The 56139-nt window shown below is 70.3% G+C and carries 53 protein-coding genes, 1 tRNA gene and 1 pseudogene (1 of these 55 cut by a window edge); 25 read left to right on the top strand and 30 right to left on the bottom strand.

Going from position 1 to position 56139, the window contains the following annotated elements; all coding sequences use genetic code 11:
- The 3 genes and pseudogenes from ACFWU9_RS14790 to ACFWU9_RS14780 form a co-directional block, all read right to left on the bottom strand.
- Positions 1-682, bottom strand: partial view of a dienelactone hydrolase family protein gene (locus ACFWU9_RS14790; protein ID WP_384318174.1) — the 5' portion only. It extends 59 nt beyond the left edge of the window; the window shows 682 of its 741 coding nt (coding positions 1-682); its start codon is at positions 680-682; the stop codon falls past the left edge of the window.
- A gap of 205 nt (positions 683-887) precedes the next feature.
- A pseudogene (locus ACFWU9_RS14785) lies at positions 888-1385 on the bottom strand (AraC family transcriptional regulator); the annotation flags it as partial.
- Between the two features lie 226 nt (positions 1386-1611).
- A complete protein-coding gene (locus tag ACFWU9_RS14780) occupies positions 1612-2031 on the bottom strand; it encodes a CoA-binding protein (protein ID WP_384318172.1) in 420 nt (139 codons plus the stop codon).
- A gap of 188 nt (positions 2032-2219) precedes the next feature.
- Between ACFWU9_RS14780 and ACFWU9_RS14775 the strand changes: the two genes are divergently transcribed.
- Together ACFWU9_RS14775 and ACFWU9_RS14770 are read left to right on the top strand one after the other, a co-directional pair.
- A complete protein-coding gene (locus ACFWU9_RS14775; protein WP_384318170.1) occupies positions 2220-3176 on the top strand; it encodes a LysR substrate-binding domain-containing protein in 957 nt (318 codons plus the stop codon).
- 114 nt (positions 3177-3290) lie between these two features.
- Positions 3291-4454: an NAD-dependent formate dehydrogenase gene (locus tag ACFWU9_RS14770; RefSeq protein ID WP_384318168.1), complete on the top strand. Its 1164-nt coding sequence runs from the start codon at positions 3291-3293 to the stop codon at positions 4452-4454.
- Positions 4455-4611: 157 nt separating this feature from the next.
- Here ACFWU9_RS14770 and ACFWU9_RS14765 read toward each other — a convergent pair whose 3' ends face one another.
- From ACFWU9_RS14765 to ACFWU9_RS14745, 5 genes are all read right to left on the bottom strand, one after another.
- Complete coding sequence (locus tag ACFWU9_RS14765) at positions 4612-6441, bottom strand: leucine-rich repeat domain-containing protein (RefSeq protein ID WP_384318166.1); 1830 nt, start codon at positions 6439-6441, stop codon at positions 4612-4614.
- 215 nt (positions 6442-6656) lie between these two features.
- A complete protein-coding gene (locus ACFWU9_RS14760) occupies positions 6657-8405 on the bottom strand; it encodes an asparagine synthetase B family protein (RefSeq protein ID WP_384318164.1) in 1749 nt (582 codons plus the stop codon).
- Between the two features lie 133 nt (positions 8406-8538).
- Positions 8539-9048 (bottom strand): hypothetical protein, encoded by a 510-nt coding sequence (locus ACFWU9_RS14755; RefSeq protein ID WP_384318162.1) that lies wholly within the window; start codon positions 9046-9048, stop codon positions 8539-8541.
- Positions 9049-9059: 11 nt separating this feature from the next.
- Positions 9060-9953 carry a hypothetical protein gene (locus tag ACFWU9_RS14750; protein ID WP_384318160.1) on the bottom strand — a complete coding sequence of 298 codons (894 nt, stop codon included), beginning with the start codon at positions 9951-9953 and terminating at the stop codon, positions 9060-9062.
- Between the two features lie 59 nt (positions 9954-10012).
- Positions 10013-11119 (bottom strand): hypothetical protein, encoded by a 1107-nt coding sequence (locus tag ACFWU9_RS14745; protein WP_384318158.1) that lies wholly within the window; start codon positions 11117-11119, stop codon positions 10013-10015.
- 71 nt (positions 11120-11190) lie between these two features.
- Here ACFWU9_RS14745 and ACFWU9_RS14740 point away from each other — a divergent pair, with 71 nt between their 5' ends.
- Positions 11191-11910: a hypothetical protein gene (locus ACFWU9_RS14740; protein WP_384318156.1), complete on the top strand. Its 720-nt coding sequence runs from the start codon at positions 11191-11193 to the stop codon at positions 11908-11910.
- Positions 11911-11997: 87 nt separating this feature from the next.
- Here the strand turns inward: ACFWU9_RS14740 and ACFWU9_RS14735 are convergent, their stop codons facing one another.
- The 3 genes from ACFWU9_RS14735 to ACFWU9_RS14725 form a co-directional block, all read right to left on the bottom strand.
- Positions 11998-12723 (bottom strand): TetR/AcrR family transcriptional regulator, encoded by a 726-nt coding sequence (locus ACFWU9_RS14735; protein WP_384318154.1) that lies wholly within the window; start codon positions 12721-12723, stop codon positions 11998-12000.
- A 38-nt stretch (positions 12724-12761) separates the two neighbouring features.
- Positions 12762-13712 carry an SDR family oxidoreductase gene (locus ACFWU9_RS14730; RefSeq protein ID WP_384318305.1) on the bottom strand — a complete coding sequence of 317 codons (951 nt, stop codon included), beginning with the start codon at positions 13710-13712 and terminating at the stop codon, positions 12762-12764.
- 183 nt (positions 13713-13895) lie between these two features.
- Complete coding sequence (locus ACFWU9_RS14725) at positions 13896-14642, bottom strand: SDR family oxidoreductase (protein ID WP_384318152.1); 747 nt, start codon at positions 14640-14642, stop codon at positions 13896-13898.
- A gap of 396 nt (positions 14643-15038) precedes the next feature.
- On the opposite strand from ACFWU9_RS14725, the gene ACFWU9_RS14720 reads away from it, so the two are divergent.
- Positions 15039-15455, top strand: coding sequence for a YciI family protein (locus tag ACFWU9_RS14720; RefSeq protein WP_384318150.1), 417 nt, complete (start codon positions 15039-15041; stop codon positions 15453-15455).
- Positions 15456-15687: 232 nt separating this feature from the next.
- Complete coding sequence (locus tag ACFWU9_RS14715) at positions 15688-16908, top strand: RNA polymerase sigma factor (RefSeq protein ID WP_384318303.1); 1221 nt, start codon at positions 15688-15690, stop codon at positions 16906-16908.
- A 117-nt stretch (positions 16909-17025) separates the two neighbouring features.
- On the opposite strand, the gene ACFWU9_RS14710 is transcribed toward ACFWU9_RS14715, so the two are convergent.
- Both ACFWU9_RS14710 and ACFWU9_RS14705 read right to left on the bottom strand, forming a co-directional pair.
- On the bottom strand, positions 17026-19416 hold the full coding sequence (locus ACFWU9_RS14710; RefSeq protein ID WP_384318148.1) for a protein kinase: 2391 nt from the start codon (positions 19414-19416) through the stop codon (positions 17026-17028).
- Positions 19417-19505: 89 nt separating this feature from the next.
- Entirely contained in the window at positions 19506-21806 is a 2301-nt protein-coding gene (locus ACFWU9_RS14705) for a germacradienol/geosmin synthase (protein ID WP_384318146.1), read from the bottom strand.
- 165 nt (positions 21807-21971) lie between these two features.
- On the opposite strand from ACFWU9_RS14705, the gene ACFWU9_RS14700 reads away from it, so the two are divergent.
- From ACFWU9_RS14700 to ACFWU9_RS14685, 4 genes are all read left to right on the top strand, one after another.
- Entirely contained in the window at positions 21972-22574 is a 603-nt protein-coding gene (locus tag ACFWU9_RS14700) for an HhH-GPD-type base excision DNA repair protein (RefSeq protein ID WP_384318144.1), read from the top strand.
- Between the two features lie 160 nt (positions 22575-22734).
- On the top strand, positions 22735-24303 hold the full coding sequence (locus tag ACFWU9_RS14695) for a M28 family metallopeptidase (RefSeq protein WP_384318142.1): 1569 nt from the start codon (positions 22735-22737) through the stop codon (positions 24301-24303).
- Between the two features lie 390 nt (positions 24304-24693).
- The gene (locus ACFWU9_RS14690) at positions 24694-24996 is read left to right on the top strand and encodes a type II toxin-antitoxin system VapB family antitoxin (protein ID WP_330174931.1); all 303 of its coding nucleotides are present in this window, start codon (positions 24694-24696) and stop codon (positions 24994-24996) included.
- Positions 24997-25175: 179 nt separating this feature from the next.
- Positions 25176-25811 (top strand): LytR C-terminal domain-containing protein, encoded by a 636-nt coding sequence (locus ACFWU9_RS14685; protein WP_384318140.1) that lies wholly within the window; start codon positions 25176-25178, stop codon positions 25809-25811.
- Between the two features lie 91 nt (positions 25812-25902).
- Here the strand turns inward: ACFWU9_RS14685 and upp are convergent, their stop codons facing one another.
- Positions 25903-26538, bottom strand: a complete 636-nt coding sequence (gene upp, locus ACFWU9_RS14680; protein ID WP_384318138.1) for a uracil phosphoribosyltransferase — start codon at positions 26536-26538, stop codon at positions 25903-25905.
- 275 nt (positions 26539-26813) lie between these two features.
- Here upp and ACFWU9_RS14675 point away from each other — a divergent pair, with 275 nt between their 5' ends.
- From ACFWU9_RS14675 to ACFWU9_RS14660, 4 genes are all read left to right on the top strand, one after another.
- Complete coding sequence (locus ACFWU9_RS14675) at positions 26814-27077, top strand: hypothetical protein (RefSeq protein ID WP_384318301.1); 264 nt, start codon at positions 26814-26816, stop codon at positions 27075-27077.
- Positions 27078-27329: 252 nt separating this feature from the next.
- On the top strand, positions 27330-27884 hold the full coding sequence (locus ACFWU9_RS14670; protein WP_384318136.1) for a hypothetical protein: 555 nt from the start codon (positions 27330-27332) through the stop codon (positions 27882-27884).
- A gap of 65 nt (positions 27885-27949) precedes the next feature.
- Positions 27950-28393 (top strand): tRNA adenosine(34) deaminase TadA, encoded by a 444-nt coding sequence (gene tadA / locus ACFWU9_RS14665; protein ID WP_384318300.1) that lies wholly within the window; start codon positions 27950-27952, stop codon positions 28391-28393.
- 31 nt (positions 28394-28424) lie between these two features.
- Positions 28425-28512, top strand: a tRNA-Ser gene (locus ACFWU9_RS14660).
- A gap of 88 nt (positions 28513-28600) precedes the next feature.
- On the opposite strand, the gene ACFWU9_RS14655 is transcribed toward ACFWU9_RS14660, so the two are convergent.
- A complete protein-coding gene (locus tag ACFWU9_RS14655) occupies positions 28601-29488 on the bottom strand; it encodes a TIGR03621 family F420-dependent LLM class oxidoreductase (protein ID WP_384318134.1) in 888 nt (295 codons plus the stop codon).
- 164 nt (positions 29489-29652) lie between these two features.
- Complete coding sequence (locus ACFWU9_RS14650) at positions 29653-31842, bottom strand: discoidin domain-containing protein (protein ID WP_384318132.1); 2190 nt, start codon at positions 31840-31842, stop codon at positions 29653-29655.
- Positions 31843-32277: 435 nt separating this feature from the next.
- Here ACFWU9_RS14650 and ACFWU9_RS14645 point away from each other — a divergent pair, with 435 nt between their 5' ends.
- The 4 genes from ACFWU9_RS14645 (at position 32278) to ACFWU9_RS14630 (ending at position 35143) form a co-directional block, all read left to right on the top strand.
- On the top strand, positions 32278-32442 hold the full coding sequence (locus tag ACFWU9_RS14645) for a hypothetical protein (RefSeq protein ID WP_384318130.1): 165 nt from the start codon (positions 32278-32280) through the stop codon (positions 32440-32442).
- A 139-nt stretch (positions 32443-32581) separates the two neighbouring features.
- Positions 32582-32875, top strand: coding sequence for a Dabb family protein (locus ACFWU9_RS14640; protein ID WP_384318128.1), 294 nt, complete (start codon positions 32582-32584; stop codon positions 32873-32875).
- A gap of 223 nt (positions 32876-33098) precedes the next feature.
- Complete coding sequence (locus ACFWU9_RS14635; RefSeq protein ID WP_384318126.1) at positions 33099-34043, top strand: RNA polymerase sigma factor SigF; 945 nt, start codon at positions 33099-33101, stop codon at positions 34041-34043.
- Positions 34044-34264: 221 nt separating this feature from the next.
- Entirely contained in the window at positions 34265-35143 is an 879-nt protein-coding gene (locus ACFWU9_RS14630; RefSeq protein ID WP_384318124.1) for an RNA polymerase sigma factor SigF, read from the top strand.
- Between the two features lie 325 nt (positions 35144-35468).
- Here ACFWU9_RS14630 and ACFWU9_RS14625 read toward each other — a convergent pair whose 3' ends face one another.
- Positions 35469-35675, bottom strand: a complete 207-nt coding sequence (locus ACFWU9_RS14625) for a hypothetical protein (protein ID WP_384318122.1) — start codon at positions 35673-35675, stop codon at positions 35469-35471.
- A 253-nt stretch (positions 35676-35928) separates the two neighbouring features.
- On the opposite strand from ACFWU9_RS14625, the gene ACFWU9_RS14620 reads away from it, so the two are divergent.
- The 4 genes from ACFWU9_RS14620 (at position 35929) to ACFWU9_RS14605 (ending at position 40618) form a co-directional block, all read left to right on the top strand.
- Positions 35929-36489, top strand: a complete 561-nt coding sequence (locus ACFWU9_RS14620) for a MarR family winged helix-turn-helix transcriptional regulator (RefSeq protein ID WP_384318120.1) — start codon at positions 35929-35931, stop codon at positions 36487-36489.
- Positions 36490-36505: 16 nt separating this feature from the next.
- A complete protein-coding gene (locus tag ACFWU9_RS14615) occupies positions 36506-39031 on the top strand; it encodes an MFS transporter (RefSeq protein WP_384318118.1) in 2526 nt (841 codons plus the stop codon).
- Between the two features lie 170 nt (positions 39032-39201).
- Positions 39202-40020, top strand: coding sequence for a YceI family protein (locus ACFWU9_RS14610; RefSeq protein ID WP_384318116.1), 819 nt, complete (start codon positions 39202-39204; stop codon positions 40018-40020).
- A 127-nt stretch (positions 40021-40147) separates the two neighbouring features.
- The gene (locus ACFWU9_RS14605; protein WP_384318115.1) at positions 40148-40618 is read left to right on the top strand and encodes a PPOX class F420-dependent oxidoreductase; all 471 of its coding nucleotides are present in this window, start codon (positions 40148-40150) and stop codon (positions 40616-40618) included.
- 58 nt (positions 40619-40676) lie between these two features.
- Here the strand turns inward: ACFWU9_RS14605 and ACFWU9_RS14600 are convergent, their stop codons facing one another.
- The 11 genes from ACFWU9_RS14600 to ACFWU9_RS14550 form a co-directional block, all read right to left on the bottom strand.
- On the bottom strand, positions 40677-41513 hold the full coding sequence (locus ACFWU9_RS14600) for a TetR/AcrR family transcriptional regulator (protein WP_384318114.1): 837 nt from the start codon (positions 41511-41513) through the stop codon (positions 40677-40679).
- 45 nt (positions 41514-41558) lie between these two features.
- On the bottom strand, positions 41559-43052 hold the full coding sequence (locus ACFWU9_RS14595; protein WP_384318298.1) for an MFS transporter: 1494 nt from the start codon (positions 43050-43052) through the stop codon (positions 41559-41561).
- 286 nt (positions 43053-43338) lie between these two features.
- Positions 43339-44076 carry a response regulator transcription factor gene (locus ACFWU9_RS14590; RefSeq protein ID WP_384318112.1) on the bottom strand — a complete coding sequence of 246 codons (738 nt, stop codon included), beginning with the start codon at positions 44074-44076 and terminating at the stop codon, positions 43339-43341.
- Positions 44077-44248: 172 nt separating this feature from the next.
- Positions 44249-44554: a hypothetical protein gene (locus ACFWU9_RS14585; RefSeq protein WP_384318110.1), complete on the bottom strand. Its 306-nt coding sequence runs from the start codon at positions 44552-44554 to the stop codon at positions 44249-44251.
- 155 nt (positions 44555-44709) lie between these two features.
- Positions 44710-45621, bottom strand: a complete 912-nt coding sequence (locus ACFWU9_RS14580; protein ID WP_384318108.1) for an amidohydrolase family protein — start codon at positions 45619-45621, stop codon at positions 44710-44712.
- A 59-nt stretch (positions 45622-45680) separates the two neighbouring features.
- Positions 45681-46559 (bottom strand): DUF2797 domain-containing protein, encoded by an 879-nt coding sequence (locus ACFWU9_RS14575; RefSeq protein ID WP_384318106.1) that lies wholly within the window; start codon positions 46557-46559, stop codon positions 45681-45683.
- Positions 46560-46711: 152 nt separating this feature from the next.
- Complete coding sequence (locus tag ACFWU9_RS14570) at positions 46712-47362, bottom strand: isochorismatase family protein (protein WP_384318104.1); 651 nt, start codon at positions 47360-47362, stop codon at positions 46712-46714.
- Between the two features lie 102 nt (positions 47363-47464).
- Positions 47465-48115: a DUF6461 domain-containing protein gene (locus ACFWU9_RS14565; RefSeq protein ID WP_384318102.1), complete on the bottom strand. Its 651-nt coding sequence runs from the start codon at positions 48113-48115 to the stop codon at positions 47465-47467.
- A 211-nt stretch (positions 48116-48326) separates the two neighbouring features.
- Positions 48327-48890: a dihydrofolate reductase family protein gene (locus ACFWU9_RS14560; RefSeq protein WP_384318100.1), complete on the bottom strand. Its 564-nt coding sequence runs from the start codon at positions 48888-48890 to the stop codon at positions 48327-48329.
- A gap of 129 nt (positions 48891-49019) precedes the next feature.
- A complete protein-coding gene (locus ACFWU9_RS14555) occupies positions 49020-50207 on the bottom strand; it encodes a glycosyltransferase family 39 protein (protein ID WP_384318098.1) in 1188 nt (395 codons plus the stop codon).
- Positions 50208-50415: 208 nt separating this feature from the next.
- The gene (locus ACFWU9_RS14550; RefSeq protein WP_384318296.1) at positions 50416-50769 is read right to left on the bottom strand and encodes a RidA family protein; all 354 of its coding nucleotides are present in this window, start codon (positions 50767-50769) and stop codon (positions 50416-50418) included.
- A 162-nt stretch (positions 50770-50931) separates the two neighbouring features.
- On the opposite strand from ACFWU9_RS14550, the gene ACFWU9_RS14545 reads away from it, so the two are divergent.
- Positions 50932-51903, top strand: coding sequence for a helix-turn-helix transcriptional regulator (locus tag ACFWU9_RS14545; RefSeq protein ID WP_384318097.1), 972 nt, complete (start codon positions 50932-50934; stop codon positions 51901-51903).
- 371 nt (positions 51904-52274) lie between these two features.
- On the opposite strand, the gene ACFWU9_RS14540 is transcribed toward ACFWU9_RS14545, so the two are convergent.
- Both ACFWU9_RS14540 and ACFWU9_RS14535 read right to left on the bottom strand, forming a co-directional pair.
- Positions 52275-52745 (bottom strand): NUDIX domain-containing protein, encoded by a 471-nt coding sequence (locus ACFWU9_RS14540; protein WP_384318095.1) that lies wholly within the window; start codon positions 52743-52745, stop codon positions 52275-52277.
- Between the two features lie 2 nt (positions 52746-52747).
- Complete coding sequence (locus tag ACFWU9_RS14535) at positions 52748-53491, bottom strand: XRE family transcriptional regulator (protein ID WP_384318093.1); 744 nt, start codon at positions 53489-53491, stop codon at positions 52748-52750.
- Between the two features lie 107 nt (positions 53492-53598).
- Here ACFWU9_RS14535 and ACFWU9_RS14530 point away from each other — a divergent pair, with 107 nt between their 5' ends.
- The 3 genes from ACFWU9_RS14530 to ACFWU9_RS14520 all read left to right on the top strand — a co-directional run bounded on the left by ACFWU9_RS14530 (position 53599) and on the right by ACFWU9_RS14520 (position 55438).
- A complete protein-coding gene (locus ACFWU9_RS14530) occupies positions 53599-53841 on the top strand; it encodes a hypothetical protein (RefSeq protein ID WP_384318294.1) in 243 nt (80 codons plus the stop codon).
- Between the two features lie 246 nt (positions 53842-54087).
- Positions 54088-54531 (top strand): glycine-rich domain-containing protein, encoded by a 444-nt coding sequence (locus tag ACFWU9_RS14525; protein WP_384318091.1) that lies wholly within the window; start codon positions 54088-54090, stop codon positions 54529-54531.
- 70 nt (positions 54532-54601) lie between these two features.
- Positions 54602-55438: a protein kinase gene (locus tag ACFWU9_RS14520; RefSeq protein ID WP_384318293.1), complete on the top strand. Its 837-nt coding sequence runs from the start codon at positions 54602-54604 to the stop codon at positions 55436-55438.
- Positions 55439-56139: the final 701 nt, after the last annotated feature.

Raw genomic sequence — 56139 nt, 5'->3', positions numbered from 1 at the left:
CCGTGTGTCCGCCCATGTTGGCGTGCAGCGACTTCTCCTTGGAGCCGAAGGCGTCGAAGAGGTCCAGGGCCGCCTGCCGGTCGTTCCCCTCGTCGTCCCACTGCAGCAGGACATGCAGCGGGACAGTGACCCGCCGGGCCTCCTCGTACATCGCGCGCGGCACGAGACTTCCGGCGAACAGACCCGCCGCCGCGATTCGGGGCTCGACCACCGCCAGCCGGATGCCGATCGAGATCACTCCGCCCGAGTACCCGACCGGGCCGCCGATCTCGGGCAGCGAAAGGAGGGCGTCCAGGGCGGTCTGCCATTCCGGGACCGCCTTTTCGACCAACGGGAGGATGAGGGCGTCGATAATCTCGTCGCTGACCGGCTCGCCGGCCTCCATCGCCCGGCGCAGATCGGAGCGCGCCCGGTCGGCTGCGGGCCAACGGGGCCGGTCGCCGCTTCCGGGGAGTTCGATGGTGGCCGTGGCGAAGCCCTCCGCCGCGGAGTGCAGCGCTCGGGCCACCAGTCGGGGGTACATCCTGCGCAGCCCGAGGGGAGGGTGGCCGAGCAGGATCAGCGGCACCGGTGCGGACGGGGATGCGGATCCGGGGGTCCAGAGATAGCCCGGGATCTCACCGAGGGTGAATTCGCGTTCGAGGACACCGTCGTCGAGACGCCGCTCGGAAATGACGTGCATGGTCGTGCCTTTCGGGAGTGCTCAGAACGGCGCTCCCGGACGACCTATCGCCCGACCATGACTCCGGAGGGGAGCACCCATGTCGATACTGCGTTCACGGGTACCACCTCCTCGATCTCTCGCACGGCCTCCGGAAAAGTAGCAGTGGTCGTCCTCGTCCGCCCAACGAGTTTTACGGTGCCGCTTGGCCCGCTCGCTCGAAGCGTCAGCGCAGTGCCGCCTCCCCCGTGCGGACCGCGTGCATCGCGCGTTCGGTCGTTTCCCGGTTCTCGCCCACCGGAGCCACGTAGTCCAGCACTCCCCGCGCGGCCTCCTCCCCGAGCGTCCGCGTCATCACCCACGTGGCGAGATACTGCGACGCCAGGCAGCCGCCCGCCGTGGCGATGTTTCCCTCGGCGTGGAACGGCGCGTCCAGCACGGTGACCCCCGCGGCCTCCACGAAAGGCCGGCTCGTCATGTCCGTACAGGCGGGCATTCCGTTCAGGAGCCCCAGCCGGGCCAGTACCAGCGCGCCGGAGCACTGCGCGCCGATCAACTGCCGTGCGGGGTCGAGCGCGAGCCTGGAGAGCAGGGTGTCGTCGGCGACCACTTCTCGCGCCTTCACCCCGCTGCCGATCAGTACGACGTCGGCTTCGCCCACGAACTCCATCGGGCGCCGGCCGGCCACCCCGACGCCGTTCATGGAGGTGCCCGGGGGCAGAGGCTGGCCCGGCGAATGGAGTTCCTCGGGCGACCGTACCCACGTCGCGGGCCATGACCCGTCGATCCGCGCGAGATGCCGATCAGTGGCCGAGGCTCTCCGAAAGGGCCCGGTTACGAGTACTCCGCCAAGTCCGCCGTACGGACCGCGCCCGCCGGCCCCGCGACTCGGGCGGGGCCGGCGGGCGGGTTTACGTCGGACGAGTCATCACCCGGGACGGACGATTACCTCAGAGCAGGCCCAGGCGCGTGATCTCCCGTCCCGCCGAGCGGTCCATCACCATCTGGACGCCGGCCGCCAGGGTCCGCTCGTACGCGGCCTCGTCTATCACGTCCAGCTGGAACCAGACCGCCTTGGCCCCCAGCGTCACCGCCTGGTCGGCGATGGGGCCCGCGAGGTCGGAGTTGACGAATACGTTCACCACATCGATCGCGAAGGGGATGTCCGCCAGGGAGGCGTAGCCCTGTTCGCCTTCCACCGCCTCCGCCTTGGGGTGCACGGGCACCACCTTCTTGCCGATGCGGCGCAGTTTGTCGGCCACGCGGTAGGCGGCCCTTTCGGGGTTGTTGGACAGGCCGACCACTGCCCAGGTGTCTCCGGTGTTGGTCAGGATGTTGCTTGCCGTCGCGTCATCGCCATAGACCGTCATGACGGTCCAACGTCGGCGACGGCCTGGCAGTGCCCGGATGGACGGGGACAGGGGACAGTGGACGAGGGACGCGGGAAGGCGGCAGGGACCGGGATAGGGACGGCGGGAATGGTCGCGGTGACCGCCCCCGTACGTGAGGATGTCCGGAACCGGCGCCCGCCCGGAGCGGAGGGGAGCAACGATTCGTCGTGCTGTTGCGGCAACTGGAGTACCTCGTCGCGCTCGCCCGTGAGCGGCACTTCGCGCGGGCCGCCGACGCCTGCTTCGTCTCGCAGCCCTCGCTCTCCGCCGCGATACGCAAGCTGGAGCACGAACTGGGCGTCCCCATCGTGCGTCGCGGCCGGCGCTTCGAGGGGCTCACGCCGGAGGGCGAGCGGATACTGCTCTGGGCACACCGGATCCTCGCCGAACGCGACGCGCTGCTCCACGAGTTGTCGGTCATGCGCGGCGGCCTCACCGGCACACTGCGGCTGGGCGCCATCCCCACCGCGCTGACGGCCGCGTCCCTGCTCACCACCCCCTTCTGTGAGCAGCACCCGCTCGTCCGCGTCTCGTTGGAGTCGCTGTCGTCGCGCGACATCACCCGGCGGCTGACCTCGTTCGAGCTGGACATCGCCCTGACGTATCTGGACGACGAGAGCCTGCGCCAGGTACGGAGAACGCCCCTGTACGAGGAGCGGTATCTGCTTCTGACACCCCACGACAGCGCGCTCGCAGAGCAACGGTCGGTGCGCTGGGCCGAGGTCGCCGGGCTGCCGCTGTGCCTGCTGTCGCAGCAGATGCGCAACCGCCGCATCATGGACGAGTACTTCGCCGCCGAGGGCGCGAGCGTCACCCCTGCTATCGAGACCGACACCGTCGCCGGCCTCTACACGCACATGGCGGCGGGCCGCTGGTCGAGCGTGATCTCGCACGCCTGGCTGCATATGTTCGGCGTCCCCGACACGATGCGCGTGGTCCCGCTGGTGCATCCCGCGCACGGCCCGCGCGTGGGCCTGGTCATCGCCGACCGCAGCCCCGAACCGGTCCTCGCCAAGGCCCTGTTGGAGACCGCGCGACGGGTGAGCCTGCGCGAGGTGCTGGACGGCCTGCTCGGTACGTATCTGGACCCGGCCCGGGCGCCGCAGGAGAGGCCCGAGCGATAGGCGTTGTCTATCCACGGATAGAAACAACCGCTTTGACCTGGGCCGATGCCAGGGCCGACCGTAAGAGGCACCTTCCGAAGCACTCCGCAGCAACGGACGAGGAGCCGCAACGTCATGGCCAAGATCCTGTGTGTGCTGTACGACGACCCGACCGACGGACAGCCCACCACCTACGCCCGCGACGACCTCCCGGTCATCGACCACTACCCCGGCGGCCAGACCACCCCGACCCCCGAGGGCACCGACTTCACCCCCGGCCATCTGCTGGGCAGCGTCTCCGGTGAACTCGGCCTCCGCTCCTTCCTGGAGAGCCGCGGCCACACACTCGTGGTCACTTCCGACAAGGAAGGCACGGGATCGGTCTTCGACCGCGAGCTGGCGGACGCCGACATCGTGATCTCCCAGCCGTTCTGGCCGGCGTATCTGACGGCCGAGCGCATCGCCGGAGCCAAGAACCTGAAGCTCGCCGTCACCGCCGGCATCGGTTCGGACCACGTCGACCTGGACGCCGCCATCGCGCACGGCGTCACCGTCGCCGAAGTCACCTACTGCAACAGCATCAGCGTCGCCGAGCACGTCGTGATGACGGTCCTCGGCCTCGTACGCAACTTCATCCCGTCCCACCAGATCGTCCTCGACGGCGGCTGGAACATCGCGGACGCCGTCAAGCGCTCGTACGACCTGGAGGGCATGCAGGTCGGCACCGTCGCTGCCGGCCGTATCGGCCTCGCCGTCCTGCGCCGCCTGGCCCCCTTCGACGTCGGCCTCCACTACACCGACCGCCACCGTCTCCCGGAGGCCGTGGAGCAGGAGCTCAACCTCACCTGGCACGAATCGACCGCCGCCATGGTGCCGCACTGCGACGTCGTCACCATCAACGCGCCCCTGCACCCGGAGACCGAGGGCCTGTTCGACGACACCCTCATCGGCACCATGAAGCGCGGCGCCTACCTCATCAACACCGCCCGCGCCAAGATCGTGGACCGCGACGCCGTCGACCGCGCCCTGCGCTCCGGCCAGCTCGCCGGTTACGGCGGCGACGTCTGGTTCCCCCAGCCCGCCCCGGCCGACCACCCCTGGCGCACGATGCCGCACCACGCGATGACCCCGCACATCTCGGGCTCGTCCCTCTCGGCGCAGGCCCGTTACGCGGCCGGCACCCGCGAGATCCTGGAGTCCTACTTCGCCGGCAACCCCATCCGCGACGAGTACCTCATCGTCGAGGGCGGCGCGCTCGCCGGCACCGGAGCGCACTCCTACTCCACCAAGGAGGGCTGAGCGGGCTCCGAGGGAAGCTGACCGGGCCGGCCGCGCCCCCGGCCGGTACCGGGATCCCCGCGATGTGCCGTTGTGTCCGCCATGACGGTGCTCCGGGAACACATGCGACGGGCGGGCGGGCGGGTGAGCGGGCAGCCGGAGGCACTTCCGGCGCCGCTCAGAACGCGTAGGCCGTCGCGCCGCGCGCCTTCAACTCGGCCGCCACCCGGGCACCATCGGGAACGTGCCGGGTGACGTAGTCGCTCAGAAGGAGGTGCGTGAGCCCCTTGATCTCCAGCAGTGGGGCGAACGAGGCCAACTTGTGGGTCGAGGAGAGGCTGAAGTCCAGCTTGGCCAGGGCGGGCAGCCCGGCCAGGCCCGAGACGTCGCGCAGCCCCAGCGAGTAGGCCTTGACCGACTCGATCGAGGTGCTGCCGATCAGGAAGTCGAAGTCGGGCCAGGGCTGGTAGCGGTACTCCAGCACCCGGAGCTCCCTCATCCCTCCCATCGGCGGCGCCTTCAGCCGGTCGCACGACTCGATCTTGATCTTCCGGAGGGTGGGCGACCCGGCCAGGACGTCCAGGGACTCCAGTTGGCGTACGCCCTCCAGCCGCAGTTCGGCCAGCGGCGCCCGGCCGGCCAGACCGTCGGCGTCGTGCAGGACGTCGCACTCGAAGACCTGTACGCGCTCCAGGTTCGGCAGATCACCGACCCGGCCGAGATCGGCCAGGGAGGGGCAGTGGCGTACGTCGAGACTGCGCAGACCAGGAAGGTCCGGCGCACCGTCCAGCGTACGCAGGGTCCGGAACCGGTCGATCAACAGCACGCGCAGATCGGGCAGTTCGGGCAGGAACCCGAGGTCGGGTCCGGCGTCGACGTTCGTCAGGAACAGCCGGCGCGGGGCGGGGGCGCCGGCCAGTGGCGAGAAGTCGGAGAGGGACGCGCAGTTCCGCACCCTGAGCAGGTCGAGGTCGTGCAGCGCCTCGACACCGGCGAGGGAGGTGAGCCGTTCACAGTCGGCGAGTTCGACGGTCTTCAGTCCGGGCAGGCCGCCGATCGCGCGGAGGTCCTGGAGTTCGACGCATTCGGTGAGCACCAGTTCGGTGACGCCGGGGTGGTGGCCGAGGCCGTCCAGGGACCTGAGGCGGCGGAGCTTGTCCATCCGCAGCACCCGCAGCGAGGGCATGGCGTCGATGCCCTTGAGGGTGGTGAGGTGCGCGCAACTGGTGAGATCCAGCTCGGTCACCGCGCCGACATCCGTCAGGGCCGACAGATCCCTGATGCCGGTCCAGCCGAGATCGAGTGTGGCGAGCCGGCGCAGCCCGCTGAGCGGACCGATGTCACGCAGGCTCCGGCAGCCCTGGAGGTTGAGGGATTCCAGGCCGGGCAGCGCGGCGCCGAGTCCGGAGACCGACGCGACACCGGTGACGCTGAGGTCGAGACTGCGCAGCGCGCGCAGGCTCCGCAGCGGGGCGATGTCCTTGACCTTGCGGCAGCGGTGCAGCCCCAGGCTCTCCAGGGCGGAGAGGCCGGCGAGGGGCGTGAGGTCGTCGACGGCCGAACAGCCGCCCAGGTCGAGGCTGGTGAGCCCGGTGAACTCGGCGAGCGGCGCGAGATCGGTGAGCCCGGCGCAGCGGTCCAGCCGGAGGCCGCGCAGGACGGGCGCGAGATGCCGCAGGCCGGCCGGGACGGTCTTGCTGACCTTCAGGTCGGTGCGGTTCTCCCGTACGTAGGCGGGGAGAAGGAGCAGTTCGGCGAAGCCGTCCGGGTCGGCGACCTTCGGCCACAGCTTCAGCAGCGCGTCGGTGGTGGGCTCCCCGACGGCCGCGAACCGCGCCGCGAGCGCCATGGCTTGCGCGGGGTCGACGGGTGGTGCGCCGGCGGGCCGGACGAGGAGTTCGCGTACGGCCTTACGGGCGCGCGGCGCCTTGACGGTGGCCAGCAGGTCGCGCAGGGCTTCGAGTTCGGCCGCCCCTTCGGAGGGGCCAGCGATCCGAGAGGTGCTCATGGCACCGCAGGATATGCACCGGGTGGGAGGGGGACGGGGGGTGGGGCACGGGGGGTGGCGCGCTCGGGGCGGGGTGCGGGGAGCAGCGCGCGCGCCGGTGGCGGGGGTGAGGCTCTGGATGACCGGATTCACCGGGTCGTACGCCTCGGCCGCGCAGTACGGCGGCAGGCGCGGTTCTCGAATCGCCCGGGCCACCCGGCCGCCCGCGACCTCCTCTACGCCCCCACCTCGAACGAACGCAGCCACAGCTCCAGCGTGAGGACCAGCCACAGCTTGCCTCCCTGGCGTGGCAGCAGCGTCCCCTCCCGGCGGAGCCAGGAACAGATCGTGTCCTCGCGGAACAGGCCACGGGCGCGCGCCGCCCTGCCGAGCAGCAGGTCGTGACCCAGCTCGCGCAGGGGTCCGTCCAGCCACTGCTGGACCGGTACCCGCATTCCGCTCTTCGGGCGGTCCACGATCGTCGGCGGCAGCAGGTCCCGTACCGCCTCCTTGAGGATCCACTTCTCGCTCGTCCCCGCGAGCTTCAGCCGGGGCGGCACACGGAACGCGTGGTCGACCACCGCGCGGTCGAACAGCGGGGCGCGGCCCTCCAGCCCCTGGGAGGCGGTGATGCGCTCGACCTTGGTGAGGATGTGGTGGGCGCCCTTGGTCCGCAGATTGGTGTGCAGCAACTGGTTGAGCAGACTCGTCATCCGCCCCTGCGCCAGATACGGCGCCAGCGCGTCCGTCACCGGCGCCGCGTCCGCCAGCTCGGCCAGCACACCGGGCGTCAGCAGGACGGGCAGATCGGCGTGGCACTTGCGGTACGAGTCCACGTAGGCCCGTGCGCGTGAGTCCACGCCCGGCTCGTCGCGGTGCAGTTCATGGATGAGCATCGGCAGGTTCTTGGGGCCGCCGAAGACCGGGTCGCCGCCCTCCCCGTTGAGCACGACGCTCATACCGTCCGCGGCCACCGCCTCGGCGAGCATCAGGTTGGGCACGGTGAGCGGGTCGCCGACCGGACTGTCCAGCAGCGCGACGGTCTCCGGCAGCCGTGCCGCGACCGCCTCGCCGGGGACGGTCAGGACCTGGTGCTCGGTGTGGCAGTGGGCGGCGACCAGTCCGGAGTAGGCGAGCTCGTTCGGGGCGTCACCGCCGAAGCTGATCGAGTACGACCGGACGGCCTGGTCGTGCAGTTTGGCGGCGAGCGCGGTGACCAGGCTGCTGTCCACGCCGCCGGAGAGCAGCACACCGACCGGTTCGGCGACCGGCAGCCGCCGGGCGGTGGCGGACTCCAGCAACTCGCGCAGCTCCCGGGCGTGTTCGGCCGCCGGGCGCTCGTCCGCCACCTCGGCCGGCTCCCAGTACGTCTCCTCCACCGTGGATCCGTCCGCCTTGAGCCGTACGCACCGGCCCGGCAGCACTTCCTGGATCCCGCGCAGGAGCGTCTCCCTGCCCGGGAGGTAGGCGAAGGTCAGGAACGAGCGGACCGCCGGCAGATGCAGTCCGGTGTCGAGCGCGGGCCAGCGCTGGAGCGCGCGCAGGGAGGTGGAGGCCGCCCAGGCGGCCCGGTCGCCGGTGCCGGCGCGGGCGTGGAAGAGGGTGCGGGCGCCCACGTGGTCGCGGACGAGGACGAGTTCGTCGCGTTCGACGATGGCGAGGGCGAACATGCCGTCGGCGGCGGCCAGTCCGGCGGTGCCGAGCCTGGCGTACGCGCGCAGCAGCAGCTCACCGTCGGTGCAGTCGCCGGGGACGCCCTCCGCACCGGCCGAGCCGAGCCGGGCACGGAGTTCGGGCGCGTTGTGGAGGGTGACCTCGCCGATCGCGTACACCTCGCCCACCCGGTACGGCCCCGTGGCGGCGCCGGGTCCGTCGAGCAGGCCCAGCGCGTGGTGGCCCGCCCGCGTCGGCACCGGCCGGCCGCCCATCGCGGCGACCTGACCGGCCGGGTCGTCGGCGGTCAGACACGCACACCAGCGGGACATCGTGTCCTCTTTCTTCCGTGATCCCGGCGGTCCGGTCAGGCGGGCGGCCGGGGCAGCCGGGTGCGGCGCGGTCGGGTGCGGCGCGGTCGGCCGGATGTGGGCGGGTGCGGCCGACGCGACCGACCGTACGGGCTCAGCCGAAGTCGTCGTCGCTGTCGGCGGAACCGCCGTCGAAGTCCCCGTAACCGTCCGCGGAGCCCCCGCCGTCGCCGCCGCTCGACGCGCTCGCCTCGGCCTGGCGGCGCATCTCCTCCTCCTCTTCCGTGGTGAGGGAGGCGGGCGGCATGACGAGCGTGCCGAGGACGGCGCCGGCGGTCACCGCGCCGAGGACCGTGCCCATCCGGCCGCTGAACGAGGTCCGGTTCACCGTCAGCACCCCGTCGCTCCACAGCGTCCGGCCGTAACCGGCCTCCCTGCCGTAGATCGCCGGGCGTCCGTCCGCGTACACGCGCTTGACTATGCGCCGGCCGAGCAGCTCGTCGGTACCCGAACCACCGCGTTCGTCCCGCCACCGCACGATCCGGCGGCTGCCGCCGTCGGCGGTGCGCCACTCCTGGCGGCCGTCCGAGTAGCGCCGGTGGACCGTGCGGTCGGCGAGCAGCTCGTCGCTGTAGGTGATCTCCCGCCTATGCGGCTGCGGCACTGCGGTTCCTCTCATGAGGTGGGCCAGCTCAGGAACCCCGCGTGGCGCGCCTGACGAAGCTCGGCCAACTGCGAACGGGGCGCGCGCACTTCCCGTACGAGACGGTGCACCGTACGGATCAGTGACGCCGGGTTCACGGCGGCCAGTTCCACGAATCTGCCGCGTCGCAGCCAGTCGCGCTCCCAGCGGCTGAGGGCGGACGCGAGCCCCGGAGCGGCACCGGCACCGGCCCCGCCCAGGGCACCGGCGGCGGCAGCGGGGCCCGGCCAGTGGCCCGGTATCGCCGCGTAGGCCGGTCCACGGCCGTGGACCAGATGGAGCGCGCCGGCCTGCCGGGGCCGCAGCCCCAGCGGGACGACCCGCACCCCGTCGGGTATGTCGGCCGTCCGGGCGAACCGCGCGGGGAAGGTGAGCCCGTGCGCGCTCGCGTCGTGCAGCAGATAGACCGTCGCCCGCTCGGCCAGTGAGAGCATCCTCAACACGCCTGTGTCGAGAGGCAGTTCGGACGCCCCGTAGACCGGGCAGGCCGACTCCATCGGCACCCCGTTGGCCCGCAGCATGGCGGCGATGTCGTCGGACTCGCACACCAGCAGCCTCGGCAGGCCGTAGTCGAAGAGGTCGGGCTCCGGGGTGTGCCGCCCGGCCACCTGCGGGGGTCCGGGCACGACGGGCGGCAGGAGACCGTCCACCGATTCCGGGCCGAGGCGTTGCAGGGCGCCCCGGAAGGCGCCGTACGTCAGCGCGGGGGCCGACGTGAAGTGGGTGCGCCGGGGCGCCCGGTGCCACGGCAGCAGCACCCGGCACACCTCGTAGTACAACTGCCTCTCCGTGAAGTGCAGTTGACCGGGCGCGGCAGCCTTCTCGGCCGCCGTACGCAGCACCCGGTCCAGGATCGCCTGTCGCATGTGCCCCGCCTGCCCCGCCTCGCCCGCATACGCCGAGTCCGTCAGGTGCCCCGGGTCCCTCATGACGCCGAGGGCCAGGTGAGGAATCCGACCTGCTGGGCACGCCCCCGGTCGGGGTCGGCTATCCCCTCCGCCCGGTCCACGGCCCGTGCGAGCACGGTCAGCAGCTTCGCCGGTGTCACGGAGGCGACCGGCGACCACCAGCCACGGGACAGCCAGTCGGCCTCCGCCTCCGTGAGCCGCGACAAGTTGGCCGCGATGATGTCCGGATCGCCGTCGTCCAGCGGCTTCCGCAGCCGCACGGCATGGGGGTTGTCCTTCACGGTGCGCGGCAGCATCCCGGCGACCACCACCCGGTCACCGAGCGCCGCCCTGGCCGCGGACGCGAAGGCGAGCCCGGCCGGACTGGCGTCGTGCAGGACTATCCCCACCGGCCCCGCTCCGCCAGGGGCGTTCGGGTCGCTCGGTATCCTCCCGAGCTGGTCCACCGTCTGCGCCAGCGCGAGGGAGTGCTTCTCGTGCGCGCCGTTCAGCACGGCGCAGGCCAGCACGGTGGGATCGGGACAGAGGAGGACCAGCTTCGGCGGGGCGCCGTCCGGGACCAGGGGATACAGCTGGCGTCCCTCGGGCGCGAGCCCGGCCGGCGGCGTGCCGTAGACGGTGGTCCAGCGGTCGATCACCGAGGTCTTGAAGTCGTCGAACGGCATCGGCACCTCGACCGTGCCGGTCCACAGCGAGCGGCGGGCAGCGCGGATGCTCCGCACGATCGCCAGGACGACGAAGACGGCGGCGGCCGAGAGCGTGACCCAGATGACACCCGGATTGAACTCGGAGAGGGCGATGATCACCCACGAGACGGCTGCCGCGAGAAGCACCGCGCCGAAGGCGAGACATCCGTACAGGCCCGGTTCGGGGTTGGTGCGGTTGCGCGCGGCGGCGTAATAGAGCTGGGTGGGCGTGTAGCGAAGCCCCTCGCCGTCGCCGAGCTTCTCGATGAGCTTCCGCATCCGGACGTCATGCAGGCGCAGCTTGTTCTCTCTGGGTTCGAGAGCGAAGGCACGCTTGCAGCTCGGGCACAACCCGTTGCCCCGGTCCCGAAGCCGGGCGTCCGTGCCACAGTGCGGGCAGATCATGGCGGCCCCCTCCAACTGCCCTGAGAAGCGCATGGTTTCGTTGTGTCGAACGGACAGATCCTAGACGATGGAGCTTGATTCAGATGTCCAATTCCGGTACGCGAATGAAACGCGAGGCGAACGCAGAGAACGAGGTCCATGACATCTCCGAATTCACTGACGCGGCGAGGAACGTCGTCACGCCGGTCCTTCAACTCCCCCCTGACATCGCTCTGGCCGTGGTGAACGCCTTCACGAAGGTCGTGAGAGACGCGAAGAGAAGCGAATCGGCGACCACGATGGACAGAGACGGGATAACCCGTTTCCAGACCTTCGAGGAGGGCGATGTCTATATGCTCGAAGCGCCCTTCGACGACTTCTTCGCCGATCGCTATCTGATGGATTTCTACAATGTCGAGGAGCGCGGTGTCTGCTCCCGTATGCATATGCACACCGGTCTGCGATTCGTGCGGATGATGACCGGCCCGGAGACACGCATCCGGGTGAGCAGCCTCTCCCCGTTCGAGATCACCGGCGTGAGCGGCGTAACTCCCTTCACTCTGCGCTCATTCGAGGACACGCTGCCCGACACCCCGCCGGGCGTGGTGCGGACCCGCTACAACCTGGTCGTGCCGCCCTGCTCCTTCGTGGACATGCAGATCCCGCGTGGGGTGAGCCACCAGTTCAACGCCGTCGGCGAGCACGCCGTGATCGATTCCGTGCACCCGGAGGAGTCGGTGGAGACATTCCGCGAGAAGATGTCCGGCTACAAGATGATGGCCCAGACGGTATTTCTGGCGGATGAACTCCCCGCGTCGGACACCTGCGCGGATCTGCCCACCTGACCCCGCACCCGGCGGAACGCGCGACGCGACCGCAGAGCGACCTGCACCGTGACGTGCCCCACGGAGCCCCGACGGCGTGTGGAGCCGCTACTCGCCGCCTTCGGCCTCGGCCGAGGTCGTGGAGAGCCGGCGCAGCCACTCCGTCATCAGGGCCTTCTCTCCGGTGCTGAGCCCCGACTCGCCCGACCGTCCCAGCAGCACGTTCAACTGCGCCGCCGCCGCGGGCAGCCGAGTCCTCCGTGCGGGCCGATCGGCACGCTCCTCCATCACCTCCGGGGTGAAGACGGTGGCGTGGACGGCGTCCCGGACCCGACGGGAGGTGTCCCTGTCGGTGAAGGTCGAGGGACGGGCGACGAGCATCAGGGCCACCCCGACGTTGGCGGACATGACGACCTGGGCGGCCGCCTCGGGCGCCAGCCGCAACTTGCCCTCCGCCGCGGCCCGCCGAAGGTCCCTGGTGAGGATCTCGTGCGACTCCAGGGCCGCCGCCGGAGGCGTACGCATCGCGGGGGAGTACATCAGCCGGTAGAGGTTCGGGTTGTCGAGCGCGAACTCGACATGTGTGTCCCAGCCCTTGCGGAGATCCTCTATGGGGTCGTCCTCCGGGGTCCGCTCGCGCTTGGTCTCCAGGTATCTGTCGAAGCCGTAGTCGACGACTGCGGACAGCAGCCCTTCCTTGTCCCCGAAGTGCCGGTAGAGCGCCGGGGCGCCCACCTGCGCGGCGTCGCACACGGCCCGGGTGGACACGTCCCCGTTGGGCGAATCGGCGACCAGCCGTGCCGCGACTTCGAGGATCCGCGCTCGTGTGCTCATGGCGGACGACCGTATCAAGGGCTCCGTAGCGCTGTTACTCACCACGAGGCGACACGCGAGGCGGTCCGCGCATCCGCACGCGTAGTGCTGCACGTGGTGGTGTGCGGGGCGAGGAGGTCGGCCAGGCCGATACGGGTCAGGAACTCGGCCCTTATTCGGTCCGCGACCCGGCTGACCTCTTCGGAGCCGTCGTTCACCGGGTCCACATGGACCCTGAACGGTCGTGATCCGTACGGGGCGTCCACCACGGCGACGATGGCGTCGGCGACCTGCGACACGTCGGCGTCGGCCGGCGCGAGTGCGGCCAGGCTCCGGCCGACCTGGTCCATGAGCCCTCCGTACCGCTCCTCGTACTCGGCGACGACGGTCTGCTCGGACGGGTGCCCGCCGCTGATGAAGTGATTGGTGCCGGAGGTGAAGGAGCCGGGGACCACGATGCTGGTCTCGATCCCGAAGCGGGCCAGCTCGGCGGCGTACGAGACGGCGAGGGAGTCCATGGCGGCCTTCGCGGCGAAGTACGGCGCGAGGTAGGGCGGGGTGCCGCCACGGCTGGACGTGGAACCTATCCACAGGACCAGTCCATGCCCCTGAGCCCGTAGATGAGGCAGGAGGGACCTGTTGACGCGCTGGGTGCCGAGCACGTTCGTGTCGTAGACGGCCATCAGCTCCTCGGGCGTGAACGCCTCGGTGGGGCCGGTGACCATATGGCCGGCGTTGTGCACGATCACGTCGATCCCGCCGGTCTCGGCCAGCACCGTGGCCGTGGCGGCGTCGACGGACTCCTGGGAGAGCACGTCCAACTCCACCGTACGGAGGCGCACTCCGTGCTCGGAGGCGTACGCGCGCGCCTCGGCGACCCGGTCCGCGTTACGGCCCGTGGTGTGGCGCATCGCGGCATAGACGGTGTGCCCGGCCCGGGCGAGCGAGCGCGCGGCGAGCGCTCCGAAGCCGGAACCGGCACCCGTGATCACAATGGTCTTGCCGTTCATCGCGGGCGCGGCGGTCGTCGCGTTCACCGTGTTCATCGCGGGCGCGGCGGTCGCGTCCGTCGCGGCAGCCTCGGCTGTCGTCGCACCGGTCTCGGCGCCGTTGCCGGGTGTCGGGGTGTCACTCATGGCGGAACTCCTCGAAGAAGTCGGAAGAATCGGCAGGGCTGCCCGGCGCGAAGGGCCTCAGATGATGCCGCCGTTGGCACGCAGGACCTGGCCGTTGACCCAGCGCGCGGGTCCGGCGAGGAAGGAGACGACCTCGGCTATGTCCTCCGGCCGGCCGAGCCGCTCCAGCGGCGCCTGCGCGGCCATCCGCGCGATGGTCTCCTCGTCCTTGCCGTCCAGGAACAGGTCCGTGGCCGTCGGTCCCGGAGCCACCGCGTTGACAGTGATGTCGCGTCCGCGCAGCTCCCTCGCGAGGATCAGCGTCATCGCCTCGACCGCGCCCTTGCTTGCCGCGTAGGCCGTGTATCCCGGGAAGGCCAGACCCAGCACCGAGCTGGAGAAGTTGATGATCGCCCCGCCGCTCCGCAGCCGGCGCGCGGCCTGCTGGTCGACCACGAACGTGCCCCGGATGTTGGTGCGGTGCATCCGGTCCAGCGCGTCCAGCTCGGTGTCGACCAGCGGCGTGACCGACATCACACCTGCCGCGTGCACGAGGACGTCGACGCCCCCGAAGGCCTCCTCCGCCGCGTCGAAGAGCGCCGACACCGCGGCCTCGTCGGCCACATCGGCGGGGAAGGCGATGGCGGTCCCGCCCGCTTCGGTGATGGCGGCCACCGTCTCCTTCGCCGCCGGCCGGTTCCCCGCGTAGTTGACGACGACGGCGTGTCCGTCGGCCGCCAGGCGCTGCGCGCTCTCCCGCCCTATCCCGCGCGAGGCTCCGGTGACGATCACCACTCGACGCGCCGCGCTCGGCTGCTCGCTCATGACGTATCTCCCTGTATCGAAGGACGGATGCCCGACGGCTGCTACCGCAGGGGTGCGGGCGTGCGGGCGGACGCACCGACGCACCGGCGTGGAACATGCCAACGAGGCCTCGACCGACCGGGATGGCGGTCTCCGCCTCGCGACAAGAGCAACGCTAACATCTCTGACGTAGCGTCGCTACCCCCTTTCGTAACGTCGCTACTCCAGCTCCACCAAGACCGCTACGTTCGCGTCCCGCCCCCGACCCCGCCACCCATGCCGACCTGCGGTTACGGACGCGCGTCGGAGTGATTCGAAAAAAAGTCGCCCGAGCTGTCGAGAACCCGTCATCGGCTCCGACGTCCCCTGTGAGAGTTGCCCGGAAGAGGCGACACCACGGAAATAGGGAGTGACGTCATGAAGTATCTGGTGATGGTCCAGGGTTCTCAGATCGACTACGACGCCATGAACGGCAAGGCGTCCGAGCACAGCCCGGCCTGGAACGAGAAGGACATGCAGGCGATGTTCGCCTTCATGGGAGAGATCAACAACGACCTCGCCGAGTCCGGTGAACTCGTCGACGCAAACGGCCTGGCCGCCCCCTCGCAGACGCGCTTCGTCAGCGCGGACAAGGACGGCAAGCCCGTGATCACGGACGGACCGTACGGCGAGACGAAGGAACTGGCCGCGGGCTACTGGGTGCTCGACTGCGCCAGCCTGGACCGGGTCACCGAGATCGCGGCCCGCGTCGCGAGGTGCCCCCAGCCCGAGGGCGCCCCGGTCTACCCCGTCGTCATCCGGCCCATCCCGGCCGGTCCGGGAGCGGATGCCTGAGTCGTCGCGCGCGCCGTGGTACGCCCGGGGTGTAATACGCGGTGTGAACCACGGCACCGACGACACTGACGGCACCACGGACGACGGTACGAGCCGCCCAAGCCACACGAGCGGTACGACCCCCACAAGCGGCACGAGCGGTACAAGCGGTACGAGCGGTACGAGCCCCGCCGACCGCACGAGCGTGGCGGGCGGTAGCAGCGTTACGAGCCCAACACCCCGCCCCACCGCGATCGAGGACCTGCTGCGCGCCAACGCGCCGCAGGTCCTCGGCGCGCTCGTCCGCCGCTACGGCCACTTCGACCTCGCCGAGGACGCCGTACAGGAAGCGCTCATCGCCGCCGCCCAGCAGTGGCCGGACACCGGCCACCCCGACAACCCCCGCGGCTGGCTGATCAAGACCGCATCCCGCCGCCTCGTGGACCAGCTCCGCAGCGAGGAGGCACGGCGCAGGCGCGAGGAGAACGCCGCCGCGCTCACCCCCAGGGACGCCTTCACCGCACCGCCGCCCGGGGAGAGCCGTGCCCCCTCCGAGGACGACACCCTCACCCTGATCTTCCTCTGCTGCCATCCCGAACTGCCCGCCGCCGGCCGGACCGCACTCACCCTGCGCGCCGTCGGCGGTCTCACCACGGCCGAGATCGCCCGCGCCCATCTCGTACCCGAGGCGACGATGGCGCAGCGCATCAGCAGGGCGAAACAGAAGATCAAGGGCGTGCCCTTCCGGCAGCCGGGGCCGGAGGATCGTGACCGCAGGCTCGCGACCGTGCTCCAGGTGCTCTATCTGATCTTCAACGAGGGTCATACGGCCACCTCCGGCCGGGAGTTGCACCGCGCGGACCTCGCGTTCGAGGCGATCCGGCTGACCCGTGCCATACGGCGGCTCCTGCCGAGGGAGGGCTCGGTGACGGGCCTGCTCGCGCTGATGCTGCTGACCGAGGCGCGCAGCGCCGCCCGCACGGGACCGCACGGTGAACTCATCCCCCTGGACGAGCAGGACCGCAGCCGCTGGGACCGTACGGCGATCGACGAAGGTACGGCGCTGGTCGAGGAGGCGTTGTCCCAAGGGCCCGCCGGCGCCTATCAGTTGCAGGCGGCCATCGCCGCGCTGCACGACGAGGCGGCGAGCGCCGAGGAGACCGACTGGCCCCAGATCGTGGCTCTGTACGACGAGTTGCTACGGCGGGCTCCCGGGCCCGAGCCGATGGCCGCGCTGAGCAGGGCCGTCGCCGTCGCGATGGCGCACGGTCCGGAGGCCGGTCTCGCGGAACTGAAGGGACTTGAGGAGGAGTTGGCGGGACACCACCGGCTCGACGCCGTGCGCGCCTACCTGTTGGAGAGGGCGGGGGACAAGGAGGGTGCCCTGGCCGCGTACCAACTGGCGGCCGAGCGCACGCTCAACGTGCCGGAGACGCGCTATCTGATGATGCGCGCGGCACGCCTGCGCGCCTGACCCACGGCCTTCCCGCACCCGACCGCCCGAGCGCCTGACGGCCGGCCTTCCCAGCACCCGACCGCCTGACCGCCGACCTCCGCCGGTGCCGCAGGCCCTCACCAGCCTCGCCCGCCCTCACCCCGTCAGGCTCCGGACCGTCCCCAGCTGCTTCCATCTGTCCTGCTCGCGCACGTCGACCCAGACCGGCCGGTCCACCGCCTGGTGGTTCTTGAAGCGGTACCGGCCCAGCAGCCCCTCGACGTCCACGCCGTCCATCGCCTTCCGGAGCGCGGCCCGCGAACGCTCGGGGTCCTCGTCCTTGCCGCCCGGTTCCGGCAGGGCCCCGTCCTCCCCGATCTGCCGGATGCCCGCGGCGAGTACGAGCGCCGCGTCGTACAGCTCGGCCCCGCCGCGCGCCTCGAACATCTTCCGCAGCCCGGCCGGTGCGGTGCAGACCCGCGGGTACAGCTCGCAGTCGGCCTTCGGCTGCCGCTCGTCGTGGAACGTACGGAAGCGCAACGTGCCGTCCGGCACGAGGTCGTCCCGCTCGTCGGTGTACTTGTGGTCGTCGTCGGAGTCGCACGACGCCTCGTAGTTGTCCTGCACGACCATCAGCTGCCCGGACTTCCTCAGCGCGTCGACCCACCCGTCGCGGTGCCGGGAGTTGGGCAGAGTGACCGTGTCGGGCCGGTTGTCCTCCACATCCGTGGTGACGTCCGCCTCGCTCATCTCCTCCGGGTACGCCGCTGACTCCTCGGCGTCGATACCCGCCTCCCGCAGCCCGTGCCCGAGCTTGAGGTCGCTGTACGGATCCTCCTCGGCGCCCTCGGTGTCCCAGTGGTAGTCCGAGCCGACGATCAGCTTGTCCGCGCTGTACGCACCGCGCAGATAGCGCCCTTCCTGCTCGCCCACCTCGAACTCCGACGGCATCATGCCGAAGGCGAAGTCCGGGCCCGAGCCTCCCTTGCAGGTGTCGATCGACGCCATGTGCTGGTCGAATCCGGTGTCGACGCCGTCGACGCTGCTGGTGTCCCCGATCAGTCCGATCAGACCCGGATGCTCCTTCAGCAGCTCGGTCGCCGGGGTCTCGTTGTCGTTCTTCACGGGGACGACGCGCACCGGCAGCTTTTCGCCCGTTGTGCGCTCGACGTCCTTGAACGCGGCCTCGACGATCGCGGCACGCTCCTCGCCGTACGACTCGTCGATCGACCAGTCGTACCCGACACCGATGACATAGCCCGCCGCCATCTCCGCGCGGGGCCCGCCCACCGGAGCCCGCCCGGACGCGGACGACGCCGAGGGGTCGGACGACGACAGCGCGATCCCGGTCGGTATCCCGAGCACGACGAGCGCCACGGCGGCCCCGACGAGGGCGTTGCGCCGACGACGGCGTGCGGGAGACGACGGCGGGAGCGAGGACGGCGGGAGCGAGGACGGGGGCGGGGACGGGACCTTGGCGACGAAATGAGGACGAGGGCTCGGGCGTACGTCCTCGGGCTCCCGCCCACGAGCCGGCTCCTGCCCACGCACCGACCCACCCACCGGCTCGGACCGGTCAACAACCACAGGACCCGGCTCAGGCACGACCACAGGATCCGGCTCAGGCGCGACCACGGGACCCGCTTCAGGCACAGCCACGGAATCCGGCTCAGGCGCGACCACAGGAGCCGCTTCACCTACGACCACACCCGCCGCGTCCCGCACCCGCTCCAGCTCGACGCGCGCCGCGTGAGCGTCCGACGGCCGGTCGTCGGGGTTCTTGGCCATCAGGGAGAGGATCAACCGGTCGACATCGGGGCCGAGTTCGGCCCGGGCCCGGCTCGGCCGCAGTGGTTCGTCGTTGAGGTGGTTGTACATGATCCCGGCCGCGTGACCGACGAACGGCGGTCGCCCGACCAGGAGTTCGTACAGGACACAGCCCAGGGCGTAGAGATCCGTACGCCCGTCGCCGTTCCGCTGCTGAAACCGCTCGGGCGCCATGTACAGCACACTGCCGAACGGCGCCTGCCCGGTCCGGGTCAGCAGCGGATCGCTGGACCGCTCCTCGGTGTACTTGGCGATGCCGAAGTCCACGACCTTGGCGACGCCCTCGCCGGTGACCATGATGTTGGCCGGCTTGATGTCGCGGTGCACGATGCCTGCGGCGTGCGCGACCTCCAGCCCCCGGCACACGTCGACGGCCCAGCCCAGCGCGTCGGCCACGCTCGCCCGCCCGCTCTCGGCGAGAACGTCGTGCAGCGTACGGCCGTCCACCAGCGCCATCACCAGGTACGGGCTGTCACCGTCCGTCCCGTGGTCGTGCACGGCCACGATGTGCGGGCTGTCCAAGGAGGCCACGGCCCGCGCCTCCCGCCGGAACCGCGCCAACTGCTCCCGCCGCTCCCCCTCGTCCCCGGGCGCGAGGAGCAGCTTTACGGCGACCTCCCGCCCCAGCTCCCGGTCCCTCGCCCGCCAGACCTCCCCCATCCCGCCGGCGCCGAGCGGCTCCCGCAACTCGTACCGCCCGCTCAGCAATCGCCCCCGCACGATGCCCTCCCCCTCAACAGACGTGAGTTCGAGGCTATCGCCCGCCCCGGTCCCGGAGCCGGAGCGGGTCTCGGCTCAGCAGGAGGCCGTCACCCCCTCAGTGCCTGGGCAGCGTCCTCCTTCAGGGGCCCCGGTGCGGCCCGAGCCGCCGGTGAGGGAAGGTGGATCCGGGTGGCCGAGGTGCCCGGTCCCCCGGGGGCCGGCGGGAGCCAGCGCGTGACGCTCGCGCGATCGTGGAGCAGGTCCTCCTCCTTGTACCGGCGGCAGCCGCGGTGCCAGACGAGGATGCCGGAGAGCCAGTTCTCCAGCTCCTCCACATAGCCGTCGAGGATCGCGCGCGCTTCTCCGTTCAGCGCGAAGTCGTCGTACAGCACGGGGAGTTCGTTGGCCGCGACGTGCTGGAACTGGCGCATGCGGCCCTTCATCAGATCGTGGACGATCGCAACCCCTGTCGGGTAGTCGCAGTTGAAGAAGGACTGCACGACCAGGACGCCGTTGTGGACCTCGCCCTCGAACTCGATCTCCTTCTGGTACGAGAAGAGGTCGTTCATCAGGCAGGCGTAGTCCTGGGCGGCGTTCTCCAGGGACTTCATCGGGCCGCTCCGGTAGATCTCCGGGGGCAGCGTCCGGCCGTGGCCGATGCGGGACAGGCTCATCGTCAGGTTGGAGCCGAAGGTCTGGCGGCGCATCTCGATGTAGTCGACGGGGTCCGGGACACGGTTCTGGATCTGGTTGGCCAGCTCCCAGACCCAGCTGGCCGTCATCTCCTCGACGGCCGCGCGGAAGTCCCGGCGGTCGTCCGGCTCCATCGAGCCGGCCGTGCGCGTCCACAGATCGGCGAGTCCCCGCTCCAGGGCGTTGAGCGGTGGCGGGGTGACGAGCGTGTCGACCGGCATGAAGAGCGACAGCCGTTCGCTGCAGAGCTTGGCCGCCAGCAGATCGCGCGCGTGGCCGTACACGACGGGGAAGTAGTCGTCCCCGTACGTCCCCCAGGCCAGCCAGTCCGAGGTGAGGTCGAGCCCCTCGGGCGTGGCGTCGGGGTGGATGCCGGCGGCGCAGAGCGGGAGGTCGATACGCCGGATCCGGTCCTCGTCCCAGATGTGCGAGCCCGGGACGCCCGGCTGCCCCTGGAGGATGCCCATCCGGTGGGCCCACTCCACGACGTGCTCCCGGGACGCGTCCAGATACGGGCTGAGCCTCGCTTCGAACGGCATCTCGAACTCGGGGAGGATCGAGGGCCCCACCCGTTGGTACGGCACCTGGCTGTGGGCGCGCACCCTGGCGGGTGAGCCGTTGGTGAGGCTCTTGAGATAGTCCGATGCCGCCGTCCAGCGCCCGACCGGGGTCTGCGAGAACAGCGGCCCCGTCGTCTCCCCCGCCCCCGGGCCGTCGCCCGCGTCGGCGCCGTTCATGTACCGGCTGGAGCGCATGTGCCACTCGTGGCCGCCGGACTGCCAGTCCTGGAGGCCCTTCACATAGGCGAGGGTCCCGGCCGCCGCGACCGGGTCGATGCCCTTCTCCACGAAGAGCGGGCCCAGCTCCGTCAGTGCCGTGTTCTCGAACTGGTGGAGTCTCGATGTCAGCAGGTCGTTGACCGCGTCCGCCGCCTCCTGTGTCGTACAGCCCAGGAACGTCTCCAGGACGAGCACACCGTTGCTCAGCTCGCCCTCCTCCTCGATCTCACGCTGGTAGGAGAAGAGGTCGTTCCGCAGATGGACCCCGTCGGCGAAGCTGTCCCGCAGGACCCGCAGCGGGCGCGAGTCGGCGATCACGGCCGGCACCTCGGCCCCCGCCGCGTACTCGATGAGCCCGGCCGACCACGGCGCGCCGCCCACCTTGCGGCGCATCTCGATGTACTCGACGGGATTCGCGATCCGCTCGGCATTGATGTTGGCGAGCTCCCAGAGGGATTCGTTGAGCAGATTCTCCGTGCTCTCGGCGAACCGCGCCCGCCAGTCCAGGGACATCGACGGCACCGTGCGCCGCCAGAGGTCGGCGAGCCCGGCCTCCACCGGATTCGTCGGCTCGGGAAATCCCTCGGCCAGATCCATCGGCATGAACGCGGCGAGCCGGTCGAGATACGCCTTGCCGCCCTCGCGGTCCTGCGTTCTCTTGAAGATCTCGAGGAAGTGGTCGTCGAAGAAGAAGACCCACACGTACCAGTCCGTGACCAGCGACAACTGCGGCCCTGTGCAGTCGGGATGGGTGTACGCGCACAGGAGCGCGTAGTCGTGGGCGTCGAGATCGCTCTGCTCCCAGATTCCGGAGCCCTCCAGCATCCCCATGTCCCGTGCCCACGTCCGGGAGTGCTCCCTGGCTTCCTCAAGACATGGATTGAGGCGCGCCGGATAAGGCATGTAGAAATCCGGCAGTTCGAAGGGCTGTGTCACTGGTGCGCGGCCTTTCCCGAGGATTCCGGAGCATTCCGGCAGCTGTCCGTGTCCAGCTCTACCCCTCGTCACGTACCGCCATCCGCGCCACAAAACAGTCGTATGAACACACCGTCAGGGCGTGGCCTCCCTGAAATTTTCCACCTCCCGGTCCACCATCTGCCCATGAGCACGACGATTCGCATCGCACAGCAACCCGAGGCCGACGAACTCCTCGGCCGCAGCCCGTTGGCCGCGCTGATCGGCATGCTGCTGGATCAGCAGGTGCCCATGGAGTGGGCCTTCGCCGGGCCGTACACCATCGCCGTCCGTATGGGGGGTGACGATCTGGACGCGCACGCCATCGCCGCGTACGACCCCGAGGCCTTCTCCGCGCTGCTCACGGACAAGCCCGCCGTGCACCGCTACCCGGGGTCCATGGCCAAGCGGGTGCAGCAGCTGTGCCAGTTCCTGGTGGCGCACTACGACGGGGACGCGGGCGCACTGTGGCGAGATGTCGCCACGGGCCAGGAGCTGCTCAAGCGGCTGAGCGAACTCCCCGGCTACGGCAAGCAGAAGTCGCAGATCTTCCTCGCCCTGCTCGGCAAGCAGTACGGCGTGCGGCCCGAAGGCTGGCGCGAGGCGGCCGGCGCGTACGGGGAGGAGGGCTCGTACCGCTCGGCGGCGGACATCACGGGCCCCGAGACCCTGGCCAAGGTCCGCGCGCACAAGCAGGAGACCAAGCGCGCGGCGAAGGCGGCGAAGGCGGCAGAGAGCTCCCGGAGCTGAGTGGACGTCAGCGGGGGGGGCGGCCGGCGGCCGGGGCCCGGGGAACAGGGCGAGTCCATGACTTGTGGCACATGTGTTCCCTTATGACCATCCGGGTCGCTAACTTTCGCTAGTTCGCACCGAACCACTGTTCTCGCTCGTTCGCATCGGAAGGACCCCTGTGAACGCAACGTCCCGCAGACTCCTGGCAGTCGCAGCCGCCACCGCGCTCACCGCCCCGCTTCTGCTGTCCGCCTCCTCCGCCTCCGCGCACAACAAGTCCGACCCGGCGAAAGAGGCGGCGAAGCTCTCCAGGAAGCTCGTCAAGGAGGCGTCCGGCAAGGACGCGTACAAGCACCTGCAGAAGTTCCAGGACATCGCCGACTCCGCCGGCGGCCACCGCGCCGCGGGCTCCCTCGGCCACGACGCCTCAGCCGCGTACGTGTACAGCCTCCTCAAGAAGGCCGGCTACGACGTCTCGTACGACAGCTTCGAGTTCACGTACATCGAGACACAGGCCCAGACGCTGAAGGTCATCGCGCCGACGCCGCGCGACTCCGAGATCACGGCCATGTCGTACACGAAGTCCACGCCCAAGGGCGGGATCGAGGCCGAACTCGCCGTCGTACCCGTCGACGCGACCACCGGCTGCGAGGCGGGCGACTACGCCGCCGGCGCGTTCACCGGCAAGATCGCGCTCATCCAGCGCGGCGGCTGCGACTTCGCCGTCAAGCAGCAGACGGCGGCCGGGGCGGGCGCGGTCGCGGCGATCGTCTCGAACAACACCGAGGGCGCCCTCAGCGGCACCCTGGGCGACCCGTCGGCGGCCAGGATCCCGACCGGCGGTGTCACACAGGCCGAGGGCGCGAAGCTCGCGGCGGAGGCGGCCGCGGGCGCCGTGACGGTCTCGCTGGACATCCGTCAGCTCCAGCAGAAGCGCGTCACGCGCAACGTCATCGCCGAGACCAAGGGCGGCGCCGCCGCCAACACGGTGATGCTCGGCTCCCACCTGGACTCCGTGACCGCCGGCCCGGGGATCAACGACAACGCGTCGGGCTCCGCCGGGCTCCTCGAAGTCGCCCTGGATCTCGCCAAGTCGCGCGAGAAGCCCGCCAACAAGGTGCGCTTCGCCTGGTGGTCGGCCGAGGAGCTGGGCCTGCTCGGCGCCGACGCCTATGTGCAGGGCCTCAGCCCCGAGCAGGCCGAACAGATCAAGCTCTACCTCAACTTCGACATGATCGCCTCGCCGAACTTCGGGCTGTTCGTCTACGACGGCGACGACTCGGACGGCGTGGGCGCGGGCGCCGGCCCCGAGGGATCGGCGCAGTTGGAGAAGGGCATCACCGACTTCCTCGACAGCAAGGACATCCCGCACGAGGGCACCGACTTCACCGGCCGCTCCGACTACGGGCCGTTCATAGAGGTCGGCATCCCCTCCGGAGGGACCTTCACCGGCGCCGAGGGCATCAAGACCGCGGCGCAGGCGGCCAAGTTCGGCGGCGAGGCGGGTGTCGCGTACGACCCCTGCTACCACGCGGCCTGCGACGACCTCGACAACATCGACAAGAAGGCGTTCGACGTCAACATCGACGTCATCGCCGACGCGGTCGGCCACTACGCCCACGACCTGAGCCCGCTCACCTCGAAGGCGGCGGCCGCCGCCGCGGCCAAGACGGAGCGGACGACGGGCGGCGACACGGGGGTGGGCGCCTCGAACGCCCACGACCACGAGCACGAGTCCCGGGCCTGACGGCGGGGGACAGCAGGACGGTCCGACGGCCCGCACGACGCGACGGCCCGACGGCCCGTACGAGACGGTGATCCGGCGGCCCGTACCGGCACGGTGGCCTGACGACCCGTACGACACGGTGGTCCGACCGCCGGTCCGGCACGGCTGTCCGACCGCCGGTCCGGCTGACGGTCAGCCATACACCGCGGGCGCCGGGGAAATTGATTCCCCGGCGCCCGCGCGGTCGTCCCCGGCCTTCCCAAGGAGGCGCCCAGGGAGGCGGTATGGGCGGCGACGTCACCGGACGGGATGGTTCCACTCATACGTCGCTCATACTTTGACCCGTTTGGATCTGTTTGCCCCACCGCGCCATGGCTGCGCCCGGAGGCGCTCGCCCGGTAGGCTTTCCGTGTGATCTTCAAGCGCATCGGTAACGGGCGGCCGTATCCCGACCACGGCCGGGAAAGCACCCGGCAGTGGGCGGATGTAGCGCCGCGCCCGGTCCGCCTCGATCAGCTCGTCACCACGAAGGGCCAACTGGATCTGGAGACGCTGCTCGCCGAGGACTCGACCTTCTACGGAGACCTCTTCGCTCACGTCGTGAAGTGGCAGGGCGACCTGTATCTGGAGGACGGACTGCACCGCGCCGTCCGCGCCGCACTCCAGCAGCGGCAGGTGCTGCACGCGCGCGTGCTCGAACTGGACCGTGCCTGACACACCGACAGGGCGGGGACCGTAGGGGCCGAACAGGCCGGGGCCGACCGAGCGACTGATCGACCGGCGCTCCTTCGGTCGGATCCTCGCTGAGCCTTTCGGGGTCTTTCCGGCCTCTTCGGGCCCAACCTATTGATCATTTAGTAGGAATCACTACCGGTGCGCACTACGCTGCGGCCATGAGCATGCTCACTCCCCCCGGCATGGGCGGCAAATACCGTATTACGGGTTCCAAGTACCCGCGCATGCGCCGCCCCCGCCACCGCCGCAGGATCGTGCTCGCGGCCGTCGCCGGAGTCGTCGCCCTCGGCCTGGTCGGCTGGGGGACCGTACAGCTCATCGACGTATTCACGGCGGACGACGGTACGCAGCGGAAGACGACGACCGCCTCGGCCGGCGGGCACGACTGCAAGCCCACCCCGTCCGCTTCGAAGGCCGCGGTCAAGACGCTGCCGAAGCCGGCGCAGATCAAGGTCAACGTCTACAACGCGACTCCGCGCGCGGGCCTCGCCAAGACCACCGCGGACGAGCTCAAGAAGCGCGGCTTCGTCATCGGCAAGGTGGGCAACGCGCCCGCGAAGTACGACAAGAAGATCCCCGGGACCGGGATACTGCTGGGCGCCCCGGCCGCCGCGGACGGACCCCTCACGGTGCTCGGCGTCCAGCTGAAGGGCGTGAAGTCCGAGCACGACACCCGGACGACCAAGGACGTCGACCTGCTGATCGGTACGGCCTTCAAGAGCCTGAGCGTGAAGAAGGACGCCGACCAGGCCCTGGCCACCCTCACCAGGCCCGCACCCGGCGGTCCCTGCTGAACACCGCCCGAGAACGGAGGCCCTGTCCGTACGGACAGGGCCTCCGTTCTTCGAGCACCGGCCGGGCGCTGCCCGGCGGATCGGACGGGCTCTAGTCGACCGTCCCGTACATACGGTCGCCCGCGTCGCCCAGCCCCGGAACGATGTAGCCGCGGTCGTTCAGCCGCTCGTCGACCGCCGCCGTGACGACCGTGACCGGCGTGCCCGCCAGCTCACGCTCCATCACCTCGACGCCCTCGGGCGCCGCGAGCAGCACCACGGCCGTCACGTCGTCGGCGCCGCGCTTGATGAGCTCCCGGATGGCCGTGACCAGCGTGCCGCCGGTGGCCAGCATCGGGTCGAGGACGTACACCTGGCGGCCCGACAGGTCCTCGGGCATCCGCGTCGCGTACGTCGACGACTGAAGCGTCTCCTCGTTACGGATCATCCCGAGGAAACCGACCTCGGCGGTCGGGAGCAGCCGCACCATGCCGTCGAGCATGCCGAGACCGGCACGGAGGATCGGCACGACGAGCGGCCGGGGGTAGGACAGCTTCACACCCGTGGTCGCCGTGACCGGAGTCTCGATGTCGACCTGCTCGGTGCGCACGTCCCTGGTGGCCTCGTACGCGAGCAGGGTGACCAGCTCGTCGGCGAGGCGTCGGAAGGTAGGGGAGTCGGTGCGCTTGTCGCGCAGCGTGGTGAGTTTGTGCGCGACCAGCGGGTGGTCGACGACATGAATCCGCATGCCTCCACAGTAACCGCGGCCCCGGCTCCGGCCCCCGTCGGCATCAATCCCCCGCCCGCAGGGAAGGTGACAGGGCACGCGTGCAAGGGGACGCGGGGGTCAGAGTCGACCGATTCGTGGGGTGGTGGTGCGGAATGCCGGACCGGCAGCGGCGGAGTGCGCAGAAGCGGGGCGGCGGGGGCCGGGCGGCCGGGGCGGAGGCCGAGGCGGACGAACCTCTCGGGCTCCCGGCCCAGGAGCCGGCCGGACCCGCACCCGCGCGGACGTCCCCCACCGTGCCCGCTCCCGCCCCTGCCGCCGCGCCCGGTCCCTCGCCCGAACCGGCGTCCGAACCGGCGTCCGATGCCGCCCCGGAGCCGGCCCCGGACCCGGCAGCGGATCGCGTCTCCGACGACGGCGCCGCGGCCCGCCGGCGACGGCGTGCTCAGTTCCTCCGGGAGTTGAACGAGGCCAAGGCCCTGCGCGAGCGGGTGAAACCTCGCCAGGCCCGCGCGGCCCGGATGCGCCAGCAGATGCGGATGCGGACCTTCCGCTGGTAGTCACGCGGCGGCCACCCAGGGGCCCTCCGGCCTTCGCGCTACGGCCACTTGGGCCTCGGCCGATCTCCGTCCCGGGGGTCTTCGACCCCCTCCCCCCGCCACGCGTCCGGCGCCGTCCAATAAAATGCCTCCACGACGCAACGACGGAAGACCTCTCGCAATCGCCCGCTTTCTGCCACGATTCCGAGTAGTGGGCGGGGCAGAGCGCAGCGCACCGCCGAATCGTCACCTCTGACCAGTGGGAGAGTCACGGTGTACTTCGCCGCACTGCTCGCGCGCACCGAAGACGGGTGGGAAGCGAGCGACACAGAGCTCGACGACGTGGAGACCTTGTCGGATCTGACCGATCTGGCTCGAGAAGCCTCGGTGGACGAGGACACGGTGCTCGTCTTCATCGAGCAGGAGGACGCCTGGTTCGGCGTGCTCCGCGTGGAGGGCGAGGAGGATCCTCGCATCTACGTCTCCGACGCGGCCATGGCCGCACGCTCCTCGTACGGGGAGATCCTCACGGACGAATTGCTCGGCGGGGACGATGACGACCTCGCCGACGCCTTGGACACGCTGGACCTCGACGGTACCGAGGACGGCGAGACGGAAGAGCAGGAGGACACGGAGGACCCCGACGCCAGCACCGGCCCCACCGGGGCGGCCGGCTCCGGAGCGGTACCCGCGGGACCGGCGGGCGACCGCACGATCCTCGCCGACCTGGGCCTCTCGGAGGCGGAGTTGCTGGCGCTGGACACCGACGCCATGGCCGAGATCGCGGACGCGCTGGGCGCCTCCGAGGTCCTGGAGACCGCCCGCTAGTGACGGAGCGCGACCCGGCGAGCGGACCGGAGACCGATCCGGTGCGCGAGCCGTGGCGGGCGCCCATGCGCCTCGCCCTGGAACAGGCCGCGCGTACGACGCCGGCCGGCGATGTGCCGGTCGGTGCCGTCGTGCTGTCCCCGGACGGCACGGTGCTGTCCGGCGCCCACAACGAACGCGAGCTGACCGGGGACCCCACCGCGCACGCGGAGATCCTCGCGATCCGCCGCGCGGCGGAGCAACTCGGCACCTGGCGGCTGACCGGCTGCACGCTCCTGGTGACCCTGGAGCCGTGCACGATGTGCGCGGGCGCGCTCGTGCAGTCGCGGGTCGCCCGCGTCGTGTACGGGGCGATCGACGAGAAGGCCGGAGCGGCGGGCTCGCTCTGGGACGTCGTACGCGACCGCCGTCTCAACCACCGCCCGGAAGTCATCCACGGGGTGCTCGCCGAGGAGAGCGCGGAGCTGCTCAGAGCCTTCTTCCGGGACCGCCGGATTATCGATTTCTGAGCAGGGGCCACCTTGGGCTAAGCTCTCTCTCGGTAGCGTGTCCGAGCGGCCGAAGGAGCTCGCCTCGAAAGCGAGTGTGGGGAAACTCACCGAGGGTTCAAATCCCTCCGCTACCGCCACGAACCGCCCCCGACCTGTGAGAACAGGTCGGGGGCGGTTCTTTTGATCTTCTCGGGCGGCGGCGCGGTCCTCGCGGTGGGTGGACGGTCAGCGCAGCCGGGCGATGACCTTCGCGAAGTCGCTCATGTCCGGTTCGAGTACGGAGAAGTACGTCAGCCCGTGGGTGTCCCGGTAACGGTGCAGCGTCTCGGCGATCTGTTCCACCGAGCCCGCCAGCACGTTGGGCAGTCGCAGGATCTGGTTCCTGGTCAGATTCGGGGCCGTACGGTGGACGGCCGTCAGGTCCGGGCTCTCCCGGCCGCCTGAGTCTGCGCCGGCGAGGACCACCGACGAGACGAACAGATGCAGCTCCAGACGGCCGAAGCGGGCGCCGGCCTCGCTGCGGACGTGTGCGACCCGGTCGGCGAGGACCTGCTGCGGGTCCAGCCCCGGCGGGGTGTCGCGCGCCATGACCGGGAAGCCGACGATGTCCCCCTCCCGGGCGGCGAGCCGCAGGATGCGGTCGCCGAGTCCGGCCAGCAGGAGCGGTGGCCCGGGGCGCTGGCGGACCGCGGGCCGCTGCCCGGGGGTGGCGAACATCCGGCGCAGTTCGGCGACCGTGTGGGCCAGATTGTCGACCCGTTCCTCGGGGGTGGGGTACGCCAGCTCCGCCGTACGGAACTCCTCCCCCACACAGCCGGCGCCGAGCCCGACCTCCAGCCGGCCGTCGGTGAGCTGGTCGGTGTCGGCGATGTCCCTGGCCAGCAGCGCGGGCCGGTAGAAGCCGGAGTTGAGGACAAGGGTGCCGACCCGCAGGGTGGTGGTCGCGTCGGCGGCGGAGACCAGGGCGGGGAACGGCGCCGAGATCCCCAGATGGTCGGGGATGTGGAGCACGTCGTAACCGAGCTCCTCGGCCTGTCGGGCCTTGGCCTGCCAGGCTTCGTGCGTTCCCGTCGCCGTCATGCTGACGCCGAAACGGAAGGGGCGGGTGGGCATGGCTTCCTTTCGACGGGTCCTGTCCCTGGAGGGGCGTTTTACGTCTTTTGTTCATGATAGTCACGACACGATGAGGGCCCGGCCCCTCCATGGAGAGACCGGGCCCCGAGGTACCGCTCACGGAACGTGCGCGGCTGTGCGCGCGGGTGGGACAGGCTGCGCTTCTACGGGAAGTTGATCACGTTCGACGGGATCGTCGAGGTGCCCGACGTCGGCGATCCGATGCTGTTGATCACATGGTTGTACTGGCCCATGCCGCCGAGAGAGACCACCAGGATGTTCTGGAACCTCACCCCCGACTTCACCGGCGCCTGGAATCCGTGTTCCTGACGGATGTTCGGATCGGACGTGTAGTTGCAGTAGCTGCCCATCGCCCAGCCCTGGTGGTTGACGACCGAATCGTCCACCTTGTACGCGGCGAAGCCCTGGATGCTGCCGTTCTGGATGGCGGCCTGGTTCGGGGCGTCGTACGCCTTCTCGTTCTGGAAGAAGATCGTCCGGCCGTTCTCGCCGCTCCACCGCACGTCGTACTTGTTGAAGTGTTCGACGAAGAGCCCGGTCGCGAGCACGTTGTCGCCGTTCACCTGGAGGCCGTAGTCGGCGCGGTTGGTCTCCCAGCCGACGCCGTCACCGTGGTCCGCCCGCCAGATCCAGGTGTGGTCGATGATCGTGTCGTTGCTGTTGACGACCAGGCTGGTGGTCGCCTTGCCGGGGCCGGCGCCGCCGATGCGGATGAAGACGTCCTGGACGGTCGTCGGGTTGGCGGAGTGACTGGCCGAGGAGTTCTGCGGGCCGACCTCCAGGAGGGTCGGGGAGTTCACGGGTCCGGCGTCGATCAGGAACCCGGCCAGCTTGACGCCGTCGACGTCGGCGACCTTCATCGCCGTCACGCCGTTGTCCGGGATGATCGTGGCGTAGCCGAGCCCGAGGACCACGGTGTTCGCCCGGTTGACGTTGATGGACTGGTCGACGTGGTAGATGCCCGGGGTGAAGAGCAGGTGCAGACCCTGGGCGAGCGCGGCGTTGATCGTGGCCGCCGTGGCGCCCGGCTTGACCACGTAGAACTGGTCGAGGGGCAGCGACTCACCCTGGGGGGTGCCGTTCCAGGAGACGCCGCGCGCGTTGGTGCGCTTGGCCGGCACGAAGACCTTGTAGGTGTTGCCGTCCAGATAGAGGAACGGCTTCTCGCGGGAGGTCGGGGTGTTGTTCAGGGTGGTGTACGGCGGGTTCGGGAAGGACTGCGTGGGCGCGCCCTCGACCCCGGAGAACGCCATGTTCCAGACCCCGTTGCCCCAGCCACCGATGGCGCTGTCACGGGTGTACCACTGCTGCTGGGAGTACGGCGTGATCTGGCCGTCGACCTTGCTGTCGGCGATGTAGCCGCCGCTGGCCCAGCCGTAACCGTTCGGCGCGAGGTTGAGCCCGCCCTTGACGTGCATACGGCGGAACGGGGCGGCCTGCGCCACGGCCCAGCGGTTGCTGCCGCTGACCGGGTTGAGGGCGAGGTTCTCGGCCGAGCGCCAGAAGTTCTGGGTGGCGTTGCCGTTGAACCAGCCGGCGTCCACGGTCACATCGCCGTTGATGTTCGTGTCGTCGGGCTTGAGGCCGAGACCGGAGATGGAGGTGTAGAAGCCGAGTTGGGCGTTGATGTTGTTGTACGTGCCCGGCTTGAAGAGCAGTTGGTAGCGGCCGGAGCCGAACTGCGCCTCCTCCTGCTGCTCGAAGATCTGGTCCAGCGTGCCCTGGATGTTGGGCGTCGACGGGTCGAAGACCTTGACGTTGGGACCGAGGTCACCGCCGCCCTGGATCGGTCCGCCGTTGCCGCCGCTCTCGCCGTACACCTGGAACTCCCAGAGGGAGTAGCCGTACTGGGTGGCACGGGTGGTGCCGGTGAGCTTCACATAGCGGGCGGTGCCGGAGATGTTCAGCGTCTCGTTTCCACCGGGGCCGGTGGTGGTGGAGTACGCGCTGGTCCAGCTGGTGCCGTTCGTGGAGAGCTCGATCTTGTACGCCCTGGCGTACGCGGCCTCCCAGCGCAGCGCGACCTGGCTGACCGCGACCGAGGAGCCGAGGTCGATCTGGATCCACTGCGGGTCGGCGGCGGCGCTCGACCAGCGGGTGCCGTTGTCCCCGTCGACGGCCGCGGCGGCGGGCGTGCCGCCGTTCTCCGTGCTGGAGACCGTCACCGGCTTGCCCTGGGAGAGCAGGGTCGGTGCGGCGCTCGCGGCGCCGGTGGTGGGGATGAGCATCAGCAGGGAGGCGACCAGGGTGGCGGCGACGGACGCGGCTATGCCACGGCGGCGTACCGACTTGGGTCTCCTGAACACCGGAACGACGGACGGCGGAGCGTGCATGGGCAGGTCTCCTGAAGTCTGGGACGACGAGGGGGAGTTCGGGGTGCGGAGAGATCCGGCAGGAACCCGGAGAGCGCTCTCTCGTACCGGAGATGTTTCTCTCGTGTCTCGTACACGTCAAGAGTTGTGCACACACCGACCGCCGCCGGTTGGCCTTCGATCAACAACTAACCGACCTGGCGGGGCATTTGCTCGGGTTCGCCACCTGTCGTGCGGACTGTCCGTTCAGATCCTGACGACGAGGGGCTCCCGGACACCGCGTACGGCGTCCGATCCGGCCGCGCGTCGACGACGCGTCGCCCGGGCGTCCGGCAGGCGTCGGTGAGGTACGGCCGGAAGCGGTCGGGCGGGGGATCGGAATCGGCCTCCGAACCGGCCCATTCGTACGGTTAGACTCACGCGATCGCACCGGGGACAGCAGGGGAGGCAGCGCTGATGGTGCAAACGAAGAAGATCGCGCTCTATCTGGTCGTTGTCTTCGTGCTGTACACGATCATCACCTCACCCGAACGGGCGGCGGACCTCGTCCAGGTGGGCTTCGAGGGTATATCGGACGCGGCCGGAGGCGTCGGCGAGTTCATGACCGAGCTCGTAGAGTAGCCACGGCCGGACAGCCGCCCCGGGCGCCGCGCGCCCGCAGGACACCCCCGCACCGCCGGTCGGCACCGCCGACGGGCGTGTCACCGACCCCCCGGTACCTGACCCGCCCCTCCGCCGCGCCCTCCTTAGGAGACACCGAATGATCCGCCATCTGGTCCTCTTCAAGCTCAACGAGGGCATCTCGCGCGACGAACCCCGGGTGGTCGCCGGCGCACGCGCCTTCATGGAGCTCGGCGACAAGATCCCGGAGCTGGAGTCCTGGGAGGCCGCCTGGAACACGAGCGACCGGCCGATCGCCCAGGACTTCGCCATCAACGCCTCGGTCGCCGACTCCGGCGCGCTGGCTCGGTACCTGGAGCAGCCCGACCATCAGGCGGCCGTCGCCCAGTGGCGGGAATTCGCCACCTGGGTGATCGCCGACTACGAGTTCTGATCGGTTCCGACCGGTTTTCCGGCCCTTGACCCTCCTGGCCCCACGCCTCACCGGCGTGGGGCTTTTCGAGTTTGAACAGGGGATTCACCGCCAACACGGAGTTTTCTGGTGCTTGCACACAGTGGGCAAGTCTTGTGATGCTATGACCGCTTTTGACGGATGAGTTGACCGTAGTTGACCGCGAAGGGGTGGCGTGACCGTGCCGGCCAGTACAACGCCTCAAATGCCGCCCCAGATCGAGCCCCGCGCCGAGACCCGCGCCGAGACCCGTACCGACGGCGGGAGCGACGCCCGCACCGACGAACGCGCAGACGGCGGGACCGACGATCGCGCCGACTCCCGGAGCGACGCCCCCCTCGTCGAGACCCCGAGCGAGAACGAGCCACGGCCGTCGGCGCCGGGGACCCGCGGCGCCGACACCAGAGCGCTGACGCAGCTGCTCTTCTCGCAGATCAAGGATCTGGAGCGGGGCAGCCCCGAGCACACCCGCGTACGCAGCGCGCTCATCGAGGCGAATCTGCCGCTCGTGCGGTACGCCGCCGCGCGGTTCCGCAGCCGGAACGAGCCGATGGAGGATGTCGTCCAGGTCGGCACGATCGGTCTGATCAACGCGATCGACCGGTTCGACCCGGACCGGGGCGTACAGTTCCCGACCTTCGCGATGCCCACCGTCGTCGGCGAGATCAAGCGCTACTTCCGCGACAACGTGCGCACCGTCCACGTACCGCGCCGGCTCCATGAGCTCTGGGTCCAGGTCACCGGCGCCACCGAGGACCTGACGACGGCTCACGGCCGGTCCCCCACCACCGCCGAGATCGCCGCGCGGCTGAAGATCTCCGAGGAGGAGGTCCTCGCCTGCATCGAGGCGGGCCGGTCGTACCACGCGACCTCGCTGGAGGCCGCCCAGGAGGGCGACGGACTGCCCGGTCTGCTCGACCGGCTCGGCTACGAGGACCCGGCGCTGGCGGGGGTCGAGCACCGCGATCTGGTCCGGCATCTGCTGGTGCAGCTGCCCGAGCGGGAGCAGCGGATTCTGATGCTGCGCTACTACAACAACCTGACGCAGTCCCAGATCAGCCAGGAACTGGGCGTCTCCCAGATGCATGTGTCAAGACTCCTCGCGCGGAGCTTCGCGCGTTTGCGATCCGCAAACAGGATCGAGGCATAGCTCTTCCGGGTAGTAACCCCGCAGGATCCCCACCGGCAGCAAATTCGCATACCCCCTTATTCCGGTGCAGATATGTCGACTTGGCGCTACAGCGCGTTGACGACATGTGACATTCTGCTGGAACCGCGTTTGCCGCAGTCCCACCGCCGGTATTCAGGTGGAGGCTGCGTTCCTTCGACGGGAGCGGCCACCGCGACCGTCAGCGACCTCAAGGGGGTGGCATGTCCGTAGAACAGGGCAGCTCGAAGGTGCTCACGCTCAACAAGAGCGACCAGGCACCGGACGACGCACCGGAGATTCTCGACCGCGCGGCCGAACCGCGCGCGGCCCAGCCGGAAGTCATCGACACCCGCACTCTGTCCCGCTCCCTGTTCCTGCGGCTCGCCGTTCTCGCCCAGGACAGCCCGGAGCGTACCTACGTACGTGACACCCTCATCGAGCTGAATCTGCCGCTCGTGCGTTACGCGGCGGCCCGCTTCCGCAGCCGTAACGAGCCGATGGAGGACATCGTCCAGGTCGGCACGATCGGCCTCATCAAGGCGATCGACCGGTTCGACTGCGAACGGGGCGTGGAATTCCCCACGTTCGCGATGCCGACCGTCGTCGGCGAGATCAAGCGCTTCTTCCGCGACACGTCGTGGTCGGTCCGCGTGCCCCGCCGGCTCCAGGAGCTGCGGCTGGCGCTGACGAAGGCCAGCGACGAGCTGGCGCAGAAGCTCGACCGCTCGCCGACCGTCCCCGAACTCGCCCTGGTGCTGGGCGTGTCGGAGGAGGACGTGGTCGACGGTCTGGCGGTCGGGAACGCGTACACGGCCTCCTCGCTGGACTCGCCGTCCCCCGAGGACGACGGCGGCGAGGGATCGCTCGCGGACCGTCTGGGGTACGAGGACACGGCCCTGGAAGGGGTCGAGTACCGCGAGTCGCTGAAGCCGCTGCTGGCCAAACTCCCGCCGCGCGAGCGGCAGATCATCATGCTGCGCTTCTTCGCGAACATGACGCAGTCCCAGATCGGCGAGGAGGTGGGCATCTCGCAGATGCACGTCTCACGCCTGCTGACCCGCACGCTCGCGCAGTTGCGGGAAGGGCTGATCGCGGACTGAGGGCAGGCGTCACCGCGAGGACGACAGCGCCGGCGGGCGCGCGACTGTTCTACGCGCGCCAAGCGGCTCTACGGGCCTGAGAACCCGGCGGGCGTGTCACTCGGCGGGCGGCGGCCCGGCCGGTCGTGTCCAGCTCGGTGCGGCCCGGCGACCTGCGAGCCATGGCCCGGTGCCGGACAGCGCATCCACGCGCGGTCATCGCGGTGGCGCCCCGCGAGGAGCGGAGCGCCACCGTCAGGAGTGAGCCGTGGGCTCTCGGCGTCCGGGACCTGAGGGTCCGGGGTCCGAGTGCCCGGGATCCGAGCCGCGGGCTCCGGACCCGCGGTCAGCCGAGCGCGAGCCAGGCGACCGCGCCCAGGACCACGATCGCGACCAGGACACCGATGATCAGCCCGGTCTTCGATCCGCTCTGCTGTGGCGCCGGGCGGCCCTGCGGCTCACCCTCGTCGACAAAGGCCCGGAACATCTGGGTGCTGCCCGCGGGGTCGGGATTTCCCTCGGGGCCCTGCGGGGCATGGGGGTTGTGTGCCATGAGCCAGGACCCTAGCGAACCCCGCAGCCTCGCCCAACCCCCGGGGCCGACTCAAGGCCGTACGACCCGTTCCCGACGTCCCCGCAGCCGCGCCGAACGCCCCTCGGGTCTCCCTGGGCGCCATTGACCTCGCACATGCGAAGCCTTTTGGGTTCCTTTACTCCTGATGCCCATTTTTAGTTTGCCTTCAGCAACCAACCGCTTCTATGGTTGCCCTAAGCAACAACATGGCGAGGGGTCTTCCGGAGGGGTCATGGCCGCCAGGAGTCAGTACGCGGAACTGGCCCGTCAGCTCAGTGCCATCGGCGCCGTGAAACGGGCACTCACCCGCGTTCTTCCCGCCGACTGTCCGGGCGGCTCGGCCGCCGTACTGGCCCTGCTGGAGCAGCACGGTGAGATGCGGATGAGCCGCCTCGCCGAGCTGCTGGCCGTGGACATGTCCGTGACCAGCAGGCATGTCGCCCACGCGGTGGAGCGCGGCTGGATCGAGCGCGCCCCCGATCTCGCCGACCGGCGGTCCCGCATTCTGCGGCTCACACCGGCGGGCCGTGACCTGCTCGACGAACTCGTACGACGGTCGACCGAGGTGTTCGCCCGCGCGCTGTCCGACTGGTCCGACGACGAGGTCGGACGGCTCAGCACCATGCTGGCCCGCCTGCGGGAGAACTTCGGCGACTGCCGGCCCGGCCGCTACGACGAGAGCCCGGGCTCCTACGCCCGTACCGCCGGCCCCGCCGCGTCCGGCCCGGCGACGGCCACCGCACCCGCACCCGCACCCGCTGAGCGTGGAACGCCCGCGCGGCAACAGACGTAAGAGACGAAGGAATCCAATGGCTACGAGCACCACACCAACGGGTGCACGGGGCGGCCACGCCAAGCACGGCGGCGGCTCACCCGCCCCCGCCGCGCCCGGCACGCCGATGACTCACCGTCAGATCATGGAGGCGCTCTCCGGACTGCTGCTCGGCATGTTCGTGGCGATCCTCTCCTCGACGGTCGTCACCAACGCCCTGCCCGAGATCATCTCCGACCTCGGCGGCGGACAGAGCGCGTACACCTGGGTCGTGACCGCCTCGCTGCTCGCGATGACGGCCACCACCCCCCTGTGGGGCAAGCTCGCCGACCTGTTCAGCAAGAAGCTGCTGGTCCAGATAGCGCTGACCCTCTACGTGGTCGCCTCGGCGGCGGCCGGGCTGTCCCAGAGCGCGGGGACGCTGATCGTCTTCCGCGTCGTCCAGGGCATAGGCGTCGGCGGTCTCACCGCCCTGGCCCAGATCATCATGGCCGCGATGATCGCCCCGCGTGAGCGCGGACGCTACAGCGGCTACCTCGGCGCGACCTTCGCCGTCGCCACTGTCGGCGGGCCGCTCATCGGCGGTGTCATCACCGACACGTCGTGGCTCGGCTGGCGCTGGTGCTTCTACGTCGGTGTCCCGTTCGCCGTCGTCGCGCTGATCGTGCTCCAGAAGACCCTCAAGCTCCCGGTGGTCAAGCGCAAGGTCAGGATCGACTGGACCGGCGCGTTCCTGATCAGCGCGGCCGTCTCGCTGCTGCTGCTCTGGGTCACCTTCGCCGGTGACAAGTACGACTGGGTCTCCGGGCAGACGTACGCGATGCTCGCCGGCACGGTCGTGCTCGGCGCGCTCTTCCTCTACACCGAGTCGCGGGCCAGCGAACCGATCATCCCGCTGCGCCTCTTCCGCAACCGCACGATCACCCTGGCCTCGCTGGCCTCGCTCTTCGTCGGTATCGCGATGTTCGCGGGCACGGTCTTCTTCAGCCAGTACTTCCAGCTGGCGCGCGACAAGTCGCCGACGATGTCCGGTGTGATGACCATCCCGATGATCGGCGGGCTCTTCCTCTCGTCGACGGTCTCCGGCCTCGTCATCACCAGGACGGGACGCTGGAAGGCATGGCTCGTCAGCGGTGGTGTGCTGGTGACGGCCGGGCTCGGACTGCTGGGCACCATCCGGTACGACACCGAGTACTGGCACATCGCGGTCTTCATGGCGATCATGGGCCTCGGCGTCGGCATGATGATGCAGAACCTGGTCCTGTGCACCCAGAACCAGGTCTCCCCGCAGGACCTCGGCGCGGCCAGTTCCGTCGTCACCTTCTTCCGCTCGCTCGGCGGTGCGATCGGTGTCTCGGCCCTGGGCGCGGTGCTGGGCAACCGCGTCGCCTCGTACGTGAAGGACGGTCTCGCCGACCTCGGGCCGGACGCGGCGGCGGCGGGTCACGCCGGTACGGGCGGCGGGGGCATCCCGAACCTGGACACGCTGCCCGGACCGATGCGGACCGTCGTGGAGGCGGCTTACGGGCACGGTGTCGCCGATGTCTTCCTGTTCTCCGCGCCCGCCGCGCTGCTCGCCTTCTTCGTGACGCTGTTCATCAAGGAGGTCGCGCTCAAGACCCGTGCCGGGGGTGACGCGGCCGAGAGCCCGGAGAAGGCTCCCGTCGAACCGGCGGTGCCGGTGGCCGTGGGCTCGGAGGGGCTCGTCGCCGTCGAGACCGGGGCCACGACCCCCACCGCCTCGCCGGCGGCCCGCCAGGGCGCCGATCCGGCCCCGGGAGTCGCCCCGGACACCGGTGGCATCCCCGTGCACGGCGTCGTACGCGGCGGTGAGGGCGGGTCCGTGCCGCGCGCCGCGCTCACCCTCATCTCCCCGGGCGGGCGCCAGTTGGGCCGCGCGGTCGCGGGGGACGACGGACGGTACACGGTGGACGCGCCCGAGGCCGGCTCGTACGTCCTGATCGCCTCGGCCGACGGCTACCAGCCGCAGGCCGCCACGGTGGCCGTCGACGGTGAGCCGGTGGCGTACGACATCCTGCTCGCCGGTACGAGCGGGCTCACCGGCTCCGTACGGAGCGCGGAGGACGACACGCCCGTCGAGGGCGCGATGGTCGTCGTGACCGACGTACGCGGCGATGTGCTGGCGACCGGCAAGTCGGCCGGGCAGGGCGAGTTCGCCTTCGCGGAGCTGCTGCCCGGCGCCGTGACGGTCGCCGTCAACGCGACCGGCTTCCGGCCGCTGGCCCTGCCGGTGGAGATCGGCGCCCAGGGCGTGACCCGGATCGAGGCGGTGCTGCGCTCGGGCGCGCTCGTCCAGGGCACCGTCCGCGCCGGCGCCGACCGGCGTCCGCTGCCGGACGCGCGCGTCACGCTGGTCGACGCGGCCGGGAACGTGGTCGCCACGGCGACGACCGGCGACGACGGGGTGTACGGCTTCGCGGACCTGGACGCGGGCGAGTACACGGTCATCGCGACCGGCTACCCGCCGGTGGCCGGCACCCTGACCGTGGCCGGGCGCGGGACCGACGGCCACGACATCGAGCTCACGCACCCCGGCGAGTAACGGGGCGGGTGAGCCCGGCCGAAGCCCCCGGACGGGGCGCGTCCCCCAGCGGAGGCGCGCACAGGTCCGGTGGAAAGGGGCCCCGGTGAGGTGGCGGCAAGCCTGGGGACGGCGGGCCGCCATCGCGCCGGGGCCCACCTCTTGACCGCGATCGAGGAGAGAGAAACGGGATGGGACTTCGCGCACAGGTACGGACACCGGACGGCTGGGCCGTCCAGCACGCTGTCGTGACCCTGACCGACAGGACCGGCGCCCAGGTGGTGCGCGCCGACGCGGACGCCGAGGGGAGGGTGGCCGTGGACACGGCGCTGCCGCCGGGCCCGTACACCGTGATCGTGGCGGCCACCGGCTACGCGCCCGCCGCCTCGACCGCGTTCGTCACCTCCAGCGGTGTCGCCGACGCCGGGACGGTCGTCCTGACGCGGCAGGGCCATGTCGAGCTGCCGCCGCCCGGTGTCTGGAACGTGGACCCCGCGCACTCCTCGGTGGCCACAGTCGCCCAGCACCTCGGGTTCTCCAGCGTGCGCGGGCACTTCGGCGACTTCGGCGGGCGGATCGAGATCTCGGCGGTGCCCGAGCGCTCCCGCGTCGACGCGGTCATCGACGCGGCGAGCATCGACACCGGCAACGGCGTACGGGACAAGCACCTGCGGTCGGCGGACTTCCTGGACGTGGACCGCTTTCCCGAGATCACCTACCACAGCACGGGTGTCAGCCAGTCGGGTCCGGACCGCTGGACCGTACGGGGTGAGCTGGCGCTGCACGGAGTCGTACGGAAGGTGGGGCTGGACCTGACGTACCTCGGGACCGGGCCCGACCCGTGGGGCGGCGAGCGGGCGGCCTTCCGCGCGACGACGGAGCTGCGGCGGGACGAGTTCGCCATGGACTACAACCAGGTGGTGCGGGCGGGGATCTCGGCGATCGGCACGACGCTGCGGGTGGAGCTGGACATTCAGGCGGTACGAGAGGTCGGCCCGCGGGACGCGTAGGCGGCGGGCGCTTGGCGGGACGCGGGACGCAGGGGCGGGCGCGGACGCTTGGCGGGACGCAGGACGCAGGACGCGGGGGCGGGCGCGGGCGCTTCGCAGGTCGCGGGCGGGTCGTAGGCTCCGGGTCATGGCACCCAACATCGCGACCAACACCACCGTGGCGCTCGACGAGTTGCTGGAGTTCGTCCGGCCCAGGCACCACGCCATCCTGCTGACCACCCGTTCCGACGGCCGCCCCCAGGGCTCCCCGCTGACCTGCGGCGTCGACGACTCCGGGCGGATCGTCGTCTCCACCTACCCGGAGCGGGCGAAGACGCGGAACGCGAAGCGTGACCCACGCGCGAGCGTGATCGTCCTGTCGGACTCGTGGGACGGCCCCTGGGTGCAGATCGACGGTACGGCGGAGGTGCTGGACGTCCCGGAGTCGGTCGAGCCGCTGGTCGAGTACTTCCGGAACATCTCCGGGGAGCACCCGGACTGGGACGAGTACCGCGAGGCGATGGTGCGGCAGGGGAAGTCGATCATCCGCATCACGCCGGAGCGCTGGAGCCCGATCGCCACGGGCGGCTTCCCGGCGCGGCTCGCTCCCCCGGAGTAGCCCGGCGGGGTGGCGCGCCGGAGGGCTTGGCGGAGTGACGCGGCGGGGGCGAGCCGGCTCAGCCGCGTGCGCGCATCGCCTCGATGCCCGCGATGAGGAGTTCGAGCGCGAACGTGAAGTCCCGTTCGCGCATCTCCTGGACCGTCTCCCCGCCGCGCGCCTCCATCAGCTCCTCGGCCCGGTCGAAGCGGCCGCGGTACTCCTGCTGTTCGTGGATCGTCCCCATGGCGTGCCGGTAGTACTGGTCCTGGGTCATCCCCGCCTCGGCGCACCTCTGGACGAAGTGGCCCTCGATGGTCCCGAAGCCGTACACGAACTGGAAGACGCCGGACAGCGCGCCCATCTGACCGTGCGCGGGCAGGCCCGTTCGGCGCATGACCCGCTGCACGGCGTGCGAGAACTCCATCGAGTGCGGGCCGATGTTGAGGAACTTGCCGACGAGCGGCGAGACCCAGGGGTGGCGGACGAGCAGGGCCCGGTAGCTGTGGGCCAGGGCGCGCAGCTCGTCGCGCCAGTCGGAGCCGGGGCCCGGGTCGGCGCCGTCGGGGCCGGAGTCGGCACCGTCGTCGCTGTCGGCGCCGGACCCGGCCCGATCGCGGATGTCGATCTCCGTGTAGACCGAGTCCAGGGCGAGTTCGAGGAGGTCGTCCTTGGTGTCCACGTACCAGTACAGGGACATCGCCGTGACGCCCAGTTCGGCCGCCAGCCGCCGCATGGAGAACTTGGCCGGGCCCTCCGCGTCCAGCATCCGTACCGACACCGCAGTGATCCGGTCCCTGTCGAGCCCGGTCGGATGGTCGGAGCGCTCACTCCTGCGGCCCCGGGCGGCGGGCTTGCCCTCCAGCCATACGCTGGTCCGCAGGGACTGCTTGGCCTTGTCGGCTGCCGACTCCATGGATGAGCCTCCTCGGTTCCTCGGCCCGTTGGTGCGGATCCGATGCTATGCCGCGGATGTCCCGGGACGGCCTGCCCGCTCGGCACGGCGCAGCAGCAGTGCGGCGAGCAGACCGCCCGCCAGCACCGCCACGGCCCCGACCAGTTGGCTGGTCTCCAGTCCCGAGGCGAACGCGTCGGAGATCGCGGCCCGTTCCGCCTCCCCGCCGGGTCCCGCCTCGACGGAGGCGAGCGCGGCGGGCAGCGAGGACGCGCCCACGCCTACTGGAACGAGCGCGGCGAAGCGGGAGTTCAGTACGGCTCCGAGTACGGCGACCCCGAGTCCGTTGCCGAACTCGCCGAGTGTGCCGTTGACGCCCGCCCCGACGCCCGCCTTCTCGGGCGGGATCGCGCTCATGATCGCGTTGGCCATGGCGGGCATCGAGAGCGCGACGCCGGCGCCCATCACGACGAGACCGAGCAGCATTCCGCCGTAGCCACCCGCGCCGAGCACGGCGATCGCGGCGAGACCGGCGGCCACCAGCGTCATCCCGGCGGCGATGGTGACCGGCGTGCCCATCTTCCGTACGAGGAAGGGGCCGAGACCGGTGAGGTTGAGCGCGACGACGGTGACGGCGAGCGGCGCCGTACGCGTGCCGGCGTCCAACGGGCCGTATCCCAGTACGAATTGGAGATGCTGGGTGAGCAGGAACAGCGAGCCGGTCATGCCGAAGGCCACGAGGATCACGCCGGCGACGGCACCGACGAAGCGCTGGTTCCGGAAGAAGCCCATGTCCAGCATGGGGTGAGGGACGCGTGTCTCCCAGACCGCGAAGACACCCAGGGCGAGCAGTCCGACGGCCGCGGGGAGCAGTACCCGGCCGGAGGTCCAGCCGTGCCCGGGGCCGGAGATGATCGCGTACACGACGGCGGTCATTCCGACGACGGAGAGCAGCGCGCCCAGCAGGTCGGGGCGGGCGCCCTGCGTGCTGCCGGACTCCGGTACGAGCGCGAGGACGGCCGCCAGGCCGAGCACCACGACCGGGATGTTGACCAGGAAGATCGCGCCCCACCAGAAGTGGTCGAGCACGGCGCCGCCGAGCACCGGGCCCGCCGCGAAGCCGAGTGAACTGACCGTCGACCAGAGGGCGATGGCCTTGACGCGCTCCTCGTCGTCGAAGATCTGCACGATCACCGCGAGCGTGGTGGTGAGCAGCAGTGCGCCGCCGACGCCCATTCCGGCGCGGGCCGCGATCAACTGGCCGGAGGACTGGGCGAGTCCGGCCGCCAGCGAGCCCAGGCCGAAGAGCACGAGGCCGGCGACGAGCATCTTCTTGCGGCCGTAGCGGTCGGCGGCATTGCCGGCGGTGAGCAGGAGGCCCGACTGGACGAGCGAGTAGGCGTTGATCATCCACTGGACGTCGGCGGTCGACGCGTTCAGTTCGGTGGTGAGGGAGGGGATCGCGACGCCGAGGACCGTGTTGTCGATGAGCACGGTGAGCTGGGCGAGGCAGATGACGCCGAGGATCAGCCAGCGCCGGGGGTGGCGGCCGACCGGAATCGAGGGAGGTGGGGAGGGGGCGGCGCTGCGGTTGCCGTCGGCCGATGCCTTCACGCGGAGACTCCTTTACGGTGTACGGGACCGGCTGGTCCCGTACACCGTACAAGAAACTCCCTTACACCGTATAGCTAGTTTCTGGCGGTCAGGCCGTAGAGAGTCGCCCCGTGGCCCCACCCACGCTGACCTGCTCGTACGTCGACCGCACCCATGCCGCGACGCTCGAAGGAGTGCCTTCCGCGCCGCCGCCACGGCCGAGGGGCTCGGTCCCGTGTCGCCGCCGCCACGGTCACTCCCCCGGCTTGATCAGATATCCCGCCCCGCGCCGGGTGTGGATCATCGGCGGCCGGCCCGCGTCGATCTTCCGGCGCAGATAGGAGATGTAGAGCTCCACGACGTTGGCCTGGCCACCGAAGTCGTACGACCACACGCGGTCGAGGATCTGGGCCTTGCTCAGCACGCGCCGCGGATTGCGCATCAGGAAGCGCAGCAGCTCGAACTCGGTCGCGGTGAGATGGACGGACTGCCCGCCCCTGCTGACCTCATGGCTGTCCTCGTCGAGGGTCAAGTCACCGACGACCAGCACCGATTCGCTGCGTACGGCGGCGGTGCCGGAGCGGCGTATCAGCCCGCGCAGCCGTGCCACGACCTCTTCCAGGCTGAAGGGCTTGGTGACGAAGTCGTCCCCGCCCGCGGTGAGCCCGGCGATCCGGTCCTCCACGGCGTCCCCGGCCGTGAGGAAGAGGACGGGCACCTGAGGCAGTTCCCGGCGCAGCCGCCCGAGGACCGCGATGCCGTCCATGTCGGGCAGCATCACGTCGAGCACCACGGCGTCGGGCCGGAACTCCCGCGCCGAACGCACGGCGCCCGCGCCGTCACCGGCGCTGCGGACGTCCCACCCCTCGTAGCGGAGGGTCATGGACATGAGCTCGGCGAGCGAGGCCTCGTCGTCCACGACAAGGACCCGGACGGGGCTGCCGTCCGGCTTGATCATCTCGGTGCGCCCCCTGGGCGAGGTGACGGTCATGGAGCCCACAGTGGGGAGTCCGCCTGAGAACGTCCTTGCCGCTTCCTGTGAATTCCCTGAGAACGCGGGCGGTGGGGACGGTGGGGCGCGAGGGGGATGCGGCCGGGCGGCTCGGGCCCCGGGGCGGCGGGCGCGGGACCCCGCCGCCCCGAGACGTGGGGCGTGTTCGAGGTCAGTCGCGGTCCTCGCCGGTGGCGGCGCGGCGCGCCTCGCGGCGGCCCGCGTAACGCTCCTTGCGGTTGGCGGTCCTGGCCCACTCCTGCCGTTCCTTGATGTGCGAGCGCACCTTGCACCCCGCGCAGCAGGGGCGGCTGATCAGCATCAGGAGCGTCTGCGCCCACCGGCAGCGGGTGTCCGTGCTCTCGCGCGCCGGGCGGGGCGGCAGATCGCAGGGGCCCCGACGGTGGTCGTGGACGGGCAGGGGGCGGTGCTCGGCGTGGCGGACCCACGGCGGTTTGGTCTTGTCCGTGCGGGACATCTCGTTCCTTCCGGAACCCGCCGCCCGTGCTCCCGGAGCTTCCGGGCGGGCGGCTAGGTCGTCCGCTTCACGGCGTCACGTCCTTCCTGTGGGCTGTTGATGTACGGGCCGCTCACTGAGGTGAACAGCCTTTCAGGATAGGGAAGTCGTTCTCCTCAGGCCACGCCTTTCGGGTCCAGCCCGAAGATGCGGACGCCGTTCTCGTAACAGACGGCCCGGGTCCAGGCGTCGCCCAGCCCGAGCCCTTCGAGGACCTCCAGCTGGTGGAGGTACGGGTACGGGATGTTCGGGAAGTCCGAACCGAGCAGGATCCGGTCCCCCAGCCCGGCGAGCCGCGCCCTGGTGTCCGAGCCGGTGGGAAAGGGCGAGAGGGCCTCGCTGAAGTCGGTGAAGGCCATCGTGGTGTCGAGCAGGACCCCGTCGTACCGTTCCGCCAGGTCCAGGAAGTCCGTGTACTCGGGCATCCCCATGTGCGCGACGACCAGGCGCAGCCTCGGATGGCGCGCGAGCAGCCGTCCCACGTGCTCGGGCCCCGTGTACTTGCCGGGCTGCGGGCCCGAGCCGCAGTGCATGACGATCGGCACGGCGGCGTCGGCGAGCAACCCCCAGACCCGGTCGAGGCGTTCGTCGTTGGGGTCGTAACCCCCCACCTGGAGATGCGACTTGAAGATCCGCGCGCCGGACTCGACAGCCTCGCGTACGTACGTCTCCACTCCCTCCTCCGGGAAGAGGGTCGCGGTCTGGAGGCAGTCGGGCGTCCGCGCGGCGAATCCGGCGGCCCAGCCGTTGAGCCAGTCGGCCATGCCGGGCTTGTGCGGGTAGAGCATCGAGGTGTACGCGCGAACGCCGAACGCCCGCAGGAGCGCGACGCGTTGGTCCTCCTCGTGCCGGTAGGTGATGGGCCACTCCCTGCCGGTCAGGGGCCCGGCACTGTCGAAGTACGCCCACACCTTCCGCAGGACGCGGTCGGGCATGAAGTGCGTGTGTATGTCGACGAGTCCGGGCAGCGAGAGCCGTTCCCGGAACTCCCGCACGGCCTCGATCTCCGCTGCTGCTTGATCGTCCATCCCACCAGCCTCCGGGGCGGCGGCCGTACTGTCCAGCACCGCCCGGAGGTTCCACCGGTTCAGAAGAGCCCGTCCTGTACGACGTGTTCGGCGGCGGCCACCTCTCGTACGGGCACGGTCACGCCCTCGTCGGCCGCCGCGGTGAGCCCCCAGCCGCGCAGGAGCCGGGTGTCGAGGACGAGTACCGCGCCGTCGTCCCCGCACTCCAGATGCAGATCCGGGCCGGCGGCGGCCACGAGCCGCCCGGCGACCCGCCCTCCGTCGACCAGCTCGTCGATCACACCGGTGACGGGCGGGGTCCCGGCCAGCCCGAACACGTCGACGTGGTCGACAGGTCGGAGCTCGGCGCGCTCCAACGACTCCGGCCATCCGCTGAGCGCGACGGCCCGCCCGTACAACTCCCGTACCTCCGACGAGCGTTCGGCCCGATCGGCCGGCAGTGTGGCGCGCACGGCGCGCTTCGCGGCGTAGGGAACGCGGTCCGGCACGCCCAGCGCCGTACGCAGCAGTTCCTCGGTCCGCCGGGCCGCCATCAGCGGGCCGCGGCCGAGGCGGGTGAAGACGACGGCTCCCTGTTCGAGCAGCCGCGCCGCGCCGCGCGCCTCGGCGGTGATGCCGACCTTGACCATGCCGGGACCGAACCAGGCCAGGTAGACGGTGTACGGCTGCGGGTCGTCGGCGACGGTGTCGGCGGCCACGGACCGCGACCGGTCGAGGCGTGCGCAGTCGGCGCACTGCCCACCGGTACCGCGCCCGCCCACGCGGGCGCCGAGCGGACACTCCTGCCCGCGCACCCCGGCGCAGAGCCGCTCGCCGAGGGCGCGGAAGCCGAGCTCGCGCCCGTACGTGAGCGGGCTCCGCCGCTCCCGCGCGCCGTCCCGCCACACGAGCTCACCCCCGGCGTCACTCCACCGCAGCCCGTGACACCGCCAGGCCATACGTACTCCCGCCCTGTGAGAACTCCCGAATGCCACCCTCCAGCCTCCACCACGTCCGGAGCCTCCACCACGTCCACAGCCTCCACCACGTCCGCTCCGTCCGGCGTCGGTGGGCGGCGGCCCCGGGAGGGGGCGTACACGAGGGCGGGGTCTTAGGTCGTGGTGGTCCCGGCGCCGGGAGCACCCTGCCGAGCGCCGGGAGCGCCCTGCCGAGTCGTTCCGATCGTCGGCTCGGCAACCGGCTGCTCGAAGGAGACGTCTGCCGCCCGTGCGACCACCTCCACCTCGGCGCCGAGCGCCCACTCGGCGACGCGCGACACCGTGGCGGCCGGGACGGCGTCGCCGATGCCCTCGGCGGCGGGGGCGTCGTACGTCGCGTGGGCGTCGTGCGGCAGTACGACGCGGTAACCGCGCGCCAGCGCCGTCCGTGCCGTGGCCGACACGCACATCTCGGACATCACACCGCAGACGGCGATCCCCTTGGCCCCGGCCGACACCAGCATCCCGCCGAGCGGCGTCCCGTCGAACCCGTCGTCCCGCTTCTTGCGCACGACGACCTCGCGGTCCCCCTCCACCACGGGCAGCGCGAGCTCCCACCCCGGGGTCCCGGCCTCGTCGTCGGCGCCGGCGGGCCCGTCGTTCTGCAGATGTACGACGAGCACGCCACGCTCCCGGGCCCGCCGCAACATCCCCTCGATCGCCTCCCGCACCGGCCGGGCGGCGGGGACGGCGCCCTCGCCGGTGAAGAAGGCGGTCTGCACATCCACGACAACCAGGGCCTGCACGCCCGCGACGTCACTCATCCCGCGATGATCGCCGCCCGTGCCCCGACCCCACAAACGCTTTACGTGGTCGCTTCACAAGGGCGGCGCTTCGCAAGGTCTTCAGGCGGTCAGTGCACGAGGTCAGGTGAGCCACGAGCTGTCGGGGCCGCCGAAGAGTTCACCGGGCGCGGCGAGGAGCACCGTACGCAGTGGGGTGTCGAGCCAGGCCGGATCGACGGCGGCGCCTGCCGTGCGTTCCAACAGCGCGAAGGATTCCGCGCGGAGACGTTCCGGATGGAAGGAGACGTCCTCCGCCCAGGCGGGGACCTCGGGCCGGGGGTCCAGCCAGTCCATGTCCTCCAGTTCGGCGGGGTCGAACGCGCCGTCCACCCGGCCGTCGACGGCGCGCATCACCTGATGGCGGGCGTTCACGTCCGCGTGGACGCTGAAGAACTCACCACCGTCCGCCGACGCCCGCCGGGCGATCTCGGGGAGGCTGCCGTGGTACCCCCACTCGATGGCCACGACATGCTCCTTGGCGGTGATCACGCGAAGCAGCTCGTAGTCCTCGTAGAGATGGTCCGCCTGTTCGTCGGCGGCCTCGGCGAACGTCATGAGCCGCGACTCCCCGGGATCGCCGCCGAACGCCCGGATCACCTCGTCCTCGGACTTCCCGGCGACCACGGAGAAGGTGTACGCCGTCGGCGCCGCTCCCGTATCGGCCCACGCGTACCGAGCAACGAGGTCTTCCCACACCGCGACGTCTCCCCTGTGGTTGAGCGCTTCCGCCATCGAGCGGCGCACTCTACGGCGTCCGGGCGGTCACGGGGCCGGCGGTGGTGGTGCTCGGGGCGACCGTGGCTGCGGTCAGGGTCGGCCGTGGGGGTGCTCGGGGCCGGCCGTGGTGGTGTTCAGGGCCGGCGATGGACGTGCTCAGGGCCGACCCGTGGTGGTGCCTCGGGGCCGCGCTCGGGGCCGCGCTCGGAGCCTCGTCCACTCAGACTCAGGCGCGCGGAATGTCCCGCCCGGTCTGCCGGTACTCGATCAGCAGCACCCGGTCGTCCAGGACCCGCTGCCCGGCCAGCTCCAGCTCCGCCGCCGCGACGCCGGCGAAGAACGGTTCGCGTCCCGACGTCCCCACGAGCAGCGGGAACGTCATCAGCCGCAGCCGGTCGACGAGTCCCGCGTCGAGGAGCTGCCGGGCGACGGAGAGACTTCCCATCGTGCGCAGGGGTACGCCGCTCGCGGCCTTCAGCCGCTCGATCTCGCCGACGAGGTCGTCGTCGCAGACCCGGGTGTTCGGCCACGTGACCTCCTTCAACGTCCTTGAGAACACCACCGCGTCGCGCTCGCTCATCCGCTGCCACGACTCGTCCCGTGCCTCCACAGGCATCCCGGCCATCGCCTCGTACGTCCGCCGTCCGAAGACGAGGAGCTGGGGCGCGGCCGACTCGGTGGCGATCCACTCCGCCAGCTCGGGGCCGTAGTAGCCGAAGAATCCGGGGGAGTTCTCCGAACCGGCCCATCCGTCGACGGAGACGAAGATATCGACAGTCAGTGTCCGCACAGCTACTCCTTGAGGTCCTCGGGGTGGAAGGCCCACCCGCACAAGGAACGTCGGAGCCGCACCGCGCTTCTCGACAGATCGACGCCGGCCGTTGACGCAGTGGAGCTGCCGACCATTGATGCAGTGGATCTAGGGGGGTCCCGACCCGTTGAGCCAGAACGCGCCGTACAGCGCGGCGACAAGTATTTCCGCCCCCAGAAGGGCGTACACAACGGAGGGTCTGGCCTTGACCATCGCGGCGGCCAAAGGAAGCAGCAACGGAAAAGCCGGCATCAGAAGTCGGGGCTTCGACCCGAAGTATCCGGAGGCGCCGATCGCCATGACGACCACGATGCCCGAGTAGACGACGAGCGGGTACGACCGCGACTGTCTGAAAAGTATTCGATGAACCCAGACGACGCCCCCAGTCAGCGCCATCAGCAACAGCGGCCAGACAGCCTCAAGGCCCATGCCCGACGCCACGAAGCGGGAGAAGGAGACTCCGCCGTCGAATCCATTGCCCCACTGGGCCTGGACATCGAGGTATCCGAACAGCTCACCCTGCCGGGCACCCACCCAGAGCACAAACCCGACAGCCCCCAGCGGCGCGACGATCCCGGCCACGACGACGCGCCACAACTCCGGTCCTTCGGCGTCCCGTTCCCTCCTCCGGCGCAGAACTTCCCGCGCCCCCACCAGAACAACCGCGGCCGCCACCGCAAGCCCCACCGGCCGGGTGAGCCCGGCGGCGCAGGAGAGAAACCCCGCCACCAACCACCTGTTCCGCATCACCGAATACAGCGCCCACGCGGCGAAAGCCACGAAGAGCGACTCGCTGTACGCCATGGACTGCACGATGCCGACAGGAAGCGCGGCCCAGAGACACACGGAGATCAGGGCGACGGGTCTGCTGTAGAGATGTTCCGCGATCAGATAGATCCCACAGGCGGCAAAGACAGAGGCAACGGCGCTGATCAGCAGCCCCGCGTCCGCGAGGTCCATCCCGAACGCGGCCGAAATTCCTTCCTCAAGCCACGGGAGCATGGGAAAGAAGGCCGTGCTCGACAGATGCCGCCCGTCGGGAGCGACCAACGAGAAGTCATATCCATGCTGGGCGACACGCTCGTACCAGAGGGAGTCCCACCGCCGGGAGAGCAATTCACGCGCGCTCGTGCCGGCGGATCGCGACCAGACGGCGAGAGCCAGAAGGCATGTCATCCGCACCGCGCAGAAGAGGGCGACGACGCGCGCCAACTCGCTATTCAGCGCGCCGGAAGCCGACGGGCGAAACCCCCTCGAACCGGCTACCCGATCAACCCTCGCCGACCACATCGACATCCGCCCCGACTTCTTCCGACGCCACTCACCGGGTGACTCAGCATGGCCCCCTCAGCATGACAGGGCGCGCGCAGGCCACTTCGGTGAGCCCGGTACGGCCCCCGTGCCCGTACTCACAGCCACCACGGCCGGACGCCCTCGCCAGCCGTGGCCGGTCCTGCCGGCGGGGGCCGCGCGCCTCCGTGTCAGCGGAGGCGGTGAGGTCCCGTCACGCGACGGCGGTCCCCTCCAACTCGACCATCTGGCCTGGGATCGCCAGTCGCGTCACCCCGAGCATGGTGGTGGTCGGCGCCACCCGGGCGGCGCCCAACCGCGCCGCCAGCTCGCCGTAATGCCGGAACAGCAGATCGACGTCGGTCGTGTAGACGTTGAGGCGGACAAGGTTCGCGAGAGACATGCCGGCCTCGCCGAGCACCGCCTCCAGATTGTCGACACTCAACGCCAACTGCCCGGCCATGTCGCCGTCGTGCTGGGGCTTTCCGTCGCCGTTCATCGCGGTCTGTCCCGAGATGTAGAGGGTCTGTGTGTGCCCGGAGACGAGCTCACCCTGGTTGAATCCCATCTCCACGGACCAGGGCACCGGGTTGACCGCCGTACGTTGCGTTGCCACGTCATCTCCATTCGACTGCGCGCGATTCGACGACGCCTGTTCCGACGTCGTGCCGCCGAGCCTCCCGCACAAATCACGACACCCTTGGTCAGGTATTCCGACTAGGGTTTCCGTATGCGCGCCGACAGGTTGGTCTCGCTGGTGCTGCTCCTCCGCCAGCGCGGCCGGCTGTCCGCGACGACGCTGGCGCGCGAGCTGGAGGTGTCCACCCGTACCGTGCTGCGCGACATCGAGGCGCTGTCCGCGGCGGGCGTCCCGGTCTACGCCGAACGCGGCCGGCACGGCGGTTTCGCGCTGCTGCCCGGCTTCCAGACAGAGCTCACCGGGCTGAACCACGACGAGGCGCTCGCCCTGCTGGTCGCCGGATCACGGCGCGGCGCCCAGGTGTTCGGCCTCGGCTCGGCGCTCGCGTCGGCCATGCTCAAGGTGGTCGACGCCCTGCCCGAGAACCACCGGGACACCGCGGCAGGCGTGGCCGAGCGGTTGCTCATGGACCCGGAGACCGACCTCCTCTCGCGCCGCGTGCCCGCCGATGAGGTGTCCGAGACCGTGGTGACCGAGGTCCGGCGCGCGGTGCTCGCGGGCCACAAGCTGCGCATCCACTACGCGGCCACGGACCAGCCACCCCGGTGGCGCACGGTGGACCCGATAGGCCTGGTGACCGTCCGCGACCTGGGCTACCTGCTGGCCACCCGATCCGGCGAGGACCGCACCTACCGCCTGTCCCGGATACGGGCGGCCGAGGAACTCACCGAACCGGCAGAACGAGCCGCCCGGATCGACCTGAACCGCGCCTGGCAAGACCGCGGCAACCGGTTCCGGACGGGCGGCGACCAGGTCACCGTGGTGGCCCGGGTGCACCCCTCCCACCGGGAGGCCCTGGCGGACACGGCGCTGTCCATCCACACCGAATCCACGGCCCCGGACGGCTGGCTCCACCTGACGGCGGCCTTCCAGGACCGAAGACACGCGGAATGGTCCCTCTGGCAACTCGCCCCGAACGCCGAAGCCCTCTCCCCCCACTGGCTCCGCACCACACTCCACACCCGCGCCCAGGCCCTCGCCACGCGCTACGAATCCCCCTGAGCCGGGGCATCGGCCATGTGGAACTGACGCTGCTCCAGCCCGACTACCGCAACGGACTCCACATCCGACGGGCCAACCCCGAGGAGCCTGCAGGAACGCCACGGACTGAGGCCCTCGACGGCCGAGTACACCTGGATGCTGGCCCCTGCCGGAGACAGCTTCGTCATCGGAAGCATCCCGAACCGGCGCGAGGCGGAGCACAAGCTGATGACGGACCGGGAGTCACGGTACGACGGCTCAAAACCCTGCCCCCCGTCGAGTGTAGGAGACGGTAATATCCCTTCGGCTGGTCCGCTGCAGCTCTTATATCTGAATCCGGCAGGAATCTGGACGCTGAAGGTCACAGACCTAAAGTGGCGTCGTGGCTGCGATCAGCCCAGGTAGGGCCGCTCACGGCCTTCCATGAAATGACGGATCCGGAGCCGCTGCGTGTGGTGCATGGGCAGCTGGTCGATCTCCTCCGGCAGGACGAACCGCAGCTCCGTGGACTCATCTGAGATGGCGAGTCGGCCGCCAACCACACGGGCGGAGAAGCAGACGTTGAACTGCCGGCGGATCTCGCCGTCCGAGTAGGCGATGATGTGGCGCGGATCGGTGTATGTGCCCACGAGCCCCGTGATCTCTACGTCGAGGCCCGTTTCCTCCTTCACCTCACGAACGGCCGTTCCTGGCAGCGAGTCACTCATCTCCATGCCGCCACCAGGCAGCGCCCACAGGTCGTTGTCCCGTCGGCGCTGAAGGAGGATGCGCCCTTCGTCGTCGGTGACCGCTGCGGACGCGGCGACCACCAAGCTGTTCGGCTCGGGTGCCGAGGGATCGTCGTAGTACTCGGTCCGTGCCATGGTCATCCTTCACTTACCGGCGTCGCGGTCTCCCACACAGCATCGAAGCTGCGGCTGTACGTGTCGAACATGCCGCCCTCTCCACTGCGCCGAAGATGCCATACGGGAGCGCCATAGGCGTTTACACCCCAAACATGGGCGTTGATCATCGCTTGGTCATCCGCGCGGTAGATCGAGTTGTAGAGCGTGGTGGCATGGATCCGCACCTCGATGCCGGGTACCTCGGCAAGGGGGCGGTAGTGCATGAGGGCGAGGCGGCAACGGGACTCGATCCCGTGGCCGAACTTCTCTTCCGCACCCCGTTGTTGCACGTTCGTACTGTCCGGGTCCCCAACCGCGATACGGACCGCGCACCCCGCAGCGGCTCGTTCTCGCAACAGGTCGTTGAGCCGCGGGTACGACTCGTGCAGGAAGACCGCCGCGTACACCAGCACGTCGATGTGCTCCCTGGCCTGGGCCAGCATGTCCGTGAAGGTGGACACGGGAACATCGGCTCGCTGGTCGTACAGAGCCACCAGTTCCGGACTGACAGCGCGTGCGGGGCGGGCCTGCCGCAGCGCCGGCCACAGAGCGTGCACGTCTTCTCCTAGCGTTTCCGCTGCCAGCATGGCCGTGGCACGGCGCGGCGTACGCCCCAGATTGACCCATCGTTCAACGGACTTGGGGTCGACCTCGACCTGGTCCGCGAGGGCGGTGTACGTCCAGCCACCGGCCGCCATGGCGGCACGTAGCCTCTCGTTCGGCATCCCAATGTCTCCCAACACCCGGGGACGGCACTAGGGACGTTCTACCCCACGCGGGACGTCCCAATATGGGGTTTGTCTGTAGTTCCAACGTCCCGCTGCTCGGCAGGATGCTCATCCGCATGGCGAGCAACCAGCAGACCGGACCAGGCATCGGCGAACTGGCGAAGGACACCGTGAGAGGACGCATCGGCGTCGTCATGGGTGCGGTGGGCGGCCGTGTGCAGATAAGGCCGATCGGCGGCGGCATGGAGTGGGATGCCATGCCGGACAACGTGGTGGTGCCGAGTGCGCGGGAGGAACTCAGCGCGCGTCTGGCCATCCGGAACGCCAACAGCTGGAACGGGCTGTGATGCGCGCCGTCGGCCGATATGCGGGAGTCCTGTTCATCGTCATGATCAGCGGGTCATGTGGCCTGGTGGTCGGTATGGCTCTCGCCATAGGCCAGTAGACGGGTCGCCCCGAACGGGTGCCGGTTCTCCCTCCCCTTCCCTGTTCGGGGCGGCCACCCAAGTCGCCCTGCTGAGTGCCACGAGCCCCGGCTCGACGGCCGACGCAGGCGGCAAGTCCCAAGCACCCCACACACGAGGAGCTTTCGCATGACCGCAACAGCAAACGATCAGAGGGCCGGTCGCACAGCGGCTGGTGAGGAGCTGTTCGAGAGCCTCACCCACTTCGTGGTCGCGCACCACGGGCAGCCGCCAGAGCGTGCCGAGCGCATCGCGGACCAGGCGGTCGCCTTCGTCGTCACCGCTGCCTCCGCCACGGTGCCCATGGTCCCGTCCGACGAAGTGGATCTCGGCCTGCATGCGCTCATCCTGCACACGAAGGAGTACGCCGAGCTGTGCGACCGGCACGCAGGTCGCTTCCTCCACCACAACCCGGCGCCTGGTGGAGGTGCCCGCGACCCGGAAAAGGTGGCCGCCTCCGCACACGCCATGAAAGCGGCCGGGTTCATGGTTTTCGATGATCTGTGGACTGTGAACGGCACGAACCTCGCGCAGTGCGACTCCGACTGCGGCCGGCCGTACGGTCAGGCGTAACACACGACAACAACGGAGCGGCCGGCCTCGACTCGGGGTCGGCCGCACTCGTCCGATGGGAGAAGAGACGTTGTCCGGGCCATCCCCTGAACTGCCGGTCGTGGTGCTTGACGCGCTGATGCCCACGGCTCACCGCCTGGTCGTGAACCGCCGTGGCTCCATGGTCTGGGAGGTCGAGAGCCGTCGAGGCCACTACGCCGTGAAAGTCGGCCATCCGATCGAGGCCACAGCCGACTGGCCCGCGCAGCCTTGGACCGCGCTCGCACCCGGGCGCGAAGGTGCTGTGTTGGATCGTCTCGGCTTCGATGACTTCGCCTATGGCGAGTGGGAGCGCGGGACGTGGAACTTCCAGCCGTGGCACGAAGGACCGGACCTGTACGGGCTCTGGAAACCCTGCCGCGAGCCCGCCTCCTCCATCGCACCGCACACCAGCGTGGCGCTCGGTTGTGTTGAGGCGTTGGCGGAACTCCACGCGAAGGGCTGGGCTCACGGCGATGTGCAACCTGCCCATTTCATCGTCGGGCCGGAGCGAACGCACCTCATCGACCTGGCCCTTGCGCGCGGGGGTCAGGTGCCCGAGAGCTACGATTTCCCGTTCCGCGGCTGCCTCGTGCACTACGAGGCACCGGAGATCGCACGCAGCGTGCTCGCCGCCGGCGAAGCCGAGCCGACGCAGAAGGCCGATATCTACGCGCTCGGCGCGTCCCTGCTCATCTCCGCGACCGGCTGGCGGGCGGTCGAGTACCCGGACGACGCTCCGCGCCCCGTACAGAGAGAGGCTGTGGCGAACGGTCGGCGTCGTCCCGTAAAGGTGGCAGGTGAGACGGGCGACCTGATCGAAGCGATGCTCAGCCACGCTCCCGGAGATCGGCCGACCATCTACGAGGTGCGTGAAGCTCTGAGCTGATCCCGAGACCCGGGTCCACCCCTCGCGCTCGCACAGCTCAGACCAACAACCAAAGACCTGACCACCCCTCAGCCTGGACAGCATTTCGGGTGGTCCGGTTATGGAAGTCCTGCTCAGGACCCCGGTGCCGGGGGTGCCGGGGTGGTTGGCGTGCTCGGACAATGGGCGCGCTGCGACCTCGACAGCCCGTCAACGCGTCAGAGAGGTTGCTGCTATTGGGATTGGGTCGGCTGCGAAGCCCGGTTCCGGCCTGGGCCACAGAAAGTCAGCCAAGGCGGCGGGAGCGCCGGACGAGGACCCGCCACGTGTGTTTCCAGCAACCCCGCACCGGCCTCAACCACGCTTCTTCCATGCGCCAGAGACCGCACCATGAGCCGGCCTGGGCGCTGCCGACGTGGCTCTGCAACTGGGCAGACTGCGGTCTCCACGAGACATACGGCGTGGGGCGGAGGACGGTTGGGGGGCACGCCCGCGCTCGGCGGACCTCGGCCTGGTCCTGATACTCGAAGCGGTCGAGTGGCTTCCTCGTCAGGCTGTACGCCTTTGCCGATCCTGCGCGCTGAGTGGGTGGGGGCCGCCGGAGCGGCGGGGGGCCCCCGCCCCCCCCCCCTGCGGGCCCCCCCCCCCCGGGCGGGGGGGGGGATTAAAAAAAAACAAGCCCCCAAAACACCCCAAAAAGAGGTGGGAAGGAGGTGGGTGGT

Source organism: Streptomyces sp. NPDC058653 (assembly GCF_042716895.1).
Lineage (GTDB): Bacteria > Actinomycetota > Actinomycetes > Streptomycetales > Streptomycetaceae > Streptomyces.
This window is presented reverse-complemented; position numbering and strand designations above follow the sequence as displayed.

Excerpts from the sequence above, each read along its gene's own strand:
- ACFWU9_RS14630 (WP_384318124.1), top strand. The coding sequence starts at position 34,265 with ATGTCCGTAGAACAGGGCAGCTCGAAGGTGCTCACGCTCAACAAGAGC.
- ACFWU9_RS14550 (WP_384318296.1), bottom strand. The coding sequence starts at position 50,769 with ATGGGATTCAACCAGGGTGAGCTCGTCTCCGGGCACACACAGACCCTC.
- ACFWU9_RS14580 (WP_384318108.1), bottom strand. The coding sequence starts at position 45,621 with ATGGACGATCAAGCAGCAGCGGAGATCGAGGCCGTGCGGGAGTTCCGG.
- ACFWU9_RS14770 (WP_384318168.1), top strand. The coding sequence starts at position 3,291 with ATGGCCAAGATCCTGTGTGTGCTGTACGACGACCCGACCGACGGACAG.
- ACFWU9_RS14545 (WP_384318097.1), top strand. The coding sequence starts at position 50,932 with ATGCGCGCCGACAGGTTGGTCTCGCTGGTGCTGCTCCTCCGCCAGCGC.
- ACFWU9_RS14725 (WP_384318152.1), bottom strand. The coding sequence starts at position 14,642 with ATGAGCGAGCAGCCGAGCGCGGCGCGTCGAGTGGTGATCGTCACCGGA.
- ACFWU9_RS14600 (WP_384318114.1), bottom strand. The coding sequence starts at position 41,513 with ATGGAGTCGGCAGCCGACAAGGCCAAGCAGTCCCTGCGGACCAGCGTA.
- ACFWU9_RS14625 (WP_384318122.1), bottom strand. The coding sequence starts at position 35,675 with ATGGCACACAACCCCCATGCCCCGCAGGGCCCCGAGGGAAATCCCGAC.
- ACFWU9_RS14735 (WP_384318154.1), bottom strand. The coding sequence starts at position 12,723 with ATGAGCACACGAGCGCGGATCCTCGAAGTCGCGGCACGGCTGGTCGCC.
- ACFWU9_RS14645 (WP_384318130.1), top strand. The coding sequence starts at position 32,278 with ATGGTGCAAACGAAGAAGATCGCGCTCTATCTGGTCGTTGTCTTCGTG.
- ACFWU9_RS14700 (WP_384318144.1), top strand. The coding sequence starts at position 21,972 with ATGAGCACGACGATTCGCATCGCACAGCAACCCGAGGCCGACGAACTC.
- ACFWU9_RS14615 (WP_384318118.1), top strand. The coding sequence starts at position 36,506 with ATGGCTACGAGCACCACACCAACGGGTGCACGGGGCGGCCACGCCAAG.
- ACFWU9_RS14780 (WP_384318172.1), bottom strand. The coding sequence starts at position 2,031 with ATGACGGTCTATGGCGATGACGCGACGGCAAGCAACATCCTGACCAAC.
- ACFWU9_RS14650 (WP_384318132.1), bottom strand. The coding sequence starts at position 31,842 with ATGCACGCTCCGCCGTCCGTCGTTCCGGTGTTCAGGAGACCCAAGTCG.
- ACFWU9_RS14540 (WP_384318095.1), bottom strand. The coding sequence starts at position 52,745 with ATGGCACGGACCGAGTACTACGACGATCCCTCGGCACCCGAGCCGAAC.
- ACFWU9_RS14610 (WP_384318116.1), top strand. The coding sequence starts at position 39,202 with ATGGGACTTCGCGCACAGGTACGGACACCGGACGGCTGGGCCGTCCAG.
- ACFWU9_RS14765 (WP_384318166.1), bottom strand. The coding sequence starts at position 6,441 with ATGAGCACCTCTCGGATCGCTGGCCCCTCCGAAGGGGCGGCCGAACTC.
- tadA (WP_384318300.1), top strand. The coding sequence starts at position 27,950 with ATGCGCCTCGCCCTGGAACAGGCCGCGCGTACGACGCCGGCCGGCGAT.
- ACFWU9_RS14740 (WP_384318156.1), top strand. The coding sequence starts at position 11,191 with ATGAAACGCGAGGCGAACGCAGAGAACGAGGTCCATGACATCTCCGAA.
- ACFWU9_RS14565 (WP_384318102.1), bottom strand. The coding sequence starts at position 48,115 with ATGGCGGAAGCGCTCAACCACAGGGGAGACGTCGCGGTGTGGGAAGAC.
- ACFWU9_RS14605 (WP_384318115.1), top strand. The coding sequence starts at position 40,148 with ATGGCACCCAACATCGCGACCAACACCACCGTGGCGCTCGACGAGTTG.
- ACFWU9_RS14585 (WP_384318110.1), bottom strand. The coding sequence starts at position 44,554 with ATGTCCCGCACGGACAAGACCAAACCGCCGTGGGTCCGCCACGCCGAG.
- ACFWU9_RS14575 (WP_384318106.1), bottom strand. The coding sequence starts at position 46,559 with ATGGCCTGGCGGTGTCACGGGCTGCGGTGGAGTGACGCCGGGGGTGAG.
- upp (WP_384318138.1), bottom strand. The coding sequence starts at position 26,538 with ATGCGGATTCATGTCGTCGACCACCCGCTGGTCGCGCACAAACTCACC.
- ACFWU9_RS14720 (WP_384318150.1), top strand. The coding sequence starts at position 15,039 with ATGAAGTATCTGGTGATGGTCCAGGGTTCTCAGATCGACTACGACGCC.
- ACFWU9_RS14760 (WP_384318164.1), bottom strand. The coding sequence starts at position 8,405 with ATGTCCCGCTGGTGTGCGTGTCTGACCGCCGACGACCCGGCCGGTCAG.
- ACFWU9_RS14525 (WP_384318091.1), top strand. The coding sequence starts at position 54,088 with ATGACCGCAACAGCAAACGATCAGAGGGCCGGTCGCACAGCGGCTGGT.
- ACFWU9_RS14635 (WP_384318126.1), top strand. The coding sequence starts at position 33,099 with ATGCCGCCCCAGATCGAGCCCCGCGCCGAGACCCGCGCCGAGACCCGT.
- ACFWU9_RS14570 (WP_384318104.1), bottom strand. The coding sequence starts at position 47,362 with ATGAGTGACGTCGCGGGCGTGCAGGCCCTGGTTGTCGTGGATGTGCAG.
- ACFWU9_RS14750 (WP_384318160.1), bottom strand. The coding sequence starts at position 9,953 with ATGCGACAGGCGATCCTGGACCGGGTGCTGCGTACGGCGGCCGAGAAG.
- ACFWU9_RS14730 (WP_384318305.1), bottom strand. The coding sequence starts at position 13,712 with ATGAACGGCAAGACCATTGTGATCACGGGTGCCGGTTCCGGCTTCGGA.
- ACFWU9_RS14640 (WP_384318128.1), top strand. The coding sequence starts at position 32,582 with ATGATCCGCCATCTGGTCCTCTTCAAGCTCAACGAGGGCATCTCGCGC.
- ACFWU9_RS14555 (WP_384318098.1), bottom strand. The coding sequence starts at position 50,207 with ATGTCGATGTGGTCGGCGAGGGTTGATCGGGTAGCCGGTTCGAGGGGG.
- ACFWU9_RS14535 (WP_384318093.1), bottom strand. The coding sequence starts at position 53,491 with ATGCCGAACGAGAGGCTACGTGCCGCCATGGCGGCCGGTGGCTGGACG.
- ACFWU9_RS14590 (WP_384318112.1), bottom strand. The coding sequence starts at position 44,076 with ATGACCGTCACCTCGCCCAGGGGGCGCACCGAGATGATCAAGCCGGAC.
- ACFWU9_RS14530 (WP_384318294.1), top strand. The coding sequence starts at position 53,599 with ATGCTCATCCGCATGGCGAGCAACCAGCAGACCGGACCAGGCATCGGC.
- ACFWU9_RS14745 (WP_384318158.1), bottom strand. The coding sequence starts at position 11,119 with ATGCGCTTCTCAGGGCAGTTGGAGGGGGCCGCCATGATCTGCCCGCAC.
- ACFWU9_RS14685 (WP_384318140.1), top strand. The coding sequence starts at position 25,176 with ATGAGCATGCTCACTCCCCCCGGCATGGGCGGCAAATACCGTATTACG.
- ACFWU9_RS14655 (WP_384318134.1), bottom strand. The coding sequence starts at position 29,488 with ATGCCCACCCGCCCCTTCCGTTTCGGCGTCAGCATGACGGCGACGGGA.
- ACFWU9_RS14620 (WP_384318120.1), top strand. The coding sequence starts at position 35,929 with ATGGCCGCCAGGAGTCAGTACGCGGAACTGGCCCGTCAGCTCAGTGCC.